The organism is Helicobacteraceae bacterium, from assembly GCA_031258155.1.
In the GTDB taxonomy this organism is placed as follows: domain Bacteria; phylum Campylobacterota; class Campylobacteria; order Campylobacterales; family SZUA-545; genus JAIRNH01.
This window is the reverse complement of the sequence record JAIRNH010000050.1, coordinates 1-52,653: the sequence shown is the minus strand read 5'-3', so window position 1 is coordinate 52,653 and position 52,653 is coordinate 1. Positions and strand designations below refer to the sequence as shown.

Sequence of the window (52,653 nt, the reverse complement as noted above, 5' to 3'; positions counted from 1 at the left end):
ATCGCGAAACTCGCGGCGCAGACTAAGGAGCTTGACGGCAGAGCGCTGGCTAACGCGGCGAAAGCGCAAGAGACGCTTGAACGGGCAAAGTATCACGGCGCGTATGCGCAAGCGGAAGCCAAGCGATAACGACGGCGCGGCGCCAAAACGCAAAAACCAACGGAATGGGGAACCGCACTTCACAGCGGCGCTTAATTATACATATACGACGCCATCACCATGCTTGCATTCTGAACAATCTTCCATGCTCGTTTTCGTCATGTAAAGTTAAAATAATCTCATCAGATCCAAAAACGGCGCCATCGTTTTCTGTTCTGGCGGGCAGATCCGAGTCTATCAACGTAATGACTGGTTGTAACCCCAGTTCTGCATAACGACGCACAACCATCAGCAGATTCTCTTTCTTGCGATCATCCAACGATTCCAACGCCCCGTCGTGATACACGAAGCGCGGGAACCTCTCGTGCAAGCGCGCGCGTAGTACAGCCATATCGAAAGCAATGCACAGCAACTTGCGGTATGTATGTCCAAGGTCCGCGCTAGTGGCATTGCCCAATCCATCAAGAATTTCCGCTTTTAGTTCCAGATGACCTGCATGATTAGGGGCTACGCTTAACAACGCTTTGCGATCGATGACCTCCTCAACGATCTCGCTGAAGAAAACCCGTATCGTAGAAAATAGGCTTTGTTGGTCGGAGTTCTGCCTCTCCACATCGGCTTCGATCTGATCCCGCAAACGGTCGCGTTCCTCCGTTAAAGATCGAATCTGCGCGCGCAGTTTCTGCAGGCGATGTAAGTATCCTTGCCGGCGTTCCAGCGATGCGATATCGGCGCGTAGCACCACTATCTTATCCGAAAGTTGTTTGTACTTACTGAAAACATCCGTTTCGCTCAGGAAAGATAACATTTCCGAACGCTGTTTCCCTAAAGTATTCAGTTTCGCATTTACTTGTTTCAACTCTTCCTCGATTTCCTTAAGCTCTTCTTGTAAATAGCAACGTCGCTCGTCGGTAATTGCTCGGTTGAAGGCAATCAGTTGCTGGAAATCCTTTTTGATCTGCCCCTGAAACAACACGCCTACCTCGCTAAACAGTCTCTGCGCTTCATCGGGGTTGAATAGTATCTGATCCTCCTGTAACGATGCCCGCGCTTTATTCCTGTTATGGCTCAATGAATAATGTTCGGCGTTCAGTGCGGCGATGCGCTCATCTACTTCATAAACCACCTGCTTGGCGTAATCTTTGTCTTGCACGCGGAAGTCGAAAGCATCCAGCAACTCCTGCTTCTTTTCCGCATCTTTCCGCTTGAGTAGAAGAATACCTTCGATCTTGCTGATGTCCTCAACAGAACCACCCAATTCATTTTTGATGGTTTGTTCCGTCTCCCGCTTCCTGGACAGTTCCTGTTCCTTTGCGTAGTAGTCGGTAATAAGCTTGGCGTCAAAGCCCAGCAGATGTGCCAGGAATGGCTTCCAGTCGGCATGCTTGGAAGCAAATTTTTGCAGTTGGAATACTTCTTGAAAATCCTCCTGCGACCGTAGCAGATAGCCAAGCATTTTGCGGTATGACCACGGTTTGAGCGCACGCCAATCAAGCAGTCCGTCAAGTAGTTTACGCGCGCGCTCAAAAGCAACGTCGCGATGATCCCATTCCGTGAGCGACAACGCCGACAAATCCTGATGGCCTGCCTCATGCTGCTTAAAAGCAATTTTTGTCGCCTCTTCTACGCTACGCCGAATCGTGACGAATGAACCATCCTTCAGTTCAATTTCGAGGAAGAAGACGAGCTCCCTGAACAAGTCAAAATGTTTGAAAAGGAAGAATTGCGGATCTTTTACTGACAGAAAGCTGAAGTCTATAAGGCGCCCCAGCGTGGTCTTGCCGAGATTGTGGGTATCCTTGTTTCGATTTTCTGGCAGTCGGATTTCAGCTGCGACAACGTTTAACCCGGAAACAAAGTCCACGGGGGCAAACGTGTCCGACTTGTTGGAATAGAGTTTAGACAGCTTCATTTGGCCCCACGTATTCCAATGCGTCTATCTTAGGACGATATTCAATTAGTCCCATCAGATATAGAAAGTTGAGCGCGGGTAGGAAAAGCGCGTCGCCACCCGCTACACCTTGCTTTGCGCACTCGCGTAGCGCGTCGTATTCATAAATGCGGCGATCCTTCAGTCGCGATAGTAGTAATAGCGACATATTGATCACCGTGCGATCAGGATGCGAGTGTTTAGTTGGTCGTAGCATCTTCCACTTCTCCAATGTCGCAATTCCAATACATATAGAAAAGCATAGCCCGCGTCAGGCGCTTATGGGCATGTTGCCGAAGGACCGGGTCGCGGTTGAACAGCAGATCCACCAAGTACTCCATGACTTCATCAAAGGTTTGGTAGTCCTTCCGCTTAGCGATGATCTTGAGCTGAAACTCATCGGCTACGGATTCATACATGCGCAATAGTTCAGTGTTCTCCGGCGTTGCCAGGAAAGTACGAATTTGCGCGGCTTCTTTCAAATACTTGTGCCGTTGCACCTTTGCGTACTCCGCAGTCATATTGTTGAGAGCGTTCTTTTCCTCGTAGGTCACGCGCGCGGTGGGCGGATCGTCGAACACCGCCATCAGGCCATCCATTTGGCGCGTAAGCGCCTGGACAACTTCTGCGAGTTCATATGGACTGACAATCAAAGGGGAGTCCACTGGATCCAGATTCGCTTTTTTAGCCACCATCGGGAACTGCTTTAGCCACAGTTCCAGTTGTTCCAGGCCGCAAAGATAGATCGACGCGGCAGGAATGCCGCATTGGGTTGCTATGTGGTCGCGGATTTCCGTTTCGGATCTGCCAGTAAGTCGGCGATTTGCAAATAACATGTAATGATCGAGCTGCTTATTCTTACGCAGTTTCTTGATGCGCGGAACCTCTTTGCCAATCACCGTGCTGTTACTGGAAGCGCTGTAAAAGTTCGATTCCGAAAAGCTACGGTTGTATCCATTGGTATGCTTGGCCTGGACAATGACCGTGCCTGACCACGGAGCATACCTGCTGGGGAACATCCCCGCTGTGCCGACGAACTTTGCATCACGCCCGCCATCCGGTCCCTTAGCGAATCCCTGAACCGCTATGCCGAGCAACTGTTGGCACAAGAGCACGATCAATACCTCAAACTGATCGCTACTTAGATCCTCATAAGCAAATTTCATCCAAACCCTTGTGCCTGCTAACCATTATTAATACACAATACTATTATATTCGCCCTTTGTTCCGCTTCGCGCCCCCTTTGTGGTAATTTATTGATTTTTATGATTTTTTTGAGCCAATAAAACATAATTATAGGCGTTTTCGGCTTGTTTTTGCCGCGTTAGGGGCGCGTATGCTGTTGATTTTTGCGATTCGGGCGGATTTTTAAGGCTTTTCGGCGGGTTGGTAGCGAGCAAGCGGATTAAGGGTCGGCGATTGACGAGGATTGTCGCGAGGCTTGGAGCGGAGATTTTGATCGCGTATATAGCGGTTTTTAGTATTACTTTTTGCATATATGGATAACGCGCTAATTATAATGGGATTAGGGATTTTGGTTGAGCGATTGGCAAGCAAACTAGTTGTAGAGAGGATTTGTGATTTTGAGGCAAACGCTAGAGTTTGCACAATGTGTAATCTTAGGCGGTTTTTGATGCGTTTTTCTTGCTCCCGCGCAAAGTTCCAAAATCCAAAAACCCCCAACCCCGACGACCTCGCGGCGCAAATCGCGCTTGATTTTTTTATCGACGCGCGTCGGCAAAATTGCGGCAAGGGGGGGGGTCTTTCAAATTCGAGAAAAAGCGAGGTCGAAAGCCCAGCCCCCGCCGCCGCTCGCGCCCGCAATGTAAACAATTCAATCCGTAGGTTTTGGAGTTTTCGGGCATATAATGTAAAGCGTAGTTTGAAGCGGTTTTGCGGGCTATGCGATCGATAGCGATTACGCTTGGTCTGCCGATTGACGCGCAAAGGGCGGCGCGACGAAAAAAGCGCGCGGTTGGCAAAGAAAAGGCGGCGATCTTTTATGCATTAGTCTATTGTAAGTCAATGTTAACAGGATCGGCGCCATTATATCGTATGAAAAGGTTGGTTCTTATCGCGCGTCAATGAGCGGATCCATCTATCCGCGTCTTCAGCGTTCCGGATACGCGTTTTTGCGGGTATGGCGCGCGGGAGGGGGCGAAAATAGCGGGAGGCGAGGCGAAGGGCGGTTCGTAAAGCGAAAGCAGTTTAGCGTCGCGGTTTTTTGATATTTTTATGTTGATATGGTCTATAATTTGTCAATTTCACGCGTAAAAGGGGATCAAACGATGATCGCTGGGCGACGGCTTTGCGAAGCCAAAAGTTCTATCCCCCTATTAGATCGTGTTTGCGATAATATAAAACGTTTTTCGTTTGTCGATCAAACGCCGCAAAAGTTTTTTGCGCCTATAGCGAGAGCTTTCTTTATAGATAAACTTTCAAAAATAGCGCCGATCGCGCTAATAGCGCTAAGCGCCTCTATACCTTTATTTGGCGCAAGCGCCGCGGAGGAGGCGTTTAATCAAGGCGTGAGCGCATATAACCACGGCGCTTTTGAAGAGGCGATCAAACATTACGACCAAGCGATTAAGATCGATCCAAACTATGCGATCGCTTACGACAATCGCGGAAACGCTCGCGCTAATTTAGGCGACATAAGCAGAGCGATCGCCGATCACGCCCAAGCGATTAAGATCGATCCAAACTTAGCGAGCGCCTACGACAATCGCGGAAACGCTTACGCTAATTTAGGCGACCTAAGCAGAGCGATCGCCGATCACAATCAGGCGATCAAAATCGATCCGAACTATGCGGACGCTTACAATAACCGCGGAGTCGCTTACGTTAATTTAGGCGATCTAAAAAGCGCTACAAAAGACGCTCGAAAAGCGTGCGAACTTGGCGCTTGCCAGTTGTTGCAAATAATGGAGCAAAATCAACTAATACGCGATTAACCGATCAGACTCTCTTTTACCCACGCCTCGTAATCCGCGCTTGCTTTACATTCGATAAAGATCAGCTCCGGCAGCTCGTAGGGGTGATTGCGCTTAAAAAACTCCTCGATCGCGGCGATTTTCTCTCTGGTTGTTTTAATCGTCACAAGCCGCTCGCCGCTAGTTTCGATCGCGCCTTTCCACCAATAGACGCTCGATATATTAGGCGCGATCGACGCGCACGCCGCAAGGCGACGCGACACAAGTTCCGACGCGAGTTTTTGCGCCTCCTCGTCGCCGCCAACCGTCGTCATCGCCAGAATCATCGCTCGTTCTTTTGTCTCGCTCATCGCGTAATCTCCGTGCTAACCCCTTCGGAGGTGAATATCTCCAGTAGCAACGCGTGTTCGACGCGCCCGTCTAGGATATGCGCCTTATCCACGCCGTATTTAAGCGCCTCCAAAGCCGAATCGACCTTAGGAACCATGCCGCCGACAATAGCGCCGTCGGCTTTTAGCCGCTCTATATCGGCGCGGTTTAGCGAGCGAAGCAGGTTTTTATCCTTATCTAAAACGCCCGCCGTATCGGTCATAAAGACGACCTTTTTTGCTCTGATCGCTCCGGCGATCGCGCTTGCCATCGTATCGGCGTTGATATTAAAGCCCGGATGAGCCGCCTCGCTCGCGCTCGCGATTGGCGCTATGACCGGCACAAAGCGATCGTTGATAAGTTTTAACGGTAGATCGGGATTTACCTCGCGCACCTCGCCAGTAAATCCCAGCGCTTCGATCGCTACGGCTTTAACGAAGCCGCCGTCTTTGCCGTTTACGCCGATCGCCTTCGCGCCGTGATCGTTTAGCAGGCTCACGATCTCCGTGTTAATCTCGCCGATCAGCGCCATCTGCGCCACGCGAAGCGCGTCGCGATCGGTTACCCTAAGCCCGTTTCTAAACTCCGCTTTCACCCCCAGACGCTCGCTAAGTTGCGTGATCGATTTGCCGCCGCCATGCACTACGACAGGTTTCATTCCCACCAGACTAAGCAGAGCTATATCCTGCGCGAACTTGTCTTTTAGCGCGGGATCGATCTGCGCAGCTCCGCCGTATTTGATTACGATTATCTCGCCGTAAAACTTGCGAATATAGGGGAGCGCGTCTAACAGCGTTTTAACGGCGCTAACTTTGGCTTGCATAACGATCCTTTATTTAGGCGGCTTCGCGGCGCGATCTAGCTTGTCCTCAAGCGTTTCGTTCGGGTTAAAATTAAAAAACTTGCTCGAAATATCGGCGCTAGAAGCGGAAATATGACAGCTTTTGCAATCGCCAAGCGTCTTATGCTCGGAAACGCTTACGTCTATCGAGTTTTGCGAATGGCAGACAAAGCAGTTGCCGCCGCACTCGGCGTTTGGCGAAGCGATCTCCAGATGGCAATCGACGCATTTAAGCAAAACCTTATGATCGTCGTCTCTACCCGTCTTGTCGTTTAGCGTCGCGTGGCAGCTAACGCAATCGCCGCTACAGGCAAGCGCGATCGAGCTTAGGATAATAAACTGAACAATATATCTCATCAATTAACGCGATCGCGCCGCCTCAAAACGAGGCGGCGGCAAACTAAAAGATATATCTAACCCCGCCCGCGATCTTTGTTTGAGAAAGCGGGTTTTCGGCGGTTGGCGCGTCGTCGCCAAACTTGCCGGTAATAAGCGCCGCTTCCGCCTTAAACGATCTGGTTATGGCAAATTCGCCGCGCAGGTTAATTTCCGAGTAGGTTTCGCTATCCGCGTCGGTAACGCCAAGCATAGCGCCAGCCCACAGCCTATCGCGCTCGAACTCCGCGCCCGCGTAAAGCGTAAGAGCTTCTTGCGAGAATATTTGACAACCGCCGTCCCAAAACGGATTTATTCTATTCGCCCGTTCGTTCGCGCCCGTTCTGTGCCACTCCTTACCGGAAGCGCCTATCGAACCTAGTCCGTCCGAACCGGCTAAAGCGAAACCGCCGAAAAAGCCGAGATCGGCGTTAAGTTTTACGTCGCCTTGCAACTCCAAGAAAAAGCCGTCTTTCTCGGCGCTGTCGCTATCCTCCGAGCTTAACGCCAGATGTCCCGTTAGGGCAAAACCGCTAGCGGTTTTCAACTGATTAAACTCAAACTTGCCGCCAGCCCAAAAAGCTACGTCTGGCAGAAAATAGACGTAGGGATTAACGCTAATATCGCCCGCTTTAAGAACGGCGTCAAGCGCGAATACGCCGTCTTCGTTCAGTTCCGCGTAATCGCTAAAAAAACGACCCGCGTCGTATTTGGGTAGCGCTATCGATTTGATATAGGCGGCGAGAATCTTTGCTTGAGGGGATATCTTTAGCTCGCCGTAAGCGGCTTGATAGTGGTGGGGGGCTAATACCAGATCAAACTCTTGACGACCCGCCGCTATCGTAAATTGATCGGCAAAATACCCGATATTCGCCGTATGCAGAGAGGATTTGTCCTTAATATCTCCAACCGCGTCGTCTTTCCACCAGATACCAATTCCGCTTAGACCTATATTGGCGCGTATATTGCGAAAGCTCGCCGTGTTAAAGTAGAGATCGGCGTGTCCGTATATATACGAATCGTCTTCGCTGCCAAACGTCGCGATCGCCGAGAGCGCGCCGCCATGCTTTCCTTTCAAAAACGCTTCGTCGAGCGTGGAAGCCGACGCTACGCCGTCTGCCGCCATAAGAGGAGCGCATACGGCGGTTAGCGCCGCGACAATAACTTTTGCATTCATTCGCCATTCCTTTGCGATAGTTTTGGTTGAACGCGCAATCATAGCATTTCTTTGCGATCGCCAGAAGCCGCGTAGTCTTACTAGCGCCCGCGCGATCGTCTCCAATTAAAACGCCGCCATTTTTTGCCGATCTCGTCTAGGAATTGAAATTGCTTGAAACGCCAAAGGAGTTTTTATGCGCGTAAGCAGCTCTTATATCTATAGTAACTTTATTCTCAATCAGCAGAGGAGCTTGAGCGGTCTTTTGAGCGTCAATAATCAGATGACTAGCGGATTAAAGATCAAGTTTGGATACGAAGAAACAACCATATATCAAGACGCGCTGCGTTTGATCAACGAACAAAACGAGTTGGCTCAAATCTCCGACAACGCGCAAAAAGCGAAAACTCACTCGGACAACTCCGACGTGGCGATCGCAAGCATGAAAAAGTCGCTGGAAGCCTTCAAAGTAAAACTTGTGCAGGCGGCAAACGACGTGCATTCGACCACAAGCTACGCGGCGCTGGCAAGCGATCTAGAGGCGCTGATGTTCAGTATCCGCGACACGGCGAACACCTCTATTAACGGCGTTTTTTTGTTCTCCGGAACCAACGTCAAACAAAAACCTTTCGGCGAGGACGGAACCTACTACGGCAACGATCAGATTGTCAAAGCTCAAGTCGGCGATCGCGTCGAGATCGCCTACAACGTTGACGGCTGGACGCTGGCGCAGGGCGCGGACAGCGATTACTCCAAGCGTATTACTACCAATATACAGCTATACAATCAGACGCTTCTGCACCACGGCGTTATGAGCATAGACGATCCGATGGGTCTCGACGAGCCGGTTCCAATTACGACAAGCGATACGATCCGCGATCTCGTAGGACAGCCCGACGATAGCAAGCCGACCTACTTTTATCTACGCGGATCAAAGCCCGACGGCGAGAGTTTTAAGGCGCGAATCGAGATGACAAACGGCGCGAGCGTGCAGGACCTGTTAGATCGCATCGGGCGCGAGATGGGCAATACCAGTATATATCAAGCGGTAGAGGTCAGCCTAAACTATCTTGGCAATATCGAGATCAAAGACGTGAAAAGCGGGCGAACGCTCACTGATTTGCATATCGCGGCGAGCGATACCAAAGTTGACGACGTTAGCGAGCTTGGCGAGATTGAAAACGCGCATATCTACGCCTTCAATAAAAGCGGCTACGCCTACGCGAGAACGCAAGATAAGATCGCTTCCGCTCAAGATCCCTTCGATCAGAGGCTTTTTACGTTTGATAGCGTATTAAGACGGCATGACGACGAGGCGATCGCGACAAAAAACGATACCGTGCGAAGCGCGGCGGGCGAAAACGTCGATCAAATTAGTTTTAGCGTTAACGGCGTAACGCACAACTTCGCGATTACTAGCTCCACGACGATCGGCGATATGTTAGGAGAGATCAAAGCCGCGCTAGAAGCCGATCTAGGCGGCAGTTTTGACGTTGATCTGCAAAACGGAACAATCGCGATATTCGATAACGCGGCGTCCTCTCCCAGCACGTCGCCCGAGCAGTTTGTCGCCTCAAAACTAACCGCCGTTACCATAACGGCGGAAAATACGAGCGGCGAAAAGGTTTTAGCGTTTAGCGCCTCCGACGCGCTCGCCTACGATCGGGCGCGGTTTGAAAAACAGGGCGCGACGCTGACCTCTACCATATCGCAAACGATCCGCGCCGACAGCTCTTACGCAAACGCGGCTACGGAGCTAAAAGCGGTTAGCGGTAGCGAAGCGCTCGACGAAAAGCGGCTACATTTGGAGATAACGGATATTAACGGCGATCGCAAGCTGGTTGAAATTACCTTGCGCGACACTCCCGACGCGAACGGGCGGCTTTCGACCTATCAGATTATCGAGCCGGCGGCGGGCGCGATCTACGATCTGTACGATCCAAACGGCGAGAAAACAACCGCGAGCGGCTACCAATCGCAAAAACTTGTTCCCTACGCGGACGGATTGGAAACCCGCGACGAAACCCATAAGGGCGTTACCTATCAGCAGCTTATGAACGTAATAAGCGTCGCTCTTAGCGGCGCAACGCCGACGGACGGATCGTTCGAGGCGTATAACGTCGCGCTAAAAGCCGCGCAAGAGAGCGTAAGCGTTTCGATGGACTCGTTTGGGCGCTTGGTAGTCAAAGATAATACGACAAGCGAAAGCAAAATGCAGATTTCGCTGTTTGACGCGGACACGGATCGTTTTGACGACTACGATTTAACTTCCGACAAAACAATCCTGCAAACCTATACGGGCGCGAAAGGCGAGCAGGGCTGGACGCTTAAAGAAACGCAAACCAACAAGGCGTTGAGCGAAGTTTTTGGCTTTAATTTTTCGGGCGCGCTGGTTTTAAGCGGAACAAATATGAGCGGCGCGGCGGTTAGCGTAACGCTTAGCCAAAACGACACGCTCGCCGATCTGCAAGCGGCGATCGATAATACCTTCGGCGACGGCGTTGGAAACGGCGGCTTTGTCGCGGAGGTTATAGACGGGCGGCTGATCTTGCGCGACAACGCGGCGCTTGGAACGACGCAGACGCGCGTCGAGTTTCTATTTCAGGACGCGCAAACAGACCTCAAGGTTAGCAAATCGCCGTCCTTTACGTTCGCCGCAAATAACGCGCTGACGATCGACGAGGCAAAGGTTAATCTTTTTGATCAGTTGTCCGAAGCGATCGAGGCGGTGAGAATAGGTATGACGCGCCCCGACGGAAACAGCGTAGAGGGCGCTAGAAATATCGGCGTTCAAAACGCGATCTACGCGGTCGATCACCTGTTAGATCATCTAAACAGGATACACACAAGCGTAGGCTCCACAGGCTCCGCTTTGCAGCTAACCTACGAAAAAAGCGAGATGATAACCCTGAACGTAGAGACGCTCAAATCCTCCGCGCTTGATACGGATATAGGCGCGGCGATGGTCAAGTTCAATCAGCTAAGCGTTTCGTATCAGACGCTTTTAGCTACGCTTAATCGCATATATAGTATGAGTCTGGTAAATTATCTTTAAGAGCGGACGTGAAACGGGAAGCGTATTTTTTTGTCGCCGTAGGGTTGTGGATCTATATCGCGATCGCGCTTTACGTCGGCTCTATAGCCAAAGTCGGCGTTTATGGCAAAGAGTTGGCGGAGGTTTTTGAAGAGCTGTTTGGGTTTTTAATATACGCCGCGCCGCCCGTCGGGATATATCTAGCGTGGCGCGGATATAGACGTTTTACTTCCGCGCGCAGGTTTATAGAGACCTTCGCGGCGGTTTTGCTCTTTGGTTTCGCGGGGCTGATCTTTCAGGCGTTGCTCTTTGAGCGCGGATCGACGGGCGTTATGTTATGCGAAGCTATGCGCCCTATTATAGGTAGCGTCGGCGCGGGCGTTTTCGGATTTTTCCTGATCGTAAACGGCTGGCTGCTCGCGTTTGACGTTACCATTATCGATCTGCTAACGTTTTTGGCGCGCAAATTTCCAAACACGAAACTGTTCGATCATTGGCGCACTTTCAAAGAGGCGGCTAAAGACTCCTTTGCGGATATGGCTTTGCGCTCTAAAGAAAAAAACGGCTTATCCAATCTGCCGCGCCTCGAGCCAAAAACGCCGACGAGCGACGAAACGCCAAAACGCAAGAAAAAGCCGACGCGTATTTTTGACGACGACGATTTTTATGTCGATGATTACGCAAGCGCGCCAAAAGACGACAGAACCGCCTCGCACGGCAAGATTGTTAGAGAGCTGGAAGAGAACAAGCGGCTGCTAGAGCAAGTGGAAAAGGGCGAACGCGTAAAACCCAAAGATTTCGTGTTGCCTTCGCTTGATTTTCTAGCCAATATCCCGCCAAGACATAGCGAAATCAACGAGAACGAGATTGACGCCAAAATCGCCGATCTGCTAGAAAAACTGCGTATGTTTAAGATCGAAGGCGACGTAACGCGCACCTATACCGGTCCCGTAGTAACCACCTTTGAGTTCAAGCCGGCGGCGCACGTGAAGGTCTCCCGCGTTATTAGCCTTGAAAACGATATAGCTATGGCTTTGCGCGCGCAAACGATCCGTATCCAAGCGCCAATTCCGGGTAAAGACGTGGTAGGCATAGAGATACCGAATAAAACTTACGAGACCATCTACCTGCGCGAAGTTCTCTCTTCGTCGATCTTTGCGTCGGCGGCAAGCGCGCTTACGATCGCGCTTGGCAAGGATATTGTGGGTAATCCGTTCATAACCGATCTGAAAAAACTCCCGCATCTGCTGATCGCCGGAACGACGGGCAGCGGCAAAAGCGTCGGCATAAACGCGATGATTTTATCTCTTCTCTATCGCAACTCGCCCGATAACTTGCGGCTACTGATGATCGATCCTAAGATGTTGGAGTTTAGCGTTTATAACGATATTCCGCACCTATTAACCCCCGTTATAACCAAACCTAAGCAGGCTATAGCGGCGCTGTCGAATATGGTTTCCGAAATGGAGCGGCGCTACTCGATGATGAGCAAAACCAAGACCAAAAACATCGAAGGCTACAATCAAAAGGCAAGCGAGGAAGGTTTTGAACCGCTTCCGTTTATCGTGGTCGTGATCGACGAGCTTGCCGATCTGATGATGAGCGGCGGTAGAGACGTGGAAATCTCGATCGCGAGGTTAGCTCAAATGGCGCGAGCAAGCGGCATACACCTAATCGTCGCCACTCAACGCCCTAGCGTTGACGTGATCACGGGGTTAATAAAAGCCAATCTGCCAAGCCGCATAAGCTATCGCGTCGGCAGCAAGATCGACTCCAAAGTGATACTGGATACGCAAGGCGCCGAGAGCCTGCTTGGACGCGGAGATATGCTCTTTACGCCGCCCGGAAGCGTAGGTTTAGTGCGGTTGCACGCGCCGTTTAGCTCCGAGAAAGAGATTGAAAAGATCGTGGAGTTTATCAAAGCGCAACGCGCGCCGGAATACGACAATAGTTTCCTTGTCGAAGGCGGCGATCTAGCGGGAGGCGCGAGCGCGAGCGAGTTTGACGCGAACGAATCGCTTGACGAAATGTATGACGAAGCAAAACAGATCGTGCTAAACGAACGCAAAAGCTCGATTAGTTACATTCAGCGTCGCTTGCAGATAGGCTACAACCGCGCGGCGCGCATTGTGGAGCAGTTGGAAAAAACGGGGGTTTTGGGCGAGCAAAACAGCAAAGGTCAACGCGAGATTTTACCGTAGCGTTATAAGCGCGCCGCCGCCGCGCGAGCGAGCTAAAGATAAACGCTCGGCTCGTTTTTGTTTCAAAGTAGCGCGATAGATTTTACGCGAACGAAGCATTTGGCGATTACCCTATTGGGAACCAGTCTATATTGACAAACAACAGCCTAAATCGCCGCGCCGACGGCGAACGCCGCTTTATTCGTCGCGGCGCAAAAAACGGCTAAAGCGCCCTCGTCTCTGTCCGCAAGACCCATATTCGGAACGTTTTAACGGACGCTTCTAGCGCGCATTGAAATATCGTCGGCGGCCGGTTTGTCGTTTTGTCGCGCCAAGTCGTAAAAGGGGAACAAAACGCGATTTAGCGGAAAATAACGATGAAATTATTCGGCGTCGATTTGTTGGTTTTTAAGCCGCGTTTTGCGCGATCGCGGCGTTGCGTTTTACTTTTCTACGCAGGTTGCTTTTATACGCTTGCCGCGCGCGTTTTGATTTTGTCTGAAAGTAGTTTTTCGCGTCCGCGCGCTATATGCGGCGCGCGAAAAAAGGAAGCCCGCCGCGTAGCCGCGCGAAATCGCCCTTGATCGCGAAAACGGAGGACGGCGAAAAGCCTTAGCACGCCGAAGCGTTTAACAGTCCAAGCTCGAACAATTTAGGCTCTTCGTCTTTTGGCGCAATATAGATTAACAGCGAGCACGCCGATCCGTTGGAATCGCTCTTGCGGCTTTTGTAGATTTTGAAGCTATTAAGCGGTTGCTCAAAAGATAAAAAGCGGTATTTATAAACGTCCGCGCCGCCGACGGGCAGCTTGAAAACAGAGGGAGATTCGACGCGTATAAGCGCCGCCGACGGTTTAAGCGCGGCGTAGGCGATATTTGTTCCGCTATGTCCGCTAAGCGAGTTTCGCGAAGCGACGAGGTATAGCTGATCGTACTCGCGCCCTTGCGTTACGCTAACGCCGTCGGCTTGTAGAATATCTCTGATCAAAAGGGCGCTTAAATCGTGAGCGCGTTTTTCAAGCGCTTCGTATTCTTGGGATTGCTTAAGCGAATCTCTTAGCGTTTGATTAGCGTTTGATAAAAATAAAATCAGCAGAAAGAGAATGATCACGCTAACGATCATCTCGATTAGCGTGAAGGCTTTTCGCATTAAACGCCAAAACTCATAGAGAAGATCGGTAGCAGCATAGCCGTTATTATAAAGCCTACCAAAGCGCCTACCAGCAGCATAAGCGCGGGTTCAAGCAGCGATAAAAAAACGGCGATACGATCGCGGTTTTCCTCGAAGTATAGGGTCGATAAATTTGAGAGTATCGCCTCTAGCTCGCTTGTCTCCTCGCCAAGCGCGATCGATCGGATAAACGCGCGATCCAGCGCAAAGTCGCTCTGCTGCAACGCTACGGAGAGTCTGCCTCCTTCCACAAGCCGATCGGAAGCCTTGAGAAACAGAGACGAAAGCGCTTCGTTGGTCTGCGCGTTTGCCGCAAGGCGAATCGCTCGAACAAACGGCACGCCGCTTCGCATCAACACGGAACACATATAACAAAATCGCGCGAGTTCGGCGTTCATCGTTATGCGTCCAAGCAGCGGGGTTTTTATGATAAGCAGATGAACGGCGTAGCGATAGGCTTGATTGGTTTTCAGCGCGATCGTATGCGCGATCGCGATCGCGGCGATAATAACCGCGATCGCGACCCAATAGCCGCCTATAAAATCGCTTACGCCGATCACAAAACGAGTAAGCGAAGGCAGCTCCTGTCCCAACTGCTCGAACATGCCCGTAATTTGCGGCACGACGACCGTCATCATAAAGATCAGCATGCATATCGAAACGATCACGATAAACAGCGGATAAAATAGCGCGTTTTTCGCCTGTTTTTTAACGCTTTCTTGATCTTTAATAAAACGTGAAAGCTCTAGCAAAACCTCTTGCAAAACTCCCCCGTTTTCCGATATGCGAATCGACTGCGCGAAAAAGGCGGGAATCTCAAAAACGCTCTGGTTTTCTAGCGCCTGCGAAAAACTTTTGCCCTCGTCGAGCAGCGTCGCCAAAGCCGAGAGAAAGCCCGCCGTTTTGCGATCGCTCGCGTATTGCGTAGAGGCTAACCGAATGGCGTTTACGATAGAAACGCCGGCTTTTAGATAGATGGACAGATCGCGGCTGATCCTAGCTAGATCGTTTGGCGGTATGCGATCTTTGCGCCCTCTGAAAACCCTAGCGAATACGGACGGCTTAGCCGGAGCGAGCAGATCAAACAGCAATCCTTTGGCGCGTAGTTTCGCGGCGGCTTCTTCGGCGCTAGAGGCTTCGATCGCGCCTTTTTGCCTATCGCCTTTTTGATCGATGGCGCGGTATTTGTAGAGCATTAGTCGGTCTCGTTGAAAAAGTCGGAGCTATATTGCGGTATCCAAAGACGCGGATCAAGACTGTTTTTCGCCTCTTCAAGGCTAACGAAAATTTCGACGGGGCGCATATAGGCGTAATAGCGATAAAACTTTCCCTCGTGTTCGACCAGCGCGTCGCTAATAGCGCCGTTTTCAAAGCGTTCCATCTCAAAGCAGCGATCGGCGGGAAATCGCATATCGCCAAAATAGCCGCTTTCGTCGAAATAGAGAACTTTGGGCGTTTGAGAAAAGATCGCCAGATCGGCGATTAGCTCCTCGCCGTTTTGATCGACGACGCGGCAATTTTCGCAAACGTTCCCGTCGCATATCAGTTTTAGGTAGCCGCTTTGAAACTCCCTCAACGTCGCGTCGAGCTTTTCAAGCGACCACGCGGACGCGGCTTGATCGCTCCCGCTTTTGATCGTCGCGACGGTGATCGCGTAAACGGCGCCGATTATGACGATTACGACAAGCAGTTCTATCAGCGTAAAACCGCGTTTTAGCGCTCGCATTCGCTTAATTTAATATCGCGGTTCTGGTTGGCTCCGCCCTCTTTGCCGTCCGCGCCAAGCGAGATCAGATCGACCGCGCCGTCGTCGTTTAGATATATATACGGCGTGTTCCACGGGTCCTTTGGCGGCGTTTTCGAGCTTAGGTAACCGCCCGATCTAAAGTTTTTGAAACGCTCTTCGTCCGGATTATTGATCAGCGCCTCTAGCCCCTGTTCGGTCGAGGGGTAATCGTGCAAATTTAGCTTAAAATCGTTCAGCGCCATTTCAAGCTGTTTCATCTGAACGCAGGCGAGCTTTTGCTTCGCCTCCTCGCTCTGCCCCATAAGGTTAGGCACGACTAGCGCGGCTAATAGTCCCAATATGACGATAACGATCATTAGTTCCATAAGCGTAAAACCTCTAGACATTTCGCCCCTTTTCTTGTTTTGCGTAATTGTATAATACTTCCACAAAGGAAAACTATGAATATTCTGTTGATAGGCGCGGGAAATATGGGCGGCGCGTTGTTGAAAGGGTGGGAGAGGCAAAACTCCCATAACATTCTTGTCCTTGAAAATAACGCGGCGCGGCAAAAGCAGCTTGAAGGCGCGCGCTTTGCCGCCGATATTGGCGAGGCGAAAGATCGGATCGTCGTTTTAGCCGTAAAGCCGCAATCGCTCTCCTACGTGAACATCCCCGTTCGCGCCAAAGCGATCCTCTCGGTAATGGCGGGCGTTACGCTTGAAACGTTGCGCGAATCGTTCGAGGCGGACTACTTTATCCGCGCTATGCCCAATCTTGCCGCTTTGCGTCTAAAATCGGCTACGGCTTTAACGGGCGACGCCGGTTTCAAGAGCGAAGCGCTAGAGCTATTTAGCGCCGTCGGCAAAGCTCTGTGGTTTGAGAGCGAAAAAGAGATCGATATAGCCGTCGCGCTAAGCGGCTGCGGTCCGGGCTATCTCGCGCTGATCGCGGAATCGCTCGCTAACGGCGCGGTCCGTCTTGGCATGAAAAGCGCCGACGCCTTCGCGCTGACGCAAGCCTTGTTCGAGGGTATGCCTTCGCTGCTCGAAGAAGAACACCCCGCGTTGTTAAAGGATCGCGTCTGCTCCCCCGCGGGCGCCACGATCGAGGGGATCGCCGCGTTAGAGGCGCGCGGCGTTAGAGGCGCGATATTCGAGGCGCTTAACGCCGCGTTTGAGCGCTCGCAACAGCTAGGAAAGCGCTAGCGTTTTGGCGGCAAGATGAGTCCGGAGTTTTTAGCGATTGACTACCGACACCCCGCTTTTAGCGCGGCGATGCTGCTTTTGGTCGTGGCGGCGGTAGCCATTTTGAACCATTTTGTCGCCGCGTCTAAAAAAAGGCGTCAAGAGAGAAAGCTAACGCGATTTTTGTCCGGCTTCGATTCGATTGGCGGCGGCAAGGATTACAGAGCGTTGCTGGCGTCGCAACCCGACTCGTTTGACTCGCTTATGCTACTTGCGGACATATGTTTCAAAAGCGGGCAATACGCCGAGTCGATTCATATCTATCTGGCTCTGCTGGAGATCGCGGAGGATAAGCCGCGCCGTATCGAGGCTATGACGCGGTTGGGCAAAAGCTACCATAAGGCGGGTTTTTATCAGCGAAGCCGCGATATTTTGCTTGAGTCGCTTAAACTTAAAGCGCGAAATAAAGAGGCGTTAGAACTTTTGCTGATAATATACGATCAGACCAAAGAGTATAACCGCGCGTTGGAGGTCGCGGACGCGCTAGAAGAGTTTGGTTTGGATTACGCTAAAGAGAGATCATTTTTGAAGGCTAAGGCTATAAAAAACGATCCGCTTCTGTCGGACAAAAAACGAGAAGCCGCTTTAATAGCGTTGCAAAAAGAGGAGCCGCGTCTGTTCGCGGCGGTTTTTGAGTTTGTTTTGACGCATAATCCCGCAAACGTCTGGCGCATAATCGACGCTGATCGTATAATCGACGCGATCGATCTGTTTTGGCGCCTGCCCAAAGCTAGTTTCAACGAGAACGAGGCGCTAAAATACCCGCTTTTAAGAGAGCTTTACACCGCAAAAGGGTGGCTAGACGCGGCGAGCGAAAGCGCCGTTTTTGAGTTCGACTTACTGATTAGGCTAGGCGAGAACAGGGCGCTCGCCGATCTTTCGTTCGAGTATAGATGCCCGCGTTGCGCGGCAAGCCTGCCGATACGATTTTTGCGATGCCCAAATTGTCAAAGAGCGGAGATCGCGCGCGTGGAATCGACGCTGGTCAAAAACGCGAAAAACGACGGAGAAAACTATGACGCCAGCGCCAACTTTTATTAAAGAAACGAGTATGAAAAAAGTGAAGATTTTTACCGACGGCTGCTCTCTTGGCAATCCGGGTTCGGGCGGCTGGTGCGCGATTTTGCGCTATGGCGACGCGGAAAAGACGTTGCAAGGCGGCGAGAGCTGGACTACCAACAACCGAATGGAGCTGACCGCGCCGATCGAGGCGTTAAAAGCGCTTAAAGAGCCGTGCGAGGCGGAGATCGTTACCGATAGCTCTTACGTGGCTAACGGGATAAACGAATGGCTGGAAAAATGGCAAAAAAAGAACTTCGCGAAGGTGAAAAACCCCGATCTGTGGCGAGAGTATATCGCCGCCGCAAAAACGCATAAGATCAAGGCGTTTTGGGTGCGCGGTCATAGCGGACACGCGGAAAACGAGAGATGCGATCAGATCGCCAAATACGAGGCGGAGCTACAAAGGCGCTAAATATGAAAAATCGCACGCAGGCGCTTGAAGAGCGCATAGGCTATCGCTTCGCTTCGCGCGAGCTGCTGAAATCGGCGCTAACGCACAGAAGCGTAAAGGGCGAAGCGAACAACGAGCGGCTTGAGTTTTTGGGCGACGCGGTGATGGACCTGATTGTCGGCGAATATCTCTACGCGCGTTTTGCCGATTACGGCGAGGGCGATCTGACCAAACTTCGCGCCGCGCTAGTTAGCGAGGAGGCGTTTGCGAGAATCGCGTTGTTTTTAGAGTTGGATTCCGCGCTGTTTCTCTCTTCGGCGGAAGCTAGAAATAACGGGCGCAAAAAGCCCTCCATATTAGCCAACGCTTACGAGGCGCTAATCGGCGCGATCTATCTTGACGGCGGCTTGGAGGCGGCGAAACGATGCGCGATCGCGGCGCAGAACGCGCTTTTTGGAATACCCGATCCAAAAAAGCTGCTAAGCGATCATAAAACCAAGCTCCAAGAGCTAACGCAGACGAAATTTGGCGTTACCCCCAATTATTACGTTTTGAGCGAATCGGGACCAGATCACAAAAAAGAGTTTGTCGTCGCGCTAAGCATAAACGGCGCCGAGATCGCTTCCGGCAAGGGCGGTAGCAAAAAAGCCGCCGAACAGAACGCGGCGAAAGTCGCTTTACTCGCGCTGGAAAACGACTCCGAGCAAACCGCCGAGAACCTCTTGACGACAAGACTAGGCGGAGAAAAACGATGAATAGTTTTGGTATGAAACTACGGCTGACCACTTTTGGCGAATCGCACGGAGCGGGCGTTGGTTGCGTTCTCGACGGCGTTCCGTCGGGGCTGGCGATCGACGAAGATTTTATTCAGAGCGAACTCGATCGCAGAAAGGGCGGCGGCTCTATCGCCGCCACCGCGAGAAAGGAGAGCGATCGCGCCCAGATTTTAAGCGGCGCGTTCGAGGGGCTTTCAACGGGCGCGCCTATCGCGATCTTTATCGCCAACGCCAACGTAAAAAGCGGCGACTACGACGATCTGCGCGAGGTTTTTCGCCCCTCTCACGCCGATTACTCGTGGTTTATGAAATACGCTATTCGCGATCATAGAGGCGGCGGGCGATCCAGCGCGCGCGAGAGCGCCGCTAGAGTCGCCGCGGGCGCCGTAGCCAAACTGATGCTAAAGACAATCGGCGCGAAAGTCGAAAGCGGCGTGGCGGCAGTCGGCGGCGTAAAGGGCGAAACATACGATTTTGATTACGCCAAAACAAGCCCGATTTTCGCGCTTGATCGGCAAAAAGAGAGCGAGCAGATCGCCGCGATCGAAGCGGCGAAGCGCGATCGCGATTCGATAGGCGCGATCGTGAAAATTCGCGCGATAGGCGTTCCCGCAGGGTTTGGCGAACCGCTATATGGCAAACTTGACGCGAAACTAGCCGAAGCTATTATGGGCGTTAATGCGGTAAAAGCCGTCGAGATCGGCGCAGGCGCAAGCGCGGCGGCTATGCGCGGCGGCGAGAACAACGACCAGATGAGCAAAGAGGGGTTTTTAAGCGCCAACGCGGGCGGCGTTTTAGGCGGCGTGAGCAGCGGCGCGCCGATCGAGATAACGGCGCACTTTAAGCCGACGCCGTCGATATTCCGAAAACAAAGAACGATCGATATTCGCGGCGAAGAGAGAGTTATCGAGATCAAAGGTCGCCACGATAGCTGCGTAGGCGTTCGCGGCGCGATTGTATGCGAGGCTATGACCGCTTTGGTTTTAGCCGATATGGCGCTGGTTAATATGGGAAGCAAAATCGATCATCTAAAAGCTATTTACGGGAGCGCGAAATGAGAATACGAACCGCCGAATCCGTTACCGAAGGACATCCCGACAAGATCGCCGATCAGATCAGCGACGCTATTGTGGACGCGCTGATCGAGCGGGATAAAAACGCGAGCGTCGCTTGCGAAACGCTGATCTCAAACGGCTTTTGCGTTATAGCGGGCGAGATGAAAACCGAAGCCTACGCGCCTCTCGGCGAGATCGCCAGAAACGCCATTCGAGAGATCGGCTACACCGACGGCGGTTTTGGTTTCGACTATCGAAGCGCAGGAGTAATTACGGCGGTGAACGAGCGAAGTCCGGATATAGCCGACGGCGTTCGTTCGAACGGCAAACTGGGCGCGTCCGATCAGGCGATACTCGTCGGTTACGCCTGCGACGAAACGCCCGAATTTATACCGCTGCCTATCTCGCTCGCTCATAGACTTACCCGCCGATTGGCGCGCGTCAGAAAAGAGGGTCTTTTGCCCTTCTTGCTACCCGACGGCAAAGCGCAGGTCGCCCTTCGTTTTGACGACGAGCGCGCGCCCAAGCTAACGCACGTTTTGGTCTCCGCGCACCACGCCAGAAGCGTTTCGCTTAAAAACCTGCGCGAGGCGATTATGGAAGAGGTAGTAAAAGAGGCGCTGCCGCAATCGTTGTTCGACGATAACGCGCAAGTAGAGATAAACCCCGCGGGGTCGTTTGTGATCGGCGGACCGCAGGCGGATACGGGACTTACGGGGCGAAAAAGCGTTATGGACTTCTACGGACCGGACGCGCCGCACGGCGGCGGAGCGTTAAGCGGCAAAGACCCGCTGAAAATCGATCGCGTCGGCGCGTATATGGCGCGCTATATCGCCAAAAATCTCGCGGCGGCGAAAGCGGCGAAAGAGATCGCGGTCTATCTAACATACGCGATCGGCGCAATCGAGCCGATCGGGATCGCCGTTCGCGGCGAATTCGCTCCAAAACTAGACGAAGCGCGAATTATAAACGCGATCAAAAAGACCTTCGATCTAACGCCGGAAGGCGCCGCCGCGAGCATCGGTCTGTTTAAGCCGCAATATCGTCTTGCCGCCGCTTACGGACATTTTGGGCGCGAAAACGACGGATTTGGCTGGGAAAAGACGGACAAAATCGACGATATTCGCGCCGCGCTTTAGTAATTTTATATTAACTTAATAGTTGTTTTGATAAAGTAATTCAATAATTCTTTTATAAAGGTTGCAAAATGGCTGTAAAAATCACCGATCTGTGCATCGCCTGCGGGGGCTGTATCGACGAATGTCCTGTTGGCGCGATTGTGGACGACGGGGATAACCCCGAAAATAGCGGGATTTACTACGTTTATCCCGACAAATGCGTCGAGTGCGAGGGTCATCACGCGGAACCAGCGTGCGCTAGCGCCTGTCCGACCGACGCCTGTATTGTCTGGGCGGAGGGCAATAAGCGCGGCAAAGCCGCCGAAGCGCCCGTACTCGGCTAACAACCGCGTTTAGCCGCCCTTTAATTGCGCGTAAGCGCCTTTTGGTATAATCGCGCCCCTATTTTGTGAAATAAGGCGAGAGTATATGGAACGAACCCTCTCAATCATTAAACCGGACGCGGTAAAAAAGGGCGTGATCGGCAAGATCGTCGATCGCTTTGAATCCAACGGGCTTAGGATCGCGGCGGCGAAAACGCTCTATCTAAGCCGCCGCGAAGCGGAGAGTTTTTACGCGATCCACAAGGAACGCCCGTTTTTTAACGATCTTGTGGATTTCATGACAAGCGCGCCCGTATTCGTTGCGGTTTTAGAAGGCGAAAACGCGGTGGCGAAAAATCGCGAGCTGATGGGCGCGACCAATCCGAAAGAGGCGGCAAAAGGCACGATCCGCGCCGATTTCGCCGATTCGATCGACGCTAACGCCGTTCATGGCAGCGACAGCGCCGAAAACGCGGCGAAAGAGATCGCGCAGTTTTTCGGAGCGTTCGAGATTTTTTAATGGGCGTTCCCTTTCCAAAAGCGGGCAAAGAGCCTCTCGCCGTTAAGGTTGCGATTGGCGCGGCGCTTATGGAGGGCGAGCTTAGCGCTAAGGGGGCGGCTCTGGCGCTTTTTCGCGGAAAATTGACGGGCGCGACTCGGCTAAACTGCGATATATGCTATAAAGAGTATGATTACGCGCTAGACGAAGAGATTGAACTGTTAATCAGCGACGGCGTTTATAACGACAAAGATAAAGAGACGCGAGAGGCTGTGATCGAGCAAAAGGGCGCGATAGATTTAGAGGAGATTTTGCGCGGCGAAATCGCCTCGATCGAGTGCGACTACCACCGTTGCGATAACTGCCAAAAGCGCTAACGTAAAATTGACAAAAGGAGTCCAAAATGGCTGTGCCTAAGAGAAGAGTGTCCCACACAAGAGCGGCGAAACGTCGAACGCATTACAAATTGACGCTTAAATCGCCCGTTAAATGCAAATGCGGCGCGTTTAAGTTGCCGCACCATCTCTGCCCCTCCTGCGGCGCAAAGTAGATCGTGAGCAAAGTCCGAGTCGCTATCGACGCGATGGGCGGCGATTTTGGTTGTTCGCCGATTGTCGCGGGGGTCGCTTTGGCGTTGGAAGCCGTAGATTTCGAGGCGATCTTGGTCGGCAAAAGCGCCGAAGTTCTCGCCGAACTGCCGCGTAAGTTTCACGATCGGGTAAAGACGATCGAGGCGAACGACGCTATCGCGATGAGCGATCAAGCCACCGACGCGCTCAAGCGCAAAGAGAGCGCTATCTATAAAGCGGTCGAGCTTGTGGCGAAAAAAGAGGCGGACGCGGTGGTCTCCGCCGGACACAGCGGCGCGACGATGAGTCTTGCCACGCTTAAAATCGGACGGCTTAAAGGGGTTTCGCGCCCCGCGATCGCAACTTTAATGCCAACATCGATCGCAAACAAACACACGCTTGTTCTCGACGTGGGCGCGAACGTTGATTCCGAACCGAAACATCTCTTCCAATCGGCGATTATGGGACACGCCTACGCCCAAAAACTGCTAAAAATCGACGATCCGAAGGTGGCTCTGCTCGCAAACGGCGAAGAGGACGGCAAGGGCGACAAGTTGGTCAAAGACAGCTTCGCCCTGCTCAAATCGGCGCGATCGAAGGGCTTTAATTTCGTTGGCAACGCGGAAGGCGGCGATATTTTCAACGGGCGTTTCGACGTGATCGTATGCGACGGCTTTGTCGGCAACGCGCTGCTAAAGACTAGCGAAGGGCTGGTAAAGGCGGTTGTCGAGGTTATCAAACAGAACGTGAAAAAATCGCCGTTAGCGATTCTTGGCTATCTGCTTATGAAGCCCGCGTTTAAGGCGCTGAAAAAGAGCATGGATTACGACGAATACGGCGGCGCGCCGCTTGTGGGCGTTAACGGCTCGGCGATTATCAGCCACGGCAAATCTACGCCCAAAGCGATCAAAAACGCCTGCCTTAACGCTATCTCGTATATCGAATCCGACGTAAACGCGCTTATACTGCAAAACCTAGATAAGTTCTCGCCCAAAGGCGGCGATTGAGCAAAACATACGCCTCTATGCTCTCGATCGGCGCGTATTCGCCCGAAAAACGGCTAACCAACGCCGATCTAGAGAAGATGGTCGATACCACCGACGAGTGGATAGTGAAGCGCACGGGCATCAAGGAGCGGCGCATAGCCGCCGACGATCAAGCCGCCAGCGACCTCGGCGTTTTGGCGGCGCGGCAGGCGATAGCGCGCGCGAACCTTGCGATCGGCGATATAGATATGATTATCGCCGCCACGCTTTCGGGCGATTTTCTATTTATGCCCTCTACGGCGGCGGTGATCGCGGGCAAACTCGGCGCGATCAGCACCCCCGCGTTTGATACGCTCGCGGCGTGTAGCGGCTTTATCTACGCGCTTGCCACCGCCAAAGCCTACGTGGAGTCCGGCATGGCAAGCAACGTGCTGATCGTCGGCGCGGAAGCCTCCAGCCGTTTTATGGACTACTCCGATCGCTCCGTGTGCGTGTTGTTTGGCGACGGCGCGGGCGCGGCGGTGATCGGCGCGACGGACGATCCGCTAAAGGCGATCGTCGATATTAAAATTTCTAGCGACGGCGCGCAGTGGGATAATCTCTACATCGACGGCGGCAGCAAAAATCCGATCCGCGACGACAAGCCGCACAAGCCGTTTATGCGTATGAAGGGCAACGAAACTTTTAAGTTGGCGGTGCGCGCTCTCTCAAACGACGTGATAGAGATTTTGGCTCGCAACAACCTCAAGCCTTCGCAGATAGCGCACTTTATCCCCCACCAAGCCAATTTGCGAATTATCAAAGCCGTGGGAGAGGCGATCGGTTTAAGAGAGGATCAGGTGGTTTTGACCGTCGATCGCTACGGCAACACCAGCGCCGCGTCGATTCCAATGGCGATCAACGAACTGTTTGAGGCGGGACGATTAAAAACGGGCGATCTAACCCTGCTTGACGCTTTTGGCGGCGGGCTGACTTGGGGTAGCGCGCTCGTTCGTTTTGGCGGCTAACAAAAGGAGATCGGCGATGTCCGGCGGCGCGTTATACGAGAGCGTCAATTCGTTACGCCGCTATATCCTCTCAATCTGAGAAAGGCTATTATAAATTAAAGTTTGAAATCGAACTGTTTGCGGGATTTTGAGAAAGACAAAAAACACAAACGGGGCGCGGTCTAGTTGGCATTTTTCAGAGTTTATTTTTTTTGGCTTCGGTTTCTTTAAAAGGCGTTTTATGGCGCATAAACGCGAAAAAACGCTGGAATCACAAAACCGCGCTCCTTGCGGGCGCGTGGGTTGAAACGTCTCTCGTAGAATTGAAACAAATATGTTAACGCTCGCCCTTGTTAACGAGCCATAAAAGGGCAAACAAACCTATAGCAAAAGCTATTCGCGGCGCGAGTTGTCGGCTTTTAAACTCGTTTGTCGCTCGCCTTATCGCCGCTTCGCTAACGCTGGCGCCCCATCTCTTATCCTCGCGCCGCTCCCCCTCTCTGGTCATACCCGTAAAAACGAGTATCCACTATTTTGCGCCTTTGGCGCGTCTGGATTTTTGCTTTCGAGGGAATGATGGAAAGGCGAATATTTAATTTTATGCGATTGACCGTTTTAACGCGACGTTTACAGCGCCTAGATCGCCCGTTGTTTCGGAGAAAATCTAGCGATTTTCGCGCCGCTTCGTCTAGTTTCCCGCTGTTCCTTTGGCGATACGCGAAAGCCTTCTAAGGAGCGCGAATCGGGAGCCTACGGCTATTCCTCGTCGCTAAACTACTCTAGTTTCGCGCTACCGCGTAAAACTCTTCCTTGCTGACGCCGTCCGCAGACGCGGCGCGTTTGATTTCGGCTATCATGATAGGTTTTGTGTAAATATGCATGCGCTCGCCGCCGATTGCGCCAAAGCCGACGCAAGAAGCCCCGCCCCGCCCTTCCAGCTTGCTTGCCGCGTTATGCCTGCTTCTGCGTTAGTTTAGGCGCTCGGCGCGGCTTTTGCGTCAAAAATAATCGAGGCGCGTTTTAAACGCTTCGCCGGTTGCGTTTTTATCGGCGCGACTATTGCACAAAGATGTTTGGCACAATAATCGGATACTTTTTCAGAGCGCGAAAAACCATTTTTTTGATCGCCTGACGAAGATTGTTCTCAATCAAGCGTGGATTGCTATACTCTTCGGGTTTTAACCCCGCGACAAAACTGTCTATTAACGTTTCGATCTCCTTATTAAACTTATGCTCGCGCTTTTGCGCCACCAGCCCGAAACTTGTTACTTTAGGGCGCGAGGCTAACTTATGTTCTTGCTTATCAAGTTGCGCTATAAGCATAATAATCCCTTCTTTGGCGAGGTTTTGTCGGTCAAATACCACCTCGCTCTCTACTTCGCGATTGCTCTGATTGTCTATAAAGGTTTTGCCGCTTCGCACGCTGCGCGTTTTACGCACGCCTCTATGCGAGATATCTATCTGCTCGCCGTCCTCCAGCACGCTGATATTGCGCTCTGATACGCCGCATGTTATCGCCGTTTCTTTATGCTTCAAAAGATGCTGATACTCGCCGTGGACGGGGATAAAATAGCGCGGCTTGACTAAACGGAGCATCATTTTCTGCTCCTCCTGCGCGGCGTGTCCGCTTACGTGAATTTCGCTGAACTCCTGATAGGCGATTGACGCGCCCGTTTTTGCGATCTGATTGACCACGGTTGATATGCTCGTTTCGTTGCCGGGAATTGCTTTCGCGCTGATTACGATCGTGTCGGAGGGCTTGATATGCACGTGGCGATGTTCGTTGACGCTCATTCTAAACAGCGCCGCCTGACTTTCGCCCTGACTGCCCGTAGTTATCACCAAAATCTCATTGTCGGGTAGCTTGGCTACCTCGTGCGCGTCGATAAAAACCCTCTGATCGATTTTCACGTATTCTAGCTCCATGGCGATATTAAGGTTTTTTTCCATCGATCGCCCAATCACCGCCACTTTGCGCCCATATTTTTTAGCGCTGTCGATCGCCTGGGCGATACGGTGCGAGTTGGAGCTAAAGGTGCTCATTATTACGCGCCCTTTCGCTTTGGAAAAAAGTTCGTCGAAGGTTTTGCCTACGATTGATTCGCTTTTCGTCATTCCCGCGTTGAAGCTGTTAGTGCTGTCGCTAAAGAGCGCTAAAACGCCGCGCTCGCCATAGTAAGCCAACCTGTGATAATCGGGCGGATAGCCGTCGATCGGGCTGTTGTCCAATTTAAAGTCTCCGGTGTGGATAATTGTTCCCGCCTCGGTCGTGATAGCCAGCGAACAAGCGTCGATTACCGAGTGGGTCATATGTATCCACTCCACCTCAAAATCGCCGATTTTGACGGGTTTGCGCTTCTCCACAAAGCGAAAATAGCTCTTGTGCGCGACTATCTTATGCTCGTCGAACTTACTGCCAATCATCGCGAGCGGCAACGGCGTGCCGTATAGCGGAACTTGCAGCTCTTTAAACAGATATGGCGCGGCGCCGATGTGATCTTCGTGCGCGTGCGTAATTACAATCCCTTTGATCTTATCTTTTATGGCGTGCAGGTAGCTAAAATCGGGCGTTAGAATATCCACGCCATGCATGTCCGGCGTTGGAAAACTCATGCCCGCATCTACTACGATCGCGCTATCCTCCGTCTCAAAAACGGCTATATTGCCGCCGATCTGATCTAGTCCGCCTAGCGAGACAAAACGCGCCGATTTATTGGGATCGCCGAACTTTGTATAGGAGTTAAGCCGTTCGTTTTGCCCTGCCCTATTGGCTTCAAGAGCGTCGCGCATTCGCCCAAACCACCCCTCGCCGTTTTCATCTACGCCGCCGGAGGTCGGATCGCTTGCCTTTGGCGCGCCGCTCATAAACTTGGGCGCTTTTCGGACAAACGCCGCGTTTTTGCCCTCCCCGCGATTTTCGACGTTTGCGCTTGCCTCGCCGACGCGATCGTTGATCGGCTCTCCCGCGCGTTTTGCGCGCCGTTCGGCGCCGTTCGGTTTGCGATTTTTCTCGGCGTATTTTCGCCATTTGACGCGCCGTTCTTTTGTCGCGTTCGCGTTTGGATCTTCGCCTGCGGGCGACGGATCGTTTTCGTTATTCATCTTTTAATCCTTTGTATAATCTTTTGAACTGTTCCAAACTTAGCTCGTGCGCTCTTGCGTTCGCGCCAATTCCAAGCTCCTCAAGCGTCGTTATCGGCGCGTTTAGAGCGTTTGCGAGCCGCTTTCGCGGCGTTTTAAACGCTCTTTTTAAGAAGCGGCTAAAACCCTCGTCGTAACGCTCCTCTGTTTTGACAATTTTTATAACCGCCGATTCCACCTTTGGGGCGGGGTTAAACGCCTCTTTAGGAACCTTAAATAACATTTCGGCGCTTCCGATCGATTGAACGAGAAGGCTCAACGAATTGGCGGCGCCTAGAGCGCAAAACTTTTGCGCCACTTCCAACTGCGTCATAACGACTATCGTTTTGCAGAGCGGATCGCGCAAAGCCTTTAAGATGATTTCCGTCGCCACATAGTACGGCAGATTGGCTACAATTGCGTATGGTTCGTTTGCCAAACCATTTTTCCACGCCTCCAGCGCGTCCGCGCAGTAAAGCGTCAATCTGCCTTGCGCAACCGCCGACGCGAACCGTTTTCTCAAAACGCCTACCAAATTGGCGTCGATCTCAATCGCCGTCAGCGCTCTTTTAGCTAAAATCGCTTCGGTTAAATCACCCAAGCCAGGTCCGATCTCAACTATCCGCGTCGGATAATCGGGCGTCGCTTCAATGATTTTTTGGACTATCAAACGATCGGTCAAAAAATTCTGACCGAAGCGTTTTTTGGCTTTAAACACGGCTTAGTTTAGCTAAGCTTCGCTTAATAAGGAGATAAGCCGCTAAGCGTATAATCATGTTCGAATTACGGCTACCCAAAAGGCGAGGTTGTGGAAACGGTATTTTTGAAATCGATCGCGTTTGGCAAAAATTCCGCGTCGTTTTTTCTTGCGCGTTTATACGCGCTTGGACGCTTTGCGAGGCGGGACTTATGGGCGTAAATCCTCTTGCGAAACGCGTTATTCCATGTTTGGATATTAAAGACGGCAGAGTAGTGAAGGGCGTAAATTTCATAGGATTGTCAGACGCGGGCGATCCGATCGAGGTTGCGCGCCGCTATAACGACGAGGGCGCGGACGAGCTATGCTTTTTAGACATCACGGCAAGCCACGAGGCGCGAGGGCTGATCGTCGAGGTGTTGCGCGAGGTAGCTAAAGAGGTATTTATCCCGCTTACGGTCGGCGGCGGCATTAACGCGCTCGAAGATATTTACGCGCTACTTAACGTCGGCTGCGACAAGGCGAGCCTCAATTCCGGCGCGGTGAAAAATCCGCGTTTTATTGACGAGGCGGCGAAGCGTTTTGGCTCTTCGACGATCGTCGCGGCGATCGACGCGAAGAAAATAGGCGATCGCTATAACGTTTTTATTCATGGCGGGCGGATCGATACCGAACTAGACGCGATCGAGTGGGCAAAAGAGGTTTGCGATCGCGGGGCGGGCGAGATTTTGCTTACTAGCATGGATACCGACGGCGTTAAAAACGGCTACGATCTTGAGATCACGAGGGCGGTTTGCGAGGCGGTTTCGATCCCAGTGATCGCAAGCGGCGGCGCGGGTGAAATGGCGCATATTAAAGGCGCGTTCGATGCTGGAGCGGACGCGGCGCTTGCCGCTTCGATCTTTCACTATCAAGAGATCGCGATAGGCGATCTGAAGCGATATTTATATCAAAACGACGTGGAGGTAAGAGTATGATTGTGTGCGCGGGAAAGAGCGAAAGGTTTGATTTTGCTATGCCGATCGGGGTGGGGCTGATCAACGCGGCGATCAACCTAACGCAACTGTGTCTAATGCAAAGACCGAAATATCTGCTTTTTATTGGCACGGCGGGCAGTTACGAAGATTATGATTTCTTGGATATTGTAACCTCGCAAGGCGGCGCGAATATCGAGCTTAGTTTATTGCAACGCCAAAGCTACACGCCAATCGATAACGTGCTTTTAAGCGTCGGCGATCTGGTCGCTCACGAAACGATTGTGAATTCTAGCAACTATATTACCACCGATGACAAGCTCGCGAAGCAGATGAAAGAACGGGGTATCGGGCTAGAAAATATGGAGTTTTTTTCTGTTATCTCCGTTGCGCAGGAGTTTGGAATAAGCGCGGGCGGCGTTTTTTGCGTAACCAACCGCGCTTGTAGCGACGCCCATGTTCAGTATAACGCGCGCCATAAAGAGGCGCTCGATAAGCTGGATAGTTACGCCAAGAAAGAGCTTCTGCCTAGTTTAAAATGAAGGAGTTTTTTTATGATTATTCCATTGACGAATTAAGCGCTATCGTTAGCCCCTCGTATCGCGCGAAACAGATTTTTCAATGGATTTACCAGCGTTACGCGCGCGATTTCAACGATATTTCTACGCTACCCAAAAGTTTGCGCGCCGAACTTGCCGATCGTTTTGCGCTTGACGAGGTTTCGATCGCCGCCAAGCAGTCTGCCGCCGACGGTAGCAAAAAGTATCTTTTTCGTTTGACGGACGCTCATACGATCGAGGCGGTTTTGTTGTTGATGCGAGACGCGCAATTTGACGAGGACGACAACCTTACGCGCCAAGCGCAATATACGATCTGCATATCAACGCAAGTTGGCTGTAAGATTGGCTGCGCGTTTTGTATGACCGCTAAGGGCGGGTTTGTCCGCAATTTGAGCGCGGGCGAGATTGTCGCGCAGGTTTTGCTGATCAAGCGCGATCGCCAAATGCCGCCCGAAAAGGGATTAAATATTGTTTTTATGGGTATGGGTGAGCCGCTGGATAATCTTGATAACGTCGCCAAAGCTATCGCGATCTTTGCGCAAGAATGCGGGTTGAATATATCGCCGCGCAGACAGACGCTTTCCACAAGCGGTATTTCGCCGAAGATCGCCGCGCTTGGCAAGATGAAGCTCGGCGTTCTGCTCGCCATATCGCTCCACGCGGTCGATAACGAGACGCGCCAAAAACTTATGCCAATCAACAAGGCGTATAATATTGAATCCATCATTGCGGCGGTAAAAGGTTTTCCGATTGATTTGCGAAAGCGAGTTATGTTTGAGTATCTGATGATAAAAGGCGTTAATGATTCCATCGAGTGCGCCAAAAAGTTGCTTAAACTTTTGAGCGGGCTGCGCGCCAAAGTTAATTTAATCGCATTTAATCCGCACGAAGCGGCGGTTTTTGAGCGCCCCGATCAGGAAACCGTCGAACGCTTTCAACGTTTTCTGTTAGATCGCGGCTTGCTGTGCGTGGTTAGAAAGTCGCGCGGGATAGATATAGACGCGGCTTGCGGGCAGCTAAGAGAACGTGTGTCAAAATGATACTCTCTCTTATTTGCCAAGATTCTATGATATGTTTCACATGAAACATTTAGCGCTTGCCTAATTGGAGCAAACGTAGCTTTACAGAATGTTTCATGTGAAACACAATAAAGGAGTAAAGAGTGATCGGCAAATGCCTATTTCCAGCGGCGGGCTACGGCACGCGATTTTTGCCCGCGACAAAAGTAATGCCCAAAGAGATGTTGCCCATCTGCACAAAACCGCTAATCCAATACGGCGTGGAAGAGGCGATGGAGGCGGGCATTCACACCATGGCGATCGTAACGGGACGCGGCAAACGAACGCTAGAGGATCACTTCGATATTAGCTACGAACTAGAACACCAGATTCGCGGCACCGCAAAAGAGAAACATCTTGCCGACATACGCGACATTATCGACAACTGCCGTTTTATATACACTCGTCAGCGCGAGATGAAAGGTCTAGGACACGCGGTATTAACAGGGCGACACCTGATAGGCGACGAGCCGTTTGCCGTTGTGCTTGCCGACGATCTGTGCATAAGCGAGGGCGAGGGCGTATTGAAACAGATGACGCGGTTATATAAACAAGAGCGTTGCGTTATCATCGCCATTACAGAGGTATCGCGTAGCGAAACAAGCGCCTATGGGATCGTATCGGGCGAATGGATCGGCGAGGGACTGCTTCGCGTGCGCGAGATGGTTGAAAAACCAGCGCCAGAAAAAGCGCCGTCCAATCTTGCCGTGATCGGACGCTATATTTTAACGCCGCGCGTTTTTGAAATTTTACAAGATCAGCCGGCGGGAGCGAGCGGAGAGATACAGCTAACCGACGCGATCAACTCGATTGCGAAAGAGAGTAAAGTGTTGGCTTATCGCTTCAAAGGGACGCGTTACGACTGCGGCGGTTTGGACGGCTTCGTCGCCGCCACAAACGCGATCTATGAACAAACCAAAGGGTCTTGTTTGGCAAATCATAAAAACAGATTGGTATAGACAGAAATGGTAAAACATATGGTCATATCAGTCGGCAAATGCAACAAGATATATTTTTTCATTCTGATAAATCGCCAAATGTTGACTTTAAAGAAAAGCAATATTTTGAAGTATCCTTTGAAACAGAACAAGATATTGTTCGAGGAAATACGGTTGCCGTAAATATCAAAATATTATCAGATTCCATTCAAAAAAAATACTCGAAAGAGAAATAATAGCGCAACATATAGTCTGTTTAAAATAATTTCAAAAAAGAAACAACGACACACAATAGGACAATGTGCGCTTCGCCGCCAGTAAGCGAGTTGTGGTTTGAGCGGCTATAGTTTTGCTTTGCTCGTTTCCGCGCCGCACAACGGCGGATTTTATCGGTCGTTGGGCGCTTTCGCGTTCAGGCTGGCAAAATGTCGCGCGCGATCGAAACGGTTATGCGAAACGCCGGTCAAACTTTATTCAAAACATCATGAAAAAATTGACAATTGCGCAAAGAATAGTAAAATGCGCGAGAAATAACTATTTCGGAGGAACGATTCGGTTGAACAAGTGCAGAATTACGGTTTTGAAAAGACATTTTGATGAAGAGCTCGCGGAAGAATACGGCGCCAAAGGCATAGGCAAGTGTCCAATGCTGAAAGAAGGGCAGGTTTTTTATGCGGATTACGCAAAACCGGAAGGATTTTGCGACGAGGCGTGGAAAGCGATTTATCAATATGTTTTTGCGTTGGCGCATGGAAGCGGCGTTTTCTATTATAATGATTGGATTGAGAAACCCGGCGTGGCGATATGTAGTTGTAACGACGGATTACGACCCGTCATTTTTAAGATTGAAAAAACCGATGAAAAATCAAGTATAGACTATACGCCAAATAAGGAGCGGTATAAAATTATTGAAAATAAAGAATAAACGGTTTGATTATATAAGAGGAAGATTTTGTGAAAAAACTTTCAAACACAGGATATAAGATCGTCAAATCAATTCATATTTTATCATCGTCTGTTTGGATTGGCGCCAGTTTGGTAGGAACGTTTTTATTAACGGTCGTTTTAGACAAAAATAATTTAAGAGAAATACTATCGGCAATTCATTATATCGACCTGTTAATAATTATTCCGGCAAATTGCGTTACGCTTATTACCGGTATAATGTTTTCCAAGTTTACCGAATGGGGATTTTTTAAACATAGATGGATTATATTAAAATACGTTATAAATATAGTTCCAATATTATTTGGAGGCGTTTTGTTTGCCCCGTCAATAATAAAGATGTTGTCTATTGTGGATAAATTCGCGGAAGCGGCGGCGTTGGATTCTGATTTTATAATGGCAAAAAATATATTTACTGGATCATTTGTCGTTATGCTTCTAATGTTAGCGGGCGCCGTTTTATTGACAAACTTTAAACCAAAACTGATAAAGAATAAATAAAGAAGCTACGCGCGTTTATACGCGATATTTTGTAGCGGTTTTTGTGTAGCGCGATCGGATTTCTATATCGGGATACGCCGAGGTATATGCGCGTTTTTTAATTCGACATAGCGTTTAATTCGGCTCTATTGGCAAACGGCGAAGGCGATTGTCGGCGCGTTAGCGCAAAAAGAGCGCGGTGGGTACGCGAACCGCTATCGGCGCGCCAAATCGAGCCGCTTGAATGGATAAAACGAATTAGGTTGAACGAGCTAAAGACCGCCTCGTCCGCTGGCGACGAAGCATATAGAGACCCGTTTTGCGCGGCAAAGCGCGCCGTTATTTTTTGCTTTTGCTTTTTATTTCGAGCGTTTCCGCTTGAGCGTCTTCTACAATAATAGCCTGCTTATTATGTATCGGGCGCAAATCAAGTTTTTTTGAATATTCCGCAATTATTTTCTCGGCGGATTTCTTAAACGGAAAATTTGAGCAATGCGGAACAATATAAAAGTCGATAATCCCAAGAGCCGAAAAATCATTGTCTAAATCTGGGGCGGCGGCGGGGCTATCCATATACTTAATATATTCTATGTTTTTTGAAACAATTATCGAACCAGCCGACGTCGATATATAAATTTTTCCTTTTTTTATGTGTTCAATAATAAGTTTATCGGCGCCGGAATGTTTTAGCTCTTGCAATAAGAAGGTCGCATAAAACGTATTATGCAATATAATTTTGCCATTATCAATCTTTTTCGCAAATATCTTAACCAAATCAATTTTAGCAAACGCCGAGTAACCTTTTGGCTGTTTGTAGCGTTCGAGGCGGTAAAGCGTTTGGACGATCGGCGCTTGTCTAGCGTTTGCGCCACTTGGGGCGCTAGACTTGCCGAATAGCCTAGCTTCCGATAAACGGGGCGAAGGCGATTGTCGGCGCGTTAGCGCAAAAAGGGCGCGGTGGGTACGCGAACCGCTATCGGCGCGCCAAATCGAGCCGCTTGAATGGATAAAACGAATTAGGTTGAACGAGCTAAAGACCGCGACCTACCGGCGGCGAAGGGAGCGCGGTTTTGTTTTTGAACGGACTAGATTCGTTCGGTTTTTTGGCGCGGTAGGCGACTTAAAGCCCTTGAGCGCCGAAAGAGCAAGCGTAACAATTGTGGAGCCGTTATGTAAAAAGCCTGTTGTAGTCGGCGCTAACGCTCCAAACGCGGCAAGAAGAAGTATAAGCGTATTTACCGCGATCATAGAGCGCGATCCCGTATTAACGCGCGAAATCGTCTGATCCGCGATCGATTTAGCCTCCGCGAGCAGATATATATCGTCTTTGAGTAGCGTAATATCCGCGCTGACTTTAGCGATGTCCGCGCCCTTTTGCATCGCTATGCCCACGTCGGCGGCTAACAGCGCGGGAGCGTCGTTGATTCCGTCGCCCACAAAGGCGCATATATCGCCGCTCGCGCGCAACTCTTTGGCGATCGCGGCTTTTTCGTCGGGTTGCAGCTCGTAGCGGCAATCGTCGAAACCTAGCTCTTTGGCGAGCGCCAGCGCCTTGGCTTTGGAGTCGCCCGTAAGCATTACGCACTTTGTTACGCCTAGCTTTCTTAACGCTAAAAGCGCCTCTTTGCTCTCTTTTCTCAGCTCGTCTTTAAGCCAAACCACGCCTAGCAACGCCCCGTCAAAACCGATATATAACGGCGTGAGATTGGATTTTTGCCCCCTTGCGTCGCGCTCCTTGAACGAGGAAAAATCGATCTGTTCGTCCTCCTCAAGATAGTGCCTAGAGCCGATCGCCACCTTTTTGCCCTCCACAAACGCGAAAACGCCGTGCGCCGCGATAAACTCGACGGCGGTGTGCTGAAAGTGCCGAATGCTGCGATCTTTTCTAGCCGCCTCGACAATCGCCTGCGCGATCGGGTGAAAATAATGCTCCTCGATCGACGCGGCGAGCGCGAGTATCCGCTCTTTGCTCCACGACTCGTTTAGCGACAAAATCTCCACGACCTCTAACTCGCCGTTTGTGATCGTGCCTGTCTTGTCAAATATAAAGGTCGTCGCGCTCGCTAATTTCTCAAGCGCCTCGGCGGATTTGGTAAGCAGCCCCGCTTTGCCCGCGCGATACATCGCCGCTTTGAACGCAACGGGGACGGTTAGGCGCAAAGCGCACGAGTAGTCGGTTTGCAACAGCGCCTCGACGCGGTTAATATCGCGCGTAAGCAGATAGGTCGCGCCCGTTAGTCCAAGCGAAAAAGGGATAAGCCGATCGGCGAGCCTGTTGGCGCGATATTGCGACTGCGAGCGCGAGCGTAGCGAATCGGCGACGACGCGGGCTATTCTCGCCGTCGCGCGGGCGCTTCCGACGGCTTCGGCGTATATCTCCACGCGCCCCTCCTCCACGATCGAACCGCTTAACACCCGCGATCCGCGCTCTTTTTTTACGGCGAGCGACTCGCCCGTCATAGCCGCCTCGTTTATCGCCGCCGTTCCGCTCAAAACTACCCCGTCCGCCTCGATCGTATCGCCCGCGTAGGCTACGACAATATCGCCGATTCGCGCGTCGTCGGCGTTTATTCTGATCTCCTCGCCGCCGCGTTTAACCCAGACAAGCCCGCTCGAAGGGGCGCTAAGCGACAGCAGCAGATCGTCGCTGCGGCGCACGATCGCGTTCTCTACCGCCTGCGAGATCGCTATAAGCAGATTGGTCGTATTCGCCGAAACGTAGTTGCCGCGCAAGAGCGAGATAACAATCGCCGCCGCCTCCATAGTTTCGCCCGAAATCCCCTCTTTCGGGATCGCCTTTACGCCGCGCTTGATCGCTCCAAACGAAGCCGCTAACGTTACCGCGAATTTAAGCGGTTTTGGCAAAAAGGGGGTAAGGATAAGCGAGAGGGCGGCGCGTTTAATCGCGCCTTTGCCCTCGCTCGCGATAAGGCTCATTTATCCTCTTTGGCTAACTCCGCCTCGACTTCGGCTTTCATGTCGTCGAAACGATCCTTTATTTCGCCGAAAGCCTGCGCGCTCGCCGCGCCAAAGCGAAGCGCCGCCTTAAACAGCGTCTCCTGCGCGGCTTTATTCGTCAAAAGATAGGTCGCCAAGCCGCCGATTATCGCGCCCTTTATAAACTGCTCCTTGGACGATCCGCCAAAGATCGCTTTGGTTATGTCCGATAAAAAAGCGGAGGCGGTATTCGTCTCGTTCTTGTCATTCTCGTTTTCCATCTATATCCTCCATTTTATTTAACGCCGCGACAGCCGCGCCGCCAAGCGCCGCGATCGCGATCGCTCTTAGCGGTCTTTTCGCGCTAAACTCCTCCAGCGCCCCCGCGGCGCAAAGAACGGCGATCGCGCCCTGAGCCGCGTATATGGCTTTGGGAGCGACGCCCTTTTTGCGAGCGCGGATCGACAGAAGCGCGTGCGTAAGCGCCGCGCCCGCTAAAACGCCGCTATTTTTCACCGCTCGTTCTCTTTTTGGCGTTCTTATTTACGCGCTCTTTGGCGCACTCGTCGATCGCGCAGACGTATTCGCGCGCGTAGTCGATCTTCTCTTTGAACTTGCGGCGACCTCTATTGATCGCCCGTTTGAAACCGACGCTGTTCGCCGCGCCAATCACGACGGCGGCGGCAGCCGCGCCTAAAACAAACTGAAACATTATAAACTCCTTGCCTGCTCTAACAGCGGTTCGTAATCGCCTTTAGACAACGCCTCGAAAAGCGCGGGCGACAACTCGTTTTGATCGTAGGTAATCACCGCCGACGCGCTAAACGGATTGACGTTTACGCCGACAATGCCTTTGATAGACTTCAAATACCCGTCGATCGAGCTTTCCAAAGCCCACGACGGCGCTTTGCCGCTTAGTTTCAGCCGCGCGCGTCCGGGAATGTGATGCGCGACGCTAAGACGCGGCAGTATCTCTTTTAATCGCTCGATCTCGATTACGCTCATCCATCCTCCGTTATCAAAATCATCTAACGCCCGAAGTATAGCCGCTTAAAGATTAGTCGGCTGTTAAACCGCGAGTTTAACAGATGATAATCATTGCTTAAATCAAAAATAAGCCGCCCGTTAGCCCGATAAGCGCTAAACTTATCAAACTAAAAGGAAACAAATGCAAGAGATCGAGCTTGTCTCGCCGTTTGATTCGCACCTGCACCTTAGAGACGGCGATCTGCTGAAAATCGTCGCGCCGATCAGCGCGCGCGTCTTTTCCGGCGCCGTCGTAATGCCTAACCTTACGCCGCCGATCGTTACGATCGGTATGGCAAACGCCTATAAAGAGCGAATTTTAAAGGCGCGAGGCGAAGCGCAATTCGAGCCGATCGTAGCGCTCTATCTAACCGACGCGCTTAAAACCGAAGAGGTAAAAAACGCCAAGATAGTTAAGCTATACCCTATCGGCGTTACAACCGGTTCGGAAAGCGGGATAACGGATATAGACGCTTTTGACGCGCTTTTTGGGACTATGCAAGATTACGGGGTTATTTTGAGCGCGCACGGAGAAACAAACGGGGCGGTTTTAGAACGCGAAGCCGAATTTGCTCCCTTTTATAAACGTCTAGCCGTCAAATATCCGCGTCTTAAAATCGTTATGGAGCATATTAGCTCGATCGCTCTGGTCGATCTGCTGGATAGATATGAAAATCTATACGCCACAATCACGCTTCATCACCTGTTATACACGCTTGACGATCTGCTTGGCGGCGGGCTTAAAGCGCATCTGTTTTGCAAACCGATCGTCAAAACAGCCGCCGATCGCGCCGCTTTGCGCGATCTGGCGTTTTCGGCGCATCCAAAGGTATCGTTCGGATCGGACAGCGCGCCGCACCTAAGAGCCGCTAAAGAGCGAGAGGGCGCGGCGGGGATTTTTTCCGCGCCCGTTTTGGCGCCCGCGCTTGTCGAGCTGTTTGAGGAGCGCTCGGCGCTCGGCGCTTTGCAGGCGTTTATAAGCGATAACGCGCAAAACATTTACGGCGTTAAACTTCCGCGAAAAACCGTAACGCTAATCAAACAACCGTCGATCGTTCCAGCCGAAATAGGCGGCGTAGTTCCTATGCGCGCGGGCGAGACGATCGGCTGGTCGATCGCGCGGATAAACGACAAATAGCGTCTCTCGCTTTTTAAGCGTTTCGCCAAAACTCGCGCGATAGCGTTCGGCGCGCAACTTCGCGCGGCAAAAAACGAAAACGATAACCGTCGGCGCTTAACTGCCGCTATGCTAAGATCGCCGCTTTATCCGTTATAAGGCAAGTCTTACGATGATCAAAGCGATTTTTACCAAAATCTTAGGCACGCGCAACGATAAAGAGCTAAAGCGCTACCGCAAGCGGCTTGCGGCGATTAATGCGCTAGAGGCAAAATACGCCGAGCTTAGCGACGACGATCTCAAAGCGGCGTTTAACGAGTTGCGCGAAAAGGTAAAAAACGGCGAAACGCTAGACGACGCGCTAAACGATAGTTTCGCCATAACGCGCGAAGCCTCTAAGCGAGTTTTGAATATGCGCCATTTCGACGTGCAGATTATCGGCGGCATAGCTCTGCATGAAGGACGAATAGCGGAGATGAAAACGGGCGAGGGCAAAACGCTTGTCGCCACGCTTCCCATAGTTCTAAACGCTTTAAGCGAGGAGGGCGCGCACGTAATAACCGTAAACGACTATCTAGCTAAACGCGACGGCGCGGATATGGGGGTTTTGTATAACTTTTTAGGTTTTAGCGTCGGCGTTTTGACGAGCGATCTGCCGCTTGGCGAGGAGCGCGCGGAGGCGTATAGGGCGGATATTACCTACGGCACGAACAACGAGTTTGGCTTTGACTATCTGCGCGATAATATGAAATACGCCCTGTCGGAGATGACGCAACGCAAGCATAACTACGCGATCGTGGACGAGGTAGATAGCATACTTATCGACGAGGCGCGAACGCCGCTTATTATTTCCGGTCCCACAAACCGCAAGATGTCGCACTACGTTCAGGCGGACGACGCGGCAAAAAAACTGATCAAAGACGAAGACTTTACGATCGACGAGAAAAACCGCGTCGTTATGATTACCGATAGCGGCGTGGAAAAAGCGCAACAACTCTTCGGCGTGGAGAACCTTTACGATCTGGAACACGCGGCGCTGGCGCACCATCTCGATCAGGCGTTAAAAGCGCGTTATCTGTTTGAAAAAGACGTGCATTACGTCGTCAAAGAGGGCGAGATCGTTATCGTGGACGAATTTACGGGGCGGCTTTCGACGGGGCGGCGCTACTCGGAAGGGCTGCATCAGGCGCTAGAAGCCAAAGAGGGCGTGACGATCAAAGAGGAGAGCCAAACGCTCGCGGATATAACTTTCCAAAACTACTTTAGACTCTATAAAAAACTTGCGGGCATGACGGGAACGGCGCAAACCGAAGCGAGCGAGTTTAGTCAGATTTATTCGCTGGAGGTTATATCGATCCCGACCAACGTTCCCGTGATCCGCAAGGACTACAACGATCTAATTTACCGCACCGAAGTCGAGAAAAACGAGGCGGTAATCGAGCAGATTAAAACGCTCTATAAAAAAGGGCAACCGGTTTTGGTCGGCACGATCAGCATCGAAAAAAGCGAGGCGCTCTCCAAACGGCTAAGCGCCGCGAAAATTCCGCACAACGTGCTAAACGCCAAACAGCACGAAAAAGAGGCGCAGATAATAGCGCAAGCCGGTCAAAAATCGATGGTTACGATCGCCACCAATATGGCGGGGCGCGGCGTGGATATAAAACTCGACGACGAGACTAGAAAACTCGGCGGTTTGTTTATTATCGGCACGGAACGGCACGAATCGCGCCGCATAGACAATCAGCTTCGCGGGCGATCGGGCAGGCAGGGCGATACCGGAGAGAGCCGTTTTTATCTCTCGCTCGAGGATAATCTGCTACGCATTTTCGGCTCCGATCGCATAAAAAACATTATGACCCGTTTGGGCGTAAAACACGGCGAATATATCGAGTCCGGCATGGTTACCCGCGCCGTGGAGAAGGCGCAAAAACGGGTGGAATCTATGCACTTCGAGGCGCGAAAACACCTGTTGGAATACGACGACGTGGCAAACGCGCAACGAAAGCTAATCTACGCCTTTCGCCGCGAGCTTATGACGAGCGATCTGGACGTCGGACAGAAGATTATCGAAAACCTGCGCTTCTATCTCGACGGGCTGTTTAGCGAATGCGGCGTCGCGGAAGGTTTGGCGCCCGAAGAGTTTTTGACGGAAAAATTGATCAAAACGTTGCGCGAGGATTTGAAGATCGAGATCGAAGGCGTAAAAGATCAAACAAACGCGCTCGCGCTTCGCAAGCTGATCGAGGAGGGCGCGATCGCTCAATACGAGCAAAAAGTATCCGTCCTCGCGCCCGAACAGCGAAGCGAAATCGAACGCATCTTGTATCTGCAAAGTCTGGACGAGATGTGGCGCGAACACCTCTATCAGATGGACGTGCTGAAAACGGGTATCGGCTTAAGAGGTTACAACCAAAAAGACCCGCTTGTCGAGTATAAAAAAGAGAGTTATCAGCTATTCAACGAGCTGACGGCGAACCTTAAAATCGCGATTATCAAAACGTTGTTTGGGATAAGATTTAGAACCCGCGACGAGCAAGAGGCGATCAACCGAATGCGCGAACAGATGGAAAAAGCCGCCAAAGAGGAGAGCCTGACCTATAGCGGCGCAAACGTCCGCCCCCAAGTTAAAATCGAGAAAAAGATACCCCGCAACGCGCCATGCCCTTGCGGTAGCGGCAAAAAGTATAAAAACTGCTGCGGGCAATCCGGTCCGAAACGCGGCGCTTTCGCTCCGAGCAACTAAAAAGCTATGCCAAAAAAAGGCTTAACGGGTTTTATCGTTAGGCGTTACCTTCGCTTCGATCCCGCCCAACCGTTTATATCGATCGCGGCGATTTTGGCGTTTTTGGGCGTGGCGACCGGCGTTATGGTGCTGATCGTGGCGATGGCGATCATGAACGGCGTTACGAAAGAGTTCCGCGAAAAGCTGTTTGTGATGAACTACCCGATCACGTTGGTTCCGCGCTTTGGCGAAACGATCGACGAAGAGACGGTAAATCGTCTGCGCGCCGAGTTTCCCGATTTACGATTCAGCCCGTATCTAAGATCGATCGCGATGAGCCGCAAAGGAGATATGATGGAGGGGCATATAGTTTTCGGCGTTGATTTCGAGGCGGAGAGCAAGGTCAACCCCGTCTTTGCCCGCGCGCTGACCAAAGAAAACTACGCCCCCTACGAAGCGATAGCGGGCAAAACGCTGTCGGACGAGTTCGCCTTAAGCGAAAACGAAAAACTGCTGCTAATCTTTACCCGCGTTCGACCGGCGGGGCTTGCGTTAACGCCCGCGATGAAACGCTTTTCCGTAACCGGAACGTTCGAGTCGGGACTACGCGCTTACGATAAAACCTACTTTTACGCGCGATACGATGATCTGCGCCAAATATTGGGCGCGGAGGAAGGCAAATATCACGGCGTTCATATCGACGCCAAAGAGCCGACGATCGCGATCGAAGAGATCAAAAAAGCGGCTGGCGCCAAAGCGAGCGCTATAGGATGGTGGGAGCAAAACGCTAACTTTTTCGGCGCGCTGGAGCTGGAAAAACGCGCGTTATTTTTGGTTTTGATGCTGATCGTGCTTGTCGCGGCGCTTAATATCGTCTCCTCTTTGCTTATGACCACGATTAACCGTAGAAAAGAGATCGCCCTGCTAACCTCGCTAGGAGCCTCCTCGCGCGAGATCGGCAAGATCTTTTTCGCGTTAGGCGCCACGATCGGTCTCGCCGGTATCGCGGCTGGCTCGGCGCTTGGCGGCGCGGCTCTATGGGCGCTGGATCGCTTCGACATCGTTTCGTTGCCGGCGGACGTTTACGGCACAAGCAAACTGCCGCTCGATCTCTCTTCGCTTGATTTCTCGCTTATTATCGCCGGCGCGTTTGTAATCGTGCTGCTCAGTTCGTGGTATCCCGCGAAAAAAGCGGCGCAAACCGACGCTTTGGACGTTTTGCGCAACGAGTAGCGCTCGCGATCCCCTTCGCGCCGTTATCGCGGCGCGCTTCGCCGGCGGTTGATCGAATCGTCTTTTAATGCCTTTTAAAGTAACATAACCTTAAATAAACGCAAGGCAAGGAAACCGAATGAAACGGTTAGCGATCTGCTTGGCGCTAAGCGGCGTTATGCTATACGCCGCGCCCGCCGCCAAAAGCAAAACGATGTATGTCGCCGTAAAAAGCGCGGAGCTTAGAGCCTCCGCGTCGTTCTTCGCGAGCAAAAAAAGCGCTCTCTCTTACGGCGACGCCGTTACCGTCGCGAAAGAGGACGGTCGCTGGACGCTGGTAAAACCGGTTTCAAACGCCGCGCTAAGCGGCTGGATTTCGTCGGCAAATTTAACCTCGAAACGCGTCGTCTCCTCTAGCGCGACGGCGGCGAGCGCTCAAGAACTCGCGCTGGCGGGCAAAGGGTTTAACAAAGAGGTTGAAAACGCCTATAAACAAGAGGGCGAAGTCGGTTATAAGGAGGTGGACGAGGTGGAGTCTCTATCCGTTTCTGGCGATCGGCTGCTCAAGTTTTTAAGCGAGGGACGTTTGGCAAAAGGAGATAAACGATGAGAGCGTTTAGCTTAGCCGCGACGTTGATCTTTGCCTCTTTTTTGCTCGCCGCTTGCGCCGTAGTCGGCAAAGTGGCTGAAATCAGCTCCAACTTCGTCGAAGACCCAAAAACCGCCGCCGCCCTAAAGCAATCGGGCGAATCGATCGGCAAAGCCGCCAAAGAGATCTCCCCCGAAGAGGAGTATTACATAGGCAGAGCCGTAGGCGCGTCGATCCTAGCTAGATACAAGCTCTACAAAGGCGCTCCAAAACTGACGGCGTATCTCAACGAGATCGTAAACGCTATCGCGATCAACTCTAAAAACCCTGAAATATACAACGGCTATCACGCGGCAATCTTGGACAGCCCCGAAATAAACGCCTTCGCTACGTCCGGAGGTCATATCTTGATCGCGCGCGGACTTTTGGAAAGCGCCAAATCCGAAGACGAGCTGGCGGCGGTTATCGCTCACGAGATCGCGCATATTCAGCTTCGCCATAGCCTTAACGCGATCAAAACTAGCCGCTGGACGCAGGCGGCTACGACTACGGGCGTTTCAACTTTAAGCGCCGTAGGCGACGGCAAAGATTTGGGCAAACTCTCGGACGCTTTCGGCGACATAGTGGGCGACGTAGTCTCCGTTTTGGTTAACAGCGGCTACTCAAAATCGCAAGAGTTTGACGCGGACGCCAAAGCGCTTTCGCTACTATCGGACGCGGGCTACGATCCTTTCGCTCTGGTCGCAATGCTTGAGGAACTACAAAAAAACCAAGCCTCGCGCGCCGGCGGATTTAACAAAACTCACCCATCTCCGACGGATCGGATCAAAAGCGTAAAGAAACATTTAAGCAAATACGCCGCCGCGACTACTAAAAGCGCGAGAGTTTCGCGCTACAACGCCGCTATGAAAAAGTGATAAAATCGATTAAAAGCCGCGCCAAACTTGCCGCCGCTCTATCGATTGCGGCGGTAAGTTTCGCCGTTTGCGTTTTAGCTACGGCTACGGGCGTTTTTGATTTCTTGGAGTATAAAACCTACGATCTTAGAGCTAATCTGTTCGCCTCGTCGTTCAAGCCTTCCGACGACATAATAGTAGCGTTGCTCGATCAAGCCAGCATAGATTGGGCTAACAAAGAGCGCGGCTGGTCGTGGCCTTGGCCTCGAAAAGCCTACGCGCAGATCGTCGATTATATGAACGTTGGCGGCGCCAAAGCGATCGCCTTCGACGTGCTGTTTTCCGAGCCGTCGGCATACGGCAAAGAGGACGACGCGGCGTTTGCCGCCTCTAGCGAGAGGTTCGGCGGGGTTGTTCAGGCGGTTTTTTTCGGCGGCGGGACGTTAGGCGAGCCTCTGCTGGGCGAGTTTAGCGTCGTCGAGCGCGTTAGCGCCGATCGATTGGCGTTTTCGGCGCAGTTACCAATCGAAACGCTTCGTAGCGCGGCGCGGGCGGTGGGAAGCGTAACGGGCAAACCGGATTCGGACGGCGTGTTTCGCAGGTATAAGCTATTCGAGCCTTTAGACGGCGAGGCGCTCCCAAGTCTCGGCGCGGCGATCTTGATCGCGGCGGGATTTGAGGAGAAAACGGTCGTCTCCGACGGACGTTTTATCAAATGGGGCGATTACGAAATACCCATAGACGAAAACGCGAAGGCTTTGCTACGCTTCAAAGGGGATTTAAGCCGCTACGTTCCTTATAGCGCCGCCGATATTTTACAGAGCTTAGAGGCTTACTCCAAAGGCGAAGAGCCGCTGTTGCCGCCTGAAGATTTTGAGGGCAAATATATCGCGTTCGGATTCTACGCGCCCGGGCTTTACGACATTTTCGCCTCTCCAATCTCGTCGGTCTATCCGGGCGCTGGCATGCATATCACTATGCTAGACAATATGCTTTCGGGCGATTTTATCGCCGAATTTCCGCTATGGGCGAATATCCTGATCTGTTTTTTATCAATCGGATCGATCGCGTTTTTAACGCTTTACGCGAACCGCGTCTATTTGAGCGTAGCGGCGCTGTTTGCCGTCGAGTCGGCGCTCGTCGGATTAAGCGCTCTTTTCTACGTTAAAGGCTTTTGGATGATTGTCGTCGCGCCGACGGCGGGGACGTTCGCGGCTTTCGTAGCGGCGGCGCTTTGCAAATACGCCGCCGAACGCGGACAAAAACGCTTTATCAAATCCGCCTTCGGGCAGTATCTAAGCCCCGTAGTGATCGACGCGCTTTTAACCGATCCGTCCAAACTAAAACTAGGCGGCGAAGAGCGCGAAATGACGGCGATATTTACCGATATTCGCGGTTTTTCCACCGTATCCGAAGCGCTTGAAAGCCCTTCAAAACTAGTAGAACTGCTCAACTACTACTTAACCGTTATGAGCGACATAATTTTAGATTATCAAGGCGCGATCGATAAATACGAGGGCGACGCGATCATCGGCTTTTTCGGCGCGCCGATCTATACGCCCAATCACGCCGCTTTAGCCTGCAAAGCGGCGATAGCGATGAAAAAAGCGGAGTTGAGCGTTAACCGCGAGGCGATCAAAAACGGCTTAATCACGCAAAAAGCGATCGACGCTCTGATCAAAAAATACGCCGCGCCGATCCAAACGCCCGTATATACGCGAATAGGCGTTAATAGCGGCGATATGGTGGTGGGCAATATGGGAACGCAAAAAAAGATGAACTATACGATTATGGGAAACGCCGTCAATCTAGCCGCGCGTCTGGAGGGAGCCAATAAACGCTACGACACGGGCGGCATATTGATCGGCGAGCGAACCAAAGAGCTTGCCGGCGACGAGTTTATCTATAGGCGTTTAAGCAAAATAAGAGCGGTTGGCGTTCAAACGCCCCTGCGTTTATACGAGCTAATCGATCTTAAGCAAAACGCTTCGCCTTTATTGAAAGAGACGATCGCGCAATGGAATATAGCCTTTGATCGCTACGAAAACCGCGAGTTTGCCAAGGCTTTCGAGATTTTTAGCGCCATATACGGCGAAAATAATCGAGATTTAACGGCTAAACGCTACGCCGATATTTGCGACGCCTACGCCCAAAAAGCGCCTTCGGCGGAGGAGTGGGACGACGGAATCGATAATCTCAGCGAGAAATAGCGCTTTACGCGGCGCAAAACGCCCGATCGGAGCCGATGCGCCTCGCGCAAGCGCCAACGCAAAAGAAAGCTCTAAAGCCGCAAAAACGCGGCGTTTGAGCGATAAAGCGGTTTTAAGCGTTTATGGCGGGCAAAACTTCGCGAACGGAGCGGGCGTTTTGACGCCCGCTATACAACCAAGCGCTAACAAACCTTTTGTAGGCTAAAATAGCGTAATTTTAGTTCAAAGGACGAATAATGCGTTATAGTTTAGTTTGCGCGCTCGTTATCTCCTCTATATGCGTTGCCGAAGAGCCTATTTCGCATCAAGAGGAGATCGAGCGATACACCGAGCAGATTAAATCAAACCAAACGGCGGCGGCGCCTTTTATGGATCGAGCCTTTGTTTATCTCCAATTGGGCGAGAGCAAAAAAGCGATCGTCGATTTCACCTTTGCCATCTTAAACGATAAAAACGCGCGCGTAGCTTATAGCGGGCGGGCGATCGCCTACTCTATGGACGGCAAACACCAAGAGGCGATCAAGGACTTTACCTCGGCGATCGGCTTTGGCAAAGATATAACGCCGTCGTATATTCGCCGCGCCAACGAATACGCGATACTTAAAGACTACCCCAAAGCGATCGCCGATTATACGGAGGCGATAAAGCGCGATCCGAAAAACTATCAAGCGCGCCTTTTAAGAGGGGACGCGTATATGAACGTCGGCGCGACGCGCGAAGCGATCGCCGATTATACGGAAACGCTCAGGCAAAAAAGAGACCTCGCCGAAGCCTATTTTAAACGCGCCGTCGCGCACGGCAGGCTCGCCAATACGAGCGAGGCGCTATCCGATTATACGAACGGCTCCAAATACGACGCGAGCGCCAAGATTTTAACCCATCTACTGCGCGCGAACGTTTCGCTCAAAACAAACGATTACGCCAAAGCCATAGACGATTACAACCAAGCCTACGCGATAGAACCGAACAATTCGTTGGTTCTGTTTTTGCGCGCGAGCGCCTATCAACGGCAGGGCAATACCCAAGAGGCGTTTGACGACTATTCCAGAGCGATCGAAGCGGATCCCTTCCATTCTGCGGCTTACCGCTCCAGAGGAGTTATGCGCTCCGATCGCGGCGAACGGGAGAGGGCGATCGAGGACTTTAGCCAAGCGATCAAATTCGACTCCAAGCTAACGAACGTCTATCTTTTGCGCGCAAAAGAATACGCCGCCGCGAACGACAAGCAGAAGGCTTTCGCCGATTACTCTTTGGCGATCGGCGCCGATCCAAACGCGGCGGCGGCGTATGCGGGGCGCGGTCAGATACACGCGGCAAATAGAAATTTTAGCGGAGCGATAGCCGATTTCACGCGGGCGATCGCTCTTAACCCCAGAGATTACGTCTCCTGTTACGAGCGCGGCAGCGCATATCTCAAAAGCGGCAATCAAATAAAGGCGATCGCCGATTTCACGCGGGCAATTCGACTAAACTCCAACTTTGTTCCCGCGTTTGCCGATCGCGGCGCGGCGTATCTGAAAAACGGGGAAGCTAGAAACGCTATAGCGGACTTTACCATCGCGCTTAGATTTGACGAGACGCTTACGGAGGCTTACGGAGGGCGCGGTTTTGCCTATAACCGCGTCGGCGACTATAAAAACGCCGTCGAGGATTTCACAAAAGCCATACAAAAAGAGCCGCGACGGGCGGATTTTTATTACGGACACGGAGCGGCGAATAACGGTCTGAAAAGATACAAAATAGCGATCGCCGATTTCAATCAGGCGATCAAGCTCAATCCCAAATACGCGGAGGCTTTCAGCGCCAGAGGCGTTTCCAACGGAGAGCTGGGCGATTACGGCAAGGCGTTCTCCGATTTTGCGCAGGCTATCAAGATAAATCCCTCGCTTGCCGAAACCTACGGCGCGCGCGGCGCGATATATCTTAAACAAAACAAACGCTCCGCCGCGCTCGCCGATTTCAATCAGGCGATCAAGCTCAATCCCAAATACGCGGAGGCATACGCGAGCAGGGCGGAATTGCAGCTAAACTCCAACTTGGCAAGGGCGATCGCGGATCTATCGCAAGCCGTTAAGTTAGACCCGAATAATCATCAACTATACATGAAACGCGCCGCGGCTTACAATAAACAACGCGCCTACGAGAAAGCGATCGACGATCTAAACAAAGCGTCCGCGTTAGACAAAAATAACGCGGCTATATATATCGAACTCGGAAAAACAAACCTGCTTATAAAACATAGGCGCGACGCGGAAAGAGACGCGAAGATCGCGTGCGAACTTGGCGAATGCGGTTTGCTTAGGCAACTTGAAAAACGCTGACGGCGCGACGCCTTTGTTCGCTTTTTAAAAATGGGGGCGAAAGGCGTCGTTTTGATTTTAAGCGAACGCGCGGCGTTAGCGATCCGATAACTCTAACGACGAGTTTTCTTTGATCGATCGATGCAGTTTCAGCAGCGATATAAAAAAGGTTGTGATCGCGGGACCCAATATCATTCCCCAAAAACCAAATGTCGCCAGCCCCGCCACGATCGAAAAAAAGATCAGTAGCTCGTTAAAATAAACCGGCGTTTTGACTAATTGACGATTAACGTATTTAATGATGATCGGTTTAATAAAAATATCGACCGCTCCGATAATAATAAACGAGTAAAACGCGATAATAAGCGCGGATACGGCGTTGCCGTTGGCAAGCTCGATTAGAGCCAAAGGTAGCCAGATAAGCGCCCCGCCCACAATCGGGACAAGCGAGCCGAAGCCGTATAAAACGCCGAATAACAGCGGATCGTAGCCATACGCCGCGGCTATGAATGAAAACAAAACGCCTTCTAAGATCGCCGTTAATACGATTGAATACAAGGTTACGCTCATCACGTTGGCGACCTCGAAAAATATATCGTTCGCCTCTTTTTTGTTCATTGGCAGCACGCCTTGAAAATACGCCGCCAACCTTTTGCCGTAATAGGAGGCAAAGAAAAAGAATATAACGATCAGCGCCATATCTTTCAGAAATCCGGCGCTTTTTTCTCCTATGGTTCTAACGTAGAAAACGATTGTCGCCGATATTTCAGATTTGTTTAGATTGTCTATATACGCTTTTATATCCGGTTTTAAAAAATCTAACGATTCGGGTAGCGAAGCGTCGATCGTAGAGAGATATGAAACGATCTTTTCCACAGGGTTTGAATCAAAGCTAATCATATTGCTCGCGGCGGTTATAACGTATCCTATCGGCGCGAATATAACAAGCGCCAACGCCAACGTGGTCAGAATAGAAGAGATAAGCGCGTATTTTACAAATCTCTGTATAAAAAAGTTCACGTTGGACATAGCTATGGCAAGCAGCGACGCTATAGCCATATCCGCCAAAAACGGCAGATATAATTTATACATCAGATAGAGCGTGATTAACAGTAGGCAAAGCAGAAATAGTCGATTGCCGTTCATATAGCGTCCTTGAGTTCTACAACGCGATTATAACGCCGTAAGGCTGGACGTTTTCGCGTCCGCCGCGAAACAAAATTAAGCCAAACTTAAACGGCGTTTTCGCGATCTCGCGTCGCGCCTAATAATAAACTAAGCTATTTTAAGTATCGTTTCACGCCAAGAACTACCGCGAGGTTTTTATGACGATTGTCGGCGCGTTAAAAAAGATTCACAACCTATACGGAGCGCAAATCGCGCACTCTTTGCACGGCTACTCGCCCAAAAGTTTCGTCTCCGACGCGATTTCGGGATTAAGCGTGGCGGTGATCGCGACGCCGCTTGCTATGGCGATCGCGATCGCGAGCGGACTGCCGCCAGAAAAAGGGCTCTTTACCGCCGTGGTGGCGGGTTTTTTCATCTCCGCTTTCGGCGGCAGCAAGTTTCAAATCGGCGGTCCCACAGCCGCCTTCGCCGTTACCGTGGCGACCGTGTATTCGCAGTTTGGCTTCGACGGACTGGCGATCGCCACGATTATGGCGGGCGTTATTTTGATCGTTTTGGGTTTTTGCAAAGCGGGGATTTTGATCAGATTTATTCCATACCCCGTAATCACGGGCTTTACCAGCGGCATAACGATACTGCTTATTTTCTCGCAGATTAAGGACTTTTTCGGGCTGACGATCGAAGGCGAGCTGCCGGCGGATTTTTTGCACCGCCTTATCGCCTACGTCGAACATTTTGACACGATCAACTTAGCCGCGCTTGCCGTCGCGCTCGCATCGATAGCGATTATCGTCCTATGCAAACGCTTTGTTCCGCGCATTCCCGGTCCAGTGGTGGTCGTGGGCGCGATGGGTTTGCTCTCCATCGTTTTCTCGCCGCCAATCGAGACGATCCAAAGTCGTTTTGGCTCTATTCCAAATATGTTGCCTATGCCGAGCTTTCCCGAAATCACCTTCGCTAAACTCCGCGAGCTTTTTCCCAGCGCGCTGACGATCGCGCTTTTAGCGGGCATAGAGTCGCTGCTTAGCGCGGTGGTGGCGGACGGTTTGGCGGGAACGCGCCACAACTCCAACGCGGAGCTGATAGGGCAGGGGACGGCAAACGTCGCCAGCGCGCTTTTTGGCGGGATATGCGCCACAGGCGCGCTCGCTCGCACCGCCGCGAATATCCAAAACGGCGCGAAAACGCCGATTTCGGGGATGCTACACGCGGCGTGGCTGTTGCTGATTATGTTTTTCCTCGCGCCGTTTATCGCGCATGTGCCGTTAGCGGCGCTCTCCGGCATATTGGTCGTGATCGCGTGGAATATGAGCGAGTTTAAGCGCATAAAGTCAATTCTTAAAGCGCCAAAGAGCGACGCGGCGGTGCTGTTTATGACGCTGACGCTAACGACGCTAGTCGATCTAAACATAGCGATCTTGGCGGGCATATCGATGGCTTCGCTGGTCTTTATTCAAAAGATGATGGAAGGCACGCAGATCAAGTCGTTCAAGGACGCGCTTGGCGACGAGGAGAGCGATCCCGACGCGATTAGCAAAAAGATCGTGCCAAACGACACGGAGGTTTACGAACTGTTTGGTCCGCTGTTTTTTGGCGTGGCGGAGCGGCTGCGCGATACGCTTAGGATATTTTCCAAACCGCCAAAGGTCTTTATCTTGCGAATGCGTTTTGTGCCGATGGCGGACGCGGCGGGCTTAAACGCGCTTGAGGAGCTGCACAATGGCGCCGCTAAGCAGGGGACGACGCTGGTTCTAAGCGGCGTAAATCACAAAGTCTATCAAAACATTCGGCGGGCGGGTCTGCATAAACTGATAGGCGAGGTTAATATCTGCGATCATATCGATCGCGCTCTAGCTAGAGCGGGGGCGATTGTGGCTTTGAGCGAGCAAAATAGCGCGCCGATATAATACCGGAAAAATACGGGCGATTTTTATGGTAAGCAAAACAAACGACGGCGTTGTAAAACGTTTTAAATTGTCTTAGACGACCTATCTCGCGCTTGTTATTCGCTTTGCGTTTATAGCCGCGATCTTGTTTGCGATCTTTGGCGTTTTAGCGACGTTTTACCATCGCGTCGCGATGGATAAACAAAACGCCAAAACCGATTCCGTCAAACGCGATAGATATAACTTTCTGGGCGCCGCCGGGGGCATTACGTTTCATATGCTCGTTTTATGTATAAGTCTCTATTTTTAAGAAGCGTACGCCTATACGCCGACGACGATGGCGTTTGGTTGTATATGAGCGTTTTCCCATGGCAAAAAGGAGTGTGCGGCGTAAAATGGCGAGACCTTGATTGCGCCGTTTATTTTACGGGACTCATAAGTTGGGCGTTTAAAACCTACAATATCAGAATCAACCACCGCTTCACCAAAGATAACGAAATAGCCTTGTCTAGCGTTTTTAATGGTCATAGGGCGGTTGAGCATATCAATGAGACGCATCGGATGTTTATCGATTTGCGGCGCGAAGAATCCAAAGACGATTAACGCGGATCGCCTCGTCGTCAAAAACCGCTTTGAGCAAGTTTGTTACAAGCCACCAAACGCTTAACGGCGGCTTATAGCTTTTTGCGTTTGTTCCGCGCGTTCTTTCACAAACCTCCTTTAACGCTATCGATAGCGTTCCGTAAACTTGTCGGCGCGCCGTCGGGCGTTTTAGCGCCTATAAAACCGGTTACGGACTGAAACTCTTTGCGGCGATTAGAGCTTCGAGAAGCTCTGGGTCGCGATCGTTGCGAGCGCGCGAGTTGAAATGTTGGCGTAGAGATTGGCTGGGCGATCGCCGCGCGTCGCTCGCCTTGCGAGGCAACCGCAAATAGCGGGGGGGGGGGGGGGGGGGCCAAACAGGGATTTTTTAGCCGTCGAATTTTACCGAAAAATAAACTCCCCCCGTGTAATCGCTTATCGCGAGAATAAT

At 51.6% G+C, this 52,653-nt stretch carries 51 protein-coding genes and 1 pseudogene; 31 read left to right on the top strand and 21 right to left on the bottom strand.

Translation table 11 applies throughout. The features are described 5' to 3' along the window. Positions 1-214 precede the first annotated feature (214 nt). Together LBF86_06680 and LBF86_06675 are read right to left on the bottom strand one after the other, a co-directional pair. Complete coding sequence (locus LBF86_06680) at positions 215-2,011, bottom strand: DUF2326 domain-containing protein (protein MDR0665189.1); 1,797 nt, start codon at positions 2,009-2,011, stop codon at positions 215-217. Between the two features lie 218 nt (positions 2,012-2,229). After that, the gene (locus LBF86_06675; protein MDR0665188.1) at positions 2,230-3,195 is read right to left on the bottom strand and encodes a hypothetical protein; all 966 of its coding nucleotides are present in this window, start codon (positions 3,193-3,195) and stop codon (positions 2,230-2,232) included. A gap of 1,122 nt (positions 3,196-4,317) precedes the next feature. On the opposite strand from LBF86_06675, the gene LBF86_06670 reads away from it, so the two are divergent. Further along, positions 4,318-4,983 carry a tetratricopeptide repeat protein gene (locus LBF86_06670; GenBank protein ID MDR0665187.1) on the top strand — a complete coding sequence of 222 codons (666 nt, stop codon included), beginning with the start codon at positions 4,318-4,320 and terminating at the stop codon, positions 4,981-4,983. Here LBF86_06670 and LBF86_06665 read toward each other — a convergent pair. The 4 genes from LBF86_06665 to LBF86_06650 are packed head-to-tail and all read right to left on the bottom strand — an operon-like array spanning position 4,980 to position 7,724. Next, positions 4,980-5,312: a divalent-cation tolerance protein CutA gene (locus LBF86_06665; protein MDR0665186.1), complete on the bottom strand. Its 333-nt coding sequence runs from the start codon at positions 5,310-5,312 to the stop codon at positions 4,980-4,982. The genes LBF86_06670 and LBF86_06665 overlap by 4 nt on opposite strands. Then, entirely contained in the window at positions 5,309-6,154 is an 846-nt protein-coding gene (argB, locus tag LBF86_06660) for an acetylglutamate kinase (protein MDR0665185.1), read from the bottom strand. The genes LBF86_06665 and argB overlap by 4 nt, the downstream gene beginning before the upstream one ends. 9 nt (positions 6,155-6,163) lie before the next feature. Then, positions 6,164-6,529 (bottom strand): hypothetical protein, encoded by a 366-nt coding sequence (locus LBF86_06655; protein MDR0665184.1) that lies wholly within the window; start codon positions 6,527-6,529, stop codon positions 6,164-6,166. Between the two features lie 43 nt (positions 6,530-6,572). After that, entirely contained in the window at positions 6,573-7,724 is a 1,152-nt protein-coding gene (locus tag LBF86_06650) for an Opr family porin (protein MDR0665183.1), read from the bottom strand. Positions 7,725-7,899: 175 nt separating this feature from the next. On the opposite strand from LBF86_06650, the gene LBF86_06645 reads away from it, so the two are divergent. Both LBF86_06645 and LBF86_06640 read left to right on the top strand, forming a co-directional pair. Continuing rightward, entirely contained in the window at positions 7,900-10,758 is a 2,859-nt protein-coding gene (locus LBF86_06645; protein ID MDR0665182.1) for a hypothetical protein, read from the top strand. A gap of 8 nt (positions 10,759-10,766) precedes the next feature. After that, positions 10,767-12,938, top strand: coding sequence for a DNA translocase FtsK 4TM domain-containing protein (locus LBF86_06640; protein ID MDR0665181.1), 2,172 nt, complete (start codon positions 10,767-10,769; stop codon positions 12,936-12,938). 591 nt (positions 12,939-13,529) lie between these two features. Here the strand turns inward: LBF86_06640 and LBF86_06635 are convergent. From LBF86_06635 to gspG, 4 genes are read right to left on the bottom strand one after another with little or no spacing between them, the layout of a single operon-like run. After that, the gene (locus tag LBF86_06635) at positions 13,530-14,066 is read right to left on the bottom strand and encodes a hypothetical protein (protein ID MDR0665180.1); all 537 of its coding nucleotides are present in this window, start codon (positions 14,064-14,066) and stop codon (positions 13,530-13,532) included. Beyond that, positions 14,066-15,283, bottom strand: a complete 1,218-nt coding sequence (locus LBF86_06630; GenBank protein ID MDR0665179.1) for a type II secretion system F family protein — start codon at positions 15,281-15,283, stop codon at positions 14,066-14,068. Before LBF86_06630 ends, LBF86_06635 begins: the two co-directional genes overlap by 1 nt. Next, positions 15,283-15,813: a type II secretion system GspH family protein gene (locus LBF86_06625; protein ID MDR0665178.1), complete on the bottom strand. Its 531-nt coding sequence runs from the start codon at positions 15,811-15,813 to the stop codon at positions 15,283-15,285. Before LBF86_06625 ends, LBF86_06630 begins: the two co-directional genes overlap by 1 nt. Next, the gene (gspG, locus tag LBF86_06620) at positions 15,801-16,220 is read right to left on the bottom strand and encodes a type II secretion system major pseudopilin GspG (GenBank protein ID MDR0665177.1); all 420 of its coding nucleotides are present in this window, start codon (positions 16,218-16,220) and stop codon (positions 15,801-15,803) included. The genes LBF86_06625 and gspG overlap by 13 nt, the downstream gene beginning before the upstream one ends. 54 nt (positions 16,221-16,274) lie before the next feature. Here gspG and proC point away from each other — a divergent pair, with 54 nt between their 5' ends. The 12 genes and pseudogenes from proC to LBF86_06560 all read left to right on the top strand — a co-directional run bounded on the left by proC (position 16,275) and on the right by LBF86_06560 (position 24,846). Continuing rightward, entirely contained in the window at positions 16,275-17,021 is a 747-nt protein-coding gene (gene proC / locus LBF86_06615; GenBank protein ID MDR0665176.1) for a pyrroline-5-carboxylate reductase, read from the top strand. Positions 17,022-17,036: 15 nt separating this feature from the next. Then, the gene (locus tag LBF86_06610) at positions 17,037-18,101 is read left to right on the top strand and encodes a tetratricopeptide repeat protein (GenBank protein ID MDR0665175.1); all 1,065 of its coding nucleotides are present in this window, start codon (positions 17,037-17,039) and stop codon (positions 18,099-18,101) included. A 10-nt stretch (positions 18,102-18,111) separates the two neighbouring features. Continuing rightward, complete coding sequence (gene rnhA / locus LBF86_06605; protein ID MDR0665174.1) at positions 18,112-18,534, top strand: ribonuclease HI; 423 nt, start codon at positions 18,112-18,114, stop codon at positions 18,532-18,534. A 2-nt stretch (positions 18,535-18,536) separates the two neighbouring features. Next, a complete protein-coding gene (rnc, locus tag LBF86_06600) occupies positions 18,537-19,268 on the top strand; it encodes a ribonuclease III (GenBank protein MDR0665173.1) in 732 nt (243 codons plus the stop codon). Beyond that, entirely contained in the window at positions 19,265-20,347 is a 1,083-nt protein-coding gene (aroC, locus tag LBF86_06595) for a chorismate synthase (GenBank protein ID MDR0665172.1), read from the top strand. The genes rnc and aroC overlap by 4 nt, the downstream gene beginning before the upstream one ends. Further along, on the top strand, positions 20,344-21,483 hold the full coding sequence (gene metK, locus LBF86_06590) for a methionine adenosyltransferase (protein ID MDR0665171.1): 1,140 nt from the start codon (positions 20,344-20,346) through the stop codon (positions 21,481-21,483). Before aroC ends, metK begins: the two co-directional genes overlap by 4 nt. 68 nt (positions 21,484-21,551) lie before the next feature. Then, positions 21,552-21,761: pseudogene (locus tag LBF86_06585) on the top strand (4Fe-4S binding protein). 130 nt (positions 21,762-21,891) lie between these two features. Next, positions 21,892-22,305 carry a nucleoside-diphosphate kinase gene (ndk, locus tag LBF86_06580; protein MDR0665170.1) on the top strand — a complete coding sequence of 138 codons (414 nt, stop codon included), beginning with the start codon at positions 21,892-21,894 and terminating at the stop codon, positions 22,303-22,305. Then, a complete protein-coding gene (locus tag LBF86_06575) occupies positions 22,305-22,661 on the top strand; it encodes a DUF177 domain-containing protein (protein MDR0665169.1) in 357 nt (118 codons plus the stop codon). Before ndk ends, LBF86_06575 begins: the two co-directional genes overlap by 1 nt. A gap of 26 nt (positions 22,662-22,687) precedes the next feature. Further along, positions 22,688-22,834: a 50S ribosomal protein L32 gene (gene rpmF / locus LBF86_06570; GenBank protein ID MDR0665168.1), complete on the top strand. Its 147-nt coding sequence runs from the start codon at positions 22,688-22,690 to the stop codon at positions 22,832-22,834. Positions 22,835-22,837: 3 nt separating this feature from the next. Next, the gene (gene plsX / locus LBF86_06565) at positions 22,838-23,860 is read left to right on the top strand and encodes a phosphate acyltransferase PlsX (GenBank protein MDR0665167.1); all 1,023 of its coding nucleotides are present in this window, start codon (positions 22,838-22,840) and stop codon (positions 23,858-23,860) included. Positions 23,861-23,877: 17 nt separating this feature from the next. Continuing rightward, positions 23,878-24,846, top strand: coding sequence for a ketoacyl-ACP synthase III (locus LBF86_06560; GenBank protein ID MDR0665166.1), 969 nt, complete (start codon positions 23,878-23,880; stop codon positions 24,844-24,846). Positions 24,847-25,881: 1,035 nt separating this feature from the next. Here the strand turns inward: LBF86_06560 and LBF86_06555 are convergent. Together LBF86_06555 and rsmA are read right to left on the bottom strand one after the other, a co-directional pair. Then, complete coding sequence (locus LBF86_06555) at positions 25,882-27,927, bottom strand: ribonuclease J (GenBank protein ID MDR0665165.1); 2,046 nt, start codon at positions 27,925-27,927, stop codon at positions 25,882-25,884. After that, a complete protein-coding gene (rsmA, locus tag LBF86_06550; GenBank protein MDR0665164.1) occupies positions 27,920-28,663 on the bottom strand; it encodes a 16S rRNA (adenine(1518)-N(6)/adenine(1519)-N(6))-dimethyltransferase RsmA in 744 nt (247 codons plus the stop codon). Before rsmA ends, LBF86_06555 begins: the two co-directional genes overlap by 8 nt. 191 nt (positions 28,664-28,854) lie before the next feature. On the opposite strand from rsmA, the gene hisF reads away from it, so the two are divergent. From hisF to LBF86_06515, 7 genes are all read left to right on the top strand, one after another. After that, positions 28,855-29,619: an imidazole glycerol phosphate synthase subunit HisF gene (hisF, locus tag LBF86_06545; GenBank protein ID MDR0665163.1), complete on the top strand. Its 765-nt coding sequence runs from the start codon at positions 28,855-28,857 to the stop codon at positions 29,617-29,619. Then, entirely contained in the window at positions 29,616-30,158 is a 543-nt protein-coding gene (locus tag LBF86_06540; protein ID MDR0665162.1) for a purine-nucleoside phosphorylase, read from the top strand. Before hisF ends, LBF86_06540 begins: the two co-directional genes overlap by 4 nt. Further along, on the top strand, positions 30,155-31,216 hold the full coding sequence (gene rlmN / locus LBF86_06535; protein ID MDR0665161.1) for a 23S rRNA (adenine(2503)-C(2))-methyltransferase RlmN: 1,062 nt from the start codon (positions 30,155-30,157) through the stop codon (positions 31,214-31,216). The genes LBF86_06540 and rlmN overlap by 4 nt, the downstream gene beginning before the upstream one ends. A 122-nt stretch (positions 31,217-31,338) precedes the next feature. Beyond that, complete coding sequence (gene galU / locus LBF86_06530; protein MDR0665160.1) at positions 31,339-32,193, top strand: UTP--glucose-1-phosphate uridylyltransferase GalU; 855 nt, start codon at positions 31,339-31,341, stop codon at positions 32,191-32,193. Between the two features lie 38 nt (positions 32,194-32,231). After that, positions 32,232-32,408 carry a hypothetical protein gene (locus LBF86_06525; protein ID MDR0665159.1) on the top strand — a complete coding sequence of 59 codons (177 nt, stop codon included), beginning with the start codon at positions 32,232-32,234 and terminating at the stop codon, positions 32,406-32,408. A gap of 320 nt (positions 32,409-32,728) precedes the next feature. Beyond that, entirely contained in the window at positions 32,729-33,097 is a 369-nt protein-coding gene (locus tag LBF86_06520; GenBank protein MDR0665158.1) for a TIGR04076 family protein, read from the top strand. A 29-nt stretch (positions 33,098-33,126) separates the two neighbouring features. Then, positions 33,127-33,618, top strand: a complete 492-nt coding sequence (locus LBF86_06515; protein ID MDR0665157.1) for a DUF2269 family protein — start codon at positions 33,127-33,129, stop codon at positions 33,616-33,618. Positions 33,619-33,936: 318 nt separating this feature from the next. Here LBF86_06515 and LBF86_06510 read toward each other — a convergent pair whose 3' ends face one another. Then, on the bottom strand, positions 33,937-34,296 hold the full coding sequence (locus tag LBF86_06510; protein ID MDR0665156.1) for a Type 1 glutamine amidotransferase-like domain-containing protein: 360 nt from the start codon (positions 34,294-34,296) through the stop codon (positions 33,937-33,939). 24 nt (positions 34,297-34,320) lie between these two features. Here LBF86_06510 and LBF86_06505 point away from each other — a divergent pair, with 24 nt between their 5' ends. Next, positions 34,321-34,494 (top strand): hypothetical protein, encoded by a 174-nt coding sequence (locus LBF86_06505; protein MDR0665155.1) that lies wholly within the window; start codon positions 34,321-34,323, stop codon positions 34,492-34,494. Positions 34,495-34,641: 147 nt separating this feature from the next. Here the strand turns inward: LBF86_06505 and LBF86_06500 are convergent, their stop codons facing one another. Genes LBF86_06500 through LBF86_06480 form a run of 5 tightly spaced genes read right to left on the bottom strand, consistent with a single transcriptional unit; the run spans position 34,642 to position 37,539 of the window. Beyond that, positions 34,642-36,534, bottom strand: a complete 1,893-nt coding sequence (locus LBF86_06500; GenBank protein MDR0665154.1) for a heavy metal translocating P-type ATPase — start codon at positions 36,532-36,534, stop codon at positions 34,642-34,644. Beyond that, positions 36,531-36,815 (bottom strand): hypothetical protein, encoded by a 285-nt coding sequence (locus LBF86_06495; GenBank protein MDR0665153.1) that lies wholly within the window; start codon positions 36,813-36,815, stop codon positions 36,531-36,533. The genes LBF86_06500 and LBF86_06495 overlap by 4 nt, the downstream gene beginning before the upstream one ends. Then, positions 36,799-37,050 (bottom strand): hypothetical protein, encoded by a 252-nt coding sequence (locus LBF86_06490; GenBank protein ID MDR0665152.1) that lies wholly within the window; start codon positions 37,048-37,050, stop codon positions 36,799-36,801. Before LBF86_06490 ends, LBF86_06495 begins: the two co-directional genes overlap by 17 nt. After that, positions 37,040-37,246, bottom strand: a complete 207-nt coding sequence (locus tag LBF86_06485; GenBank protein MDR0665151.1) for a hypothetical protein — start codon at positions 37,244-37,246, stop codon at positions 37,040-37,042. The genes LBF86_06490 and LBF86_06485 overlap by 11 nt, the downstream gene beginning before the upstream one ends. Next, entirely contained in the window at positions 37,246-37,539 is a 294-nt protein-coding gene (locus LBF86_06480; GenBank protein MDR0665150.1) for a hypothetical protein, read from the bottom strand. The genes LBF86_06485 and LBF86_06480 overlap by 1 nt, the downstream gene beginning before the upstream one ends. A gap of 163 nt (positions 37,540-37,702) precedes the next feature. On the opposite strand from LBF86_06480, the gene pyrC reads away from it, so the two are divergent. From pyrC to LBF86_06445, 7 genes are all read left to right on the top strand, one after another. Further along, on the top strand, positions 37,703-38,698 hold the full coding sequence (pyrC, locus tag LBF86_06475) for a dihydroorotase (protein MDR0665149.1): 996 nt from the start codon (positions 37,703-37,705) through the stop codon (positions 38,696-38,698). A gap of 151 nt (positions 38,699-38,849) precedes the next feature. Further along, the gene (secA, locus tag LBF86_06470; protein ID MDR0665148.1) at positions 38,850-41,420 is read left to right on the top strand and encodes a preprotein translocase subunit SecA; all 2,571 of its coding nucleotides are present in this window, start codon (positions 38,850-38,852) and stop codon (positions 41,418-41,420) included. 6 nt (positions 41,421-41,426) lie between these two features. Next, positions 41,427-42,632, top strand: a complete 1,206-nt coding sequence (locus LBF86_06465; protein MDR0665147.1) for an ABC transporter permease — start codon at positions 41,427-41,429, stop codon at positions 42,630-42,632. 118 nt (positions 42,633-42,750) lie between these two features. Beyond that, entirely contained in the window at positions 42,751-43,221 is a 471-nt protein-coding gene (locus LBF86_06460; protein ID MDR0665146.1) for a hypothetical protein, read from the top strand. Next, positions 43,218-44,117 carry a M48 family metalloprotease gene (locus LBF86_06455; protein MDR0665145.1) on the top strand — a complete coding sequence of 300 codons (900 nt, stop codon included), beginning with the start codon at positions 43,218-43,220 and terminating at the stop codon, positions 44,115-44,117. The genes LBF86_06460 and LBF86_06455 overlap by 4 nt, the downstream gene beginning before the upstream one ends. Next, entirely contained in the window at positions 44,114-46,306 is a 2,193-nt protein-coding gene (locus LBF86_06450) for an adenylate/guanylate cyclase domain-containing protein (GenBank protein ID MDR0665144.1), read from the top strand. Before LBF86_06455 ends, LBF86_06450 begins: the two co-directional genes overlap by 4 nt. Positions 46,307-46,542: 236 nt before the next feature. Then, positions 46,543-48,627 carry a tetratricopeptide repeat protein gene (locus LBF86_06445; protein ID MDR0665143.1) on the top strand — a complete coding sequence of 695 codons (2,085 nt, stop codon included), beginning with the start codon at positions 46,543-46,545 and terminating at the stop codon, positions 48,625-48,627. Positions 48,628-48,702: 75 nt separating this feature from the next. Here the strand turns inward: LBF86_06445 and LBF86_06440 are convergent, their stop codons facing one another. Further along, positions 48,703-49,752, bottom strand: a complete 1,050-nt coding sequence (locus LBF86_06440; GenBank protein ID MDR0665142.1) for an AI-2E family transporter — start codon at positions 49,750-49,752, stop codon at positions 48,703-48,705. A gap of 179 nt (positions 49,753-49,931) precedes the next feature. On the opposite strand from LBF86_06440, the gene LBF86_06435 reads away from it, so the two are divergent. Continuing rightward, positions 49,932-51,641 carry an STAS domain-containing protein gene (locus LBF86_06435; GenBank protein ID MDR0665141.1) on the top strand — a complete coding sequence of 570 codons (1,710 nt, stop codon included), beginning with the start codon at positions 49,932-49,934 and terminating at the stop codon, positions 51,639-51,641. Positions 51,642-51,941: 300 nt separating this feature from the next. Here the strand turns inward: LBF86_06435 and LBF86_06430 are convergent, their stop codons facing one another. Both LBF86_06430 and LBF86_06425 read right to left on the bottom strand, forming a co-directional pair. After that, entirely contained in the window at positions 51,942-52,178 is a 237-nt protein-coding gene (locus tag LBF86_06430) for a hypothetical protein (GenBank protein MDR0665140.1), read from the bottom strand. Positions 52,179-52,327: 149 nt separating this feature from the next. Continuing rightward, positions 52,328-52,653: hypothetical protein (locus tag LBF86_06425; protein MDR0665139.1), on the bottom strand; the 326-nt coding region annotated here is incomplete at its 5' end.

Excerpts from the sequence above, each read along its gene's own strand:
- LBF86_06665 (MDR0665186.1), bottom strand. The coding sequence starts at position 5,312 with ATGAGCGAGACAAAAGAACGAGCGATGATTCTGGCGATGACGACGGTT.
- LBF86_06680 (MDR0665189.1), bottom strand. The coding sequence starts at position 2,011 with ATGAAGCTGTCTAAACTCTATTCCAACAAGTCGGACACGTTTGCCCCC.
- LBF86_06645 (MDR0665182.1), top strand. The coding sequence starts at position 7,900 with ATGCGCGTAAGCAGCTCTTATATCTATAGTAACTTTATTCTCAATCAG.
- LBF86_06540 (MDR0665162.1), top strand. The coding sequence starts at position 29,616 with ATGATTGTGTGCGCGGGAAAGAGCGAAAGGTTTGATTTTGCTATGCCG.
- LBF86_06630 (MDR0665179.1), bottom strand. The coding sequence starts at position 15,283 with ATGCTCTACAAATACCGCGCCATCGATCAAAAAGGCGATAGGCAAAAA.
- LBF86_06435 (MDR0665141.1), top strand. The coding sequence starts at position 49,932 with ATGACGATTGTCGGCGCGTTAAAAAAGATTCACAACCTATACGGAGCG.
- LBF86_06575 (MDR0665169.1), top strand. The coding sequence starts at position 22,305 with ATGGGCGTTCCCTTTCCAAAAGCGGGCAAAGAGCCTCTCGCCGTTAAG.
- LBF86_06505 (MDR0665155.1), top strand. The coding sequence starts at position 34,321 with ATGCAATATAATTTTGCCATTATCAATCTTTTTCGCAAATATCTTAAC.
- LBF86_06635 (MDR0665180.1), bottom strand. The coding sequence starts at position 14,066 with ATGCGAAAAGCCTTCACGCTAATCGAGATGATCGTTAGCGTGATCATT.
- LBF86_06555 (MDR0665165.1), bottom strand. The coding sequence starts at position 27,927 with ATGAATAACGAAAACGATCCGTCGCCCGCAGGCGAAGATCCAAACGCG.
- LBF86_06655 (MDR0665184.1), bottom strand. The coding sequence starts at position 6,529 with ATGAGATATATTGTTCAGTTTATTATCCTAAGCTCGATCGCGCTTGCC.
- metK (MDR0665171.1), top strand. The coding sequence starts at position 20,344 with ATGAGAATACGAACCGCCGAATCCGTTACCGAAGGACATCCCGACAAG.
- proC (MDR0665176.1), top strand. The coding sequence starts at position 16,275 with ATGAATATTCTGTTGATAGGCGCGGGAAATATGGGCGGCGCGTTGTTG.
- LBF86_06485 (MDR0665151.1), bottom strand. The coding sequence starts at position 37,246 with ATGTTTCAGTTTGTTTTAGGCGCGGCTGCCGCCGCCGTCGTGATTGGC.
- LBF86_06560 (MDR0665166.1), top strand. The coding sequence starts at position 23,878 with ATGCTCTCGATCGGCGCGTATTCGCCCGAAAAACGGCTAACCAACGCC.
- LBF86_06525 (MDR0665159.1), top strand. The coding sequence starts at position 32,232 with ATGCAACAAGATATATTTTTTCATTCTGATAAATCGCCAAATGTTGAC.
- argB (MDR0665185.1), bottom strand. The coding sequence starts at position 6,154 with ATGCAAGCCAAAGTTAGCGCCGTTAAAACGCTGTTAGACGCGCTCCCC.
- LBF86_06670 (MDR0665187.1), top strand. The coding sequence starts at position 4,318 with ATGATCGCTGGGCGACGGCTTTGCGAAGCCAAAAGTTCTATCCCCCTA.
- LBF86_06480 (MDR0665150.1), bottom strand. The coding sequence starts at position 37,539 with ATGAGCGTAATCGAGATCGAGCGATTAAAAGAGATACTGCCGCGTCTT.
- LBF86_06445 (MDR0665143.1), top strand. The coding sequence starts at position 46,543 with ATGCGTTATAGTTTAGTTTGCGCGCTCGTTATCTCCTCTATATGCGTT.
- LBF86_06495 (MDR0665153.1), bottom strand. The coding sequence starts at position 36,815 with ATGGAAAACGAGAATGACAAGAACGAGACGAATACCGCCTCCGCTTTT.
- LBF86_06610 (MDR0665175.1), top strand. The coding sequence starts at position 17,037 with ATGAGTCCGGAGTTTTTAGCGATTGACTACCGACACCCCGCTTTTAGC.
- aroC (MDR0665172.1), top strand. The coding sequence starts at position 19,265 with ATGAATAGTTTTGGTATGAAACTACGGCTGACCACTTTTGGCGAATCG.
- LBF86_06650 (MDR0665183.1), bottom strand. The coding sequence starts at position 7,724 with ATGAATGCAAAAGTTATTGTCGCGGCGCTAACCGCCGTATGCGCTCCT.
- hisF (MDR0665163.1), top strand. The coding sequence starts at position 28,855 with ATGGGCGTAAATCCTCTTGCGAAACGCGTTATTCCATGTTTGGATATT.
- gspG (MDR0665177.1), bottom strand. The coding sequence starts at position 16,220 with ATGTCTAGAGGTTTTACGCTTATGGAACTAATGATCGTTATCGTCATA.
- rlmN (MDR0665161.1), top strand. The coding sequence starts at position 30,155 with ATGAAGGAGTTTTTTTATGATTATTCCATTGACGAATTAAGCGCTATC.
- ndk (MDR0665170.1), top strand. The coding sequence starts at position 21,892 with ATGGAACGAACCCTCTCAATCATTAAACCGGACGCGGTAAAAAAGGGC.
- rnc (MDR0665173.1), top strand. The coding sequence starts at position 18,537 with ATGAAAAATCGCACGCAGGCGCTTGAAGAGCGCATAGGCTATCGCTTC.
- LBF86_06465 (MDR0665147.1), top strand. The coding sequence starts at position 41,427 with ATGCCAAAAAAAGGCTTAACGGGTTTTATCGTTAGGCGTTACCTTCGC.
- LBF86_06455 (MDR0665145.1), top strand. The coding sequence starts at position 43,218 with ATGAGAGCGTTTAGCTTAGCCGCGACGTTGATCTTTGCCTCTTTTTTG.
- rnhA (MDR0665174.1), top strand. The coding sequence starts at position 18,112 with ATGAAAAAAGTGAAGATTTTTACCGACGGCTGCTCTCTTGGCAATCCG.
- LBF86_06675 (MDR0665188.1), bottom strand. The coding sequence starts at position 3,195 with ATGAAATTTGCTTATGAGGATCTAAGTAGCGATCAGTTTGAGGTATTG.
- LBF86_06500 (MDR0665154.1), bottom strand. The coding sequence starts at position 36,534 with ATGAGCCTTATCGCGAGCGAGGGCAAAGGCGCGATTAAACGCGCCGCC.
- LBF86_06430 (MDR0665140.1), bottom strand. The coding sequence starts at position 52,178 with ATGCGTCTCATTGATATGCTCAACCGCCCTATGACCATTAAAAACGCT.
- LBF86_06440 (MDR0665142.1), bottom strand. The coding sequence starts at position 49,752 with ATGAACGGCAATCGACTATTTCTGCTTTGCCTACTGTTAATCACGCTC.
- LBF86_06625 (MDR0665178.1), bottom strand. The coding sequence starts at position 15,813 with ATGCGAGCGCTAAAACGCGGTTTTACGCTGATAGAACTGCTTGTCGTA.
- pyrC (MDR0665149.1), top strand. The coding sequence starts at position 37,703 with ATGCAAGAGATCGAGCTTGTCTCGCCGTTTGATTCGCACCTGCACCTT.
- LBF86_06460 (MDR0665146.1), top strand. The coding sequence starts at position 42,751 with ATGAAACGGTTAGCGATCTGCTTGGCGCTAAGCGGCGTTATGCTATAC.
- rpmF (MDR0665168.1), top strand. The coding sequence starts at position 22,688 with ATGGCTGTGCCTAAGAGAAGAGTGTCCCACACAAGAGCGGCGAAACGT.
- secA (MDR0665148.1), top strand. The coding sequence starts at position 38,850 with ATGATCAAAGCGATTTTTACCAAAATCTTAGGCACGCGCAACGATAAA.